Genomic DNA, 57671 nt, shown 5'->3' on the forward strand with positions numbered 1-57671 from the left:
CTCATCCATCAGATATTAGTTATCAGGCCAGATCTAAAACTCAGGTTAGACGCAAACCGGGGCTTCGATTTGGAGCAAGCCATAGATTTTGCAGCTTGCTTACCCCTTGCCTCTATCGAATATATCGAGGAGCCATGCCAAAGAGCGAGTGACAACGCCGCTTTCTATCGGGCAATAGGTATGCCCTGGGCGTTAGATGAGAGCCTTAACGATCCGATGTTTCAATTTACCATGCAGCCGGGACTCACCGCGCTGGTCGTAAAACCTATGCTGATTGGCACGTTAGAAAAACTACAAAAACTTCAAGCCGAAGCAGAGCACTCTGGTGTCAGGTTTATCTTAAGCTCCAGCCTGGAAGCCAGCTTAGGGATAGAGGCTCTCGCAAGATTAAGCCAGATAATGACTCCCGATGAGCTCCCGGGGCTCGATACCCTCACAGCTTTTAGCTATGATCTATTAGTCGACTCAGGAAAGCCTCGCTGTCAATCCTGGGGCGATCTCACCTTAATCAAAAGCTGTTAGGAGCAAGCCTTGAAAGCGTTACTATCTCCGCTTCATCAATGCGCCAGGCAACACCCCAGCCAAATTGCACTGACCTATATTCATGATGGGGTTAATCAACAAATCGACTACTCGACATTGAGTCACAGAGTCATTGCACTCGGCGAGCAGTTAACCGCAAAGGGGCTCGGCAAAGGTGACCGTCTTGCCTGTATCGATAACAACTCTGTCGAGTTAGTCATGCTTTATTGGGCCTGTATCGATCATCAGATCCTCTTTTGCCCTCTCTCTCCCCGGTTTCCGGCAAGTCAGGTTTTGGCTCTCATAGAGTTGCATCGACTCAATTTTTTGTGGACCGGAGAAGGCTTCACCGAATTGTCATCTGAGGTTTCGGTATCGAGGAGCGAGCCCAACGCAGAGACGACCAAGCTAACGTCGGTCACACTAGATTTCTCTTTAAAATCGAATAACACGCCTGCCCAAATCGATCGCCACGCACCTGCCAATATCATCCTGACTTCGGGAAGCAGTGGCCAGCCTAAAGCCGCCGTTCACAGCCTGAACAACCATAGGGCTAGCGCCGAGGGTTCGAGGAGTCTGATATCACTCGAGCCCGGTGATAGCTGGCTATTATCACTGCCTCTTTTTCATATCGGTGGACTCGCCATCATCAATCGCTGTGCCTTCGTTGGGGCTACAGTGGTGCTGCAAGACCGGGATGTAGGCCTCTCTATACAGATACAGCTGGATAAGATCACTCACCTCTCTCTGGTCTCCACTCAGCTGGTACGCTTGCTAAAGGAAGATGCTGACAGCCTCAAAGGGGTAAAATATCTTCTTCTAGGCGGCGGAGCCATATCATCGTCTCTTCTCAGCCAATTGAACGACCTCTCGATTAACTGCTTCACCAGTTATGGTATGACCGAGATGGCCTCTCAAATCACCACGGGGACAGCCTACAGCGATGGCAGCAGTGGTCGGCTCCTACCGTCAAGAGAGCTGAAAATCATCGATGAAAAGATCTACGTTAAGGGGGAGACACTTTTCCTCGGTTACCTCGATGCACAAGCCCAAACTAATGAGCTGGCCCAGACTCATGAGCAAGCGCAGGTTCATGAGCAAGCGCAGGTTCATGAGCAAGCGCAGGTTCATGAGCAAGGTAGTGGCGCACATGGCGCTTGCAAGCTAACTCTTCCAACGGATGAGGATGGCTGGTTTTTTACCAAGGATAGAGGATATTGGGATACAGAGGGCAAGCTTCATATTCTTGGGCGCATCGATAATATGTTTATCTGTGGCGGGGAGAACCTGCAACCCGAAGAGGTAGAGGCCGCACTCAAACAGCATCCGGCTATCGAAGATGCCATCGTATTTGCTCAGACTGATGAAGAGTTTGGCAACCTTCCCGCAGCAATAGTTAAAGTGAGCCACTCCAAAAATGCACAGCCATCCAATGACGAGTTAACTCAATTCCTCGCCGATAAGATAGCCAGATTTAAGCGCCCCAGAGTCTATTACCCTTGGCCAAATGTTGAATCGGCCAGCTTGAAGGTATCGAGAAAAGATGTCATTGAGGCGGTGGTACAAAGGGAGCTAGGCTCTAAAAGCTAAAGTGACGGCCTAGGGCCTATCGCTTCGCGGACGGCTTCGCCTATTCGACGGGTTTCACCCTTTTGGGAAAAGGCTAGGTACAAGTCCAACTTAGCCCTACCTGCGAAGCGTCATCTTAGCCCCACCAGCGGAGCGTCATCTTAGCCCTACCAGCGAAGCATCATCTTAGCCCTACCAGCGAAGCATCATCTTAGCTCTACCAGCGCTGCGTCATCTCAGCCCCACCAGCGAAGCGTCATCTCAGCCCCACCAGCGAAGCGTCATCTCAGCCCCACCAGCGAAGCGTCATCTCAGCCCCACCAGCGAAGCGTCATCTCAGCCCCACCAGCGCAGCGTCATCTCAGCCCCACCAGCGAAGCGTCTTCTTAGCCCCACCAGCGAAGCGTCATCTTAGCCCTACCAGCGAAGCGTCATCTTAGCCCTACCAGCGAAGCGTCATCTTAGCCCCACCAGCGAAGCGTCTTCTTAGCCCCACCAGCGAAGCGTCATCTTAGCCCCACCAGCGAAGCGTCTTCTTAGACCCACCAGCGAAGCGTCATCTTAGCCCTACCAGCGAAGCGTCATCTTAGCCCCACCAGCGCTGCGTCATCTCAGCCCCACCAGCGAAGCGTCATCTCAGCCCCACCAGCGCAGCGTCATCTCAGCCCCACCAGCGCAGCGTCATCTCAGCCCCACCAGCGCAGCGTCATCTCAGCCCCACCAGCGCAGCGTCATCTCAGCCCCACCAGCGCAGCGTCATCTTAGCCTTAGGCATAAATGTTCCGGACATAAACCCCCTCCATCGCTATCCCTGCGATCGGGGATAAGTACATCCATATACAAAAAAACCTGCCGGGGCAGGTTTCAGTTATTCGGTGCTGGAATGTAATTAGGCTTCCATTCGGCCTTTCAGCTTATTCATGGCATTCTTTTCCAGCTGCCTGATGCGCTCGGCTGATACCTGGTAAGTTGCAGCAAGCTCTTGCAGTGTCGTCTTATCTTCATTTAACCAACGCGCCTGCAAAATATGCTGACTACGCTCATCCAACGTCTTGATAGCGGACAAAAGGCGGGCCTGATTGCTCGCTTCCAGATTATCATTTTCAACTTGAGATGCTAAATCTGACGAATGATCTTCCAGATAGTGCATAGGCGCAAAATCGTGATCATCATCGTTATCGCTAGCGAGATCGAAAGCGGGATCCTGAGCGGCCATGCGTGACTCCATCTCGGTCACATCGGCTTTAGAAACTCCCAGATTATCGGCAACCATACCGACCTCTTCATCGCTGAACCAACCCAGGCGTTTTTTAGATTTACGCAGGTTAAAAAAGAGTTTACGTTGCGCTTTAGTGGTTGCGACTTTGACTATGCGCCAGTTTTTAAGCACATATTCATGGATTTCGGCTTTAATCCAGTGAACAGCAAAAGAGACAAGGCGGACACCGACATTGGGGTCGAAGCGTTTTACGGCCTTCATCAAACCAATGTTACCTTCTTGGATAAGGTCCGCTTGTGGTAAGCCGTAACCGGAATACCCTTTAGCAACGTGCACGACAAAACGCAGGTGAGACATAATCAGCTGCTTCGCAGCCTGCAGGTCTCCCGTTTCTTGCAAACGCTTGGCTAACTCATACTCTTGCTCTGGCTTCAACATCGAGATGTTGTGGGCCGAGTGAACATAAGCTTCTAGGCTACCGCTTCCGTGGGGAACAGTCAGTGCCATTGATTGCGTTTGATTAGTCATTCACGCTCCTACTCTTTACAAATACTTTAGAAATTCTAACTGCTAACAATTAGCTCTTTAGCTAAATTTTTTACCCGTCTTACAACAAGACACTGTTTATAGTAAAAAACTTCCAACAAGATTATTAAAATCTCGTTTGCCGCCTTAGAATCGACTAAGGACAAGCTGACGAACTATCGGCGATCTGACAAGTTATGTCAACCTTGGACCTGCACTGACGGGTTATTTTTGCCCTATCACGGTTAACTAAGCAAATGAAAGTTAGTTCATGAAGGCTCTATTGCCCTGAGGTGCTGGCGCACCGAGAGGTAAGATCCCATCCAACCGAGTAATAAAGCCAGGCCGACTAACTAACCAACTAACCAAGCTCTACCAGAGTCAAAGGCTGCATCTCTAACCGACTCCCATTATAAGCAATGAAACTTAGTTCATGAAGGTTCTATTGCCCTGAGGTGTTGGCGTACCGAGAGGTAAGATCCCAGCCAACCGAGAAATGAGGCCAGGCCGACTAACTGGCCAAGCTCTACGAGAGTCAAAGACTGCATCTCTAACTGACTGCCATACAAGCCCAGCAGCTCGGCCAGAGCACTATCCAGATACCAGACTAACAGGTTAATGATTATCCATGCCAGAACGCCACCTATGATTCCATACCAGATCCCGGTATAGAGAAACGGTCTCTGAATAAAGGCTTCGGTCGCGCCGACGAGTTTCATCACCTCGATCTCGGTGCGACGATTCATGATAGCTAAGCGAATCGTATTGCCTATCACCAGTACCACGGCTAACACTAAGAGTGCCGCAATGGCGAGTACCGTTCGCTCCAATAGTTTCACGACCGCCTGAAGTCGCTCCAACCACTCGATATCGAGTCGGCCAAAACTGACTTCGGGTTCCATTTCCAGCTTCTTAAGCAATTCACGCGCCCCAACCGGGCTGGAATATTTCAGGCTTGGAGTTACCGTGACGACCGCAGGGAGCGGATTGGTATCTAAATAGGAAAGAGCTTCGCCAAAACCGGATAAGCGTTGAAACTCTTCGAGGGCCTGAGCGCGGTTAATATAGTTAACGTCGCTCACTTCAGGAAAAACTTTAATGCGAGAGATCAAGCTCTGAATCGTTCTTTCACTTCGCCCTTCATCAATAAAAAGTGAAATTTCAGCCGCGCTATTCCATGATTGGGTGATGGTCTCTGCATTCTTAACCAGTACTTGCAGCGCCGCAGGCAGGCTCAAGCTAACCCCAAGCACGGCCATCGTCATAAGTGAGGAGACAGGGTTACGCCACAACTCGCCCATACTGCCCATAGCGTGTTGGATATGACGAATAAAGAACATCACAATACGACCCGAAATAGGCAATTTGCTTCTGGTTAACTGAGGTTTATTGCTCATCATGATCCCTTTAACCCATCAGCCGAAGGCGTCAGCTCTTCGCCACCCAACACATGTCCCTGTTTCAAAGTCAGTGTACGATATTTCATGCGGGCGATAAGCCCCAAATCATGGGTCGCGATCAGTACTGTGGTGCCAGAGTCATTAAAGGTTTCAAATAACCGTAGAATGTCCATAGACAACTTAGGATCTAAGTTACCCGTAGGTTCATCGGCCAACAATAACGGCGGCTTATTAACGATTGCACGGGCAATGCCCACACGCTGCTGTTCACCACCAGACAACATGATGGGGCTATGGCGCTCTTTGCCATAGAGCCCCACCATATCCAATGCAGCTAAAACCCTTTTTTTTATCTCACCATGGGAAAAACCTTCGATCACCAAAGGCAGGGCGACGTTGTCGAAAACACTCTTTTCCATCAACAGATGATGACTCTGGAAAATCATCCCAATGTCACGTCTTAAAAATGGAACATCCGAGCGTGAAAGCTTTGCAATATCATGTCCGTTAATTAACACACGCCCGGCATTAGCGCGTTCGATTACTGTGATTAATTTAAGCAATGTACTCTTACCGGCGCCGGAGTGACCCGTTAAAAAGGCCATCTCGCCGCGCTTTAGGTGAAAGTTAACATCTGACAAGGCTTTCTGCCCACCAGGATAAACCTTGCTTACCTGCTCAAATTGAATCATCTATTTCTCATTCTTTTAAAAAAGAGCCCTACTACTTCTTCTCATCACTCTCTTGAGTAAAAAGCGCATCGACAAAATCTTTGGCATCGAAGGTGCGTAGATCATCGATCTGCTCACCGACACCGATATGACGGATAGGAATACCAAACTTATCGGCAATCGCAAAAATCACACCGCCTTTCGCAGTACCATCAAGCTTACTGATTGTGATACCGGTAACACCAACCGCTTTTTTAAATAACTCTGCCTGACTAATTGCATTTTGGCCAGTACTCGCATCTAAGGTCAACATAACCTCATGAGGCGCGGACTCATCTTGCTTTTTCATCACACGGATAACCTTCTTCAGCTCATCCATCAGATGCGCCTTATTCTGAAGTCGACCCGCGGTATCGGCGATCAGAATATCGATTTTACGAGCACGAGCCGCCTGAAGCGCATCAAACAACACTGACGCACTATCGGCACCAGTATGTTGCGCCACGACAGGAATGTCATTTCGCTGTCCCCACACCTGTAACTGCTCAACCGCAGCCGCACGGAAGGTATCACCGGCAGCCAGCATCACGGACTTACCTTGCGCCTGATATTGCTTAGCCAGTTTGCCAATTGTCGTCGTTTTTCCGACCCCATTAACGCCGACCATCAAGATAACAAAAGGTCCGTCGGCACTTTCAGGAACGAGTGGGATTGAGACAGGCTCTAATATTTTTTGCATCTCATCACGCAAAATCTCATATAAAGCTTCACCATCTTTTAACTGTTTACGGCTAGCTTGCTCGGTCAGACTATCGATTAACCGTGTTGTTGTTTCAACGCCGATATCCGCAATAAGCAACTGCTCTTCAAGCTCTTCGAAAAGATCATCGTCGATCTTCTTACCGCTAAACAGGCTAACGAACCCGCTACCTATATTCTCACTAGTGCGCTTAAGGCCGCGTTTAAGACGGGCAAAAAATCCCTCTTTGGTGGGTTTTTCCTGAGGCTCTGGTTGTTTTTCAGTTTCTTGCTCTGCCGCCACTTGTTCAGCGTCCAGTGCAGCGGCTTCAGCCTCAATACGCGCCAGCTCGGCTTGCTTAGCCTGCTCCTCGGCCAGTGCTACAGCTTCTGCCTCGATACGTGCCAGCTCCGCTTGCTTAGCCTGCTCCTCGGCCAGTGCTAGAGCTTCAGCCTCAATACGTACCAATTCGGCTTGTTTAGCCTGCTCTTCGGCCAATGCTAGAGCTTCTGCCTCAATACGAGCCAGCTCGGCTTGCTTGGCCTGCTCTTCGGCAAGTGCTAGAGCTTCTGCCTCAATACGTGCCAGTTCGGCTTGCTTAGCCTGCTCTTCGGCCAGCGCTAGAGCTTCAGCCTCGATACGCGCCAGTTCGGCTTGCTTAGTCTGCTCTTCGGCCAGCGCTAGAGCTTCAGCCTCGATACGCGCCAGTTCAGCTTGCTTAGCCTGCTCTTCGGCCAGCGCTAGAGCTTCAGCCTCGATACCTGCCTGCTCGGCTTGCTTAGTCTGCTCTTCGGCCACCGCCGCAGTTTCGACCGCTTCTTGTGATTCAGTTACAACTTCTGCTTCTGGCGCACTAACTTCATCTTTCGACTTATCTTTGCGAAACCAGGAAAAAAAACCTTTCTTTGCCATGTGTAATACCAGTACTCAACTAACTGACTTAACTTTATAAACCGGAAGGCCAACGAACTCTTACGCAAGAGTTGAAAACCATCCTGTCATGCATTTTGTATTTTTATCTGACGACTCTATTCTGCCACGATATTTTTCTCGAGCTTAACCACTATATGTACCCAGAATATGTCTCCAAAAAAGAGCTCACATAAGCTGAACTCATTTTTGGTGCACATTATAACCAGCAGGCTATTTATGACCAGAAAATAGGGCTAAATATGTAGAGGAACTAACCATTTCCGGCATTAGCTATTAGGTTTTCACCATTTAGCCCTGCTTTGAGTTAAAATAACCTCCTCAATCAAGCGAGACAGTCTACCACTTTCTCACTTCAGGAAAAATCGCAGTACTATTTACAATCAATAATTCGCCTAACAGGATTTTAGATGGCTAAAAATCGACCTTCCAGTGGTCAAGTTCGTATCATTGCCGGCCAATGGCGTTCCCGTCGTTTACCCATTCAAGATCTAGAAGGGTTAAGGCCTACAACGGATCGCGTCAGGGAGACCCTGTTCAACTGGCTGGCCGGAGATCTTACCGGGGCTCGCATACTCGACTGCTTCGGTGGCAGCGGGGCTTTATGTCTGGAGTCGCTATCTCGTTATGCAAGCTACGCCAAGGTATTCGAGCTACAGACGAGTGCGGCACTGCAACTCAAAGAAAACCTGAAAACATTGAAGTGTGACTCATCTACTGCTGAAGTCATTCAAGGTGACACCCTTAAGCTATTAGCGGTCAAGCCAAGCGAAGGGTTCGATATTATTTATATCGATCCGCCATTTAGAAAAGGGTTAGCGGAAAAGACGATTCAGCTTATCGCAGACAACGGTTGGCTCAATGAAAACGCGCAAATTTATGTCGAGACCGAAAGTGAAACGACACATTTAGCCGTGCCAGACGATTGGGTTCAACTAAAAGAGAAAAAAGCCGGACAAGTGATTTACCGCTTATATCAATATCAGCCTTAATGCTAGGTGCTAGGTGCTAGGTGCTAGGTGCTAGGTGCTAGGCAGATTTGCCGCTCGACTTTAAAACAGAACCATTTATGAGAAGAATATGAAATTTGTAATTACTACAGGTAAGGCTGTCACCCTCTTCGCCTGGCTTTTAATGACATACAACCTGATCATGCCATTTGAAGGCTATATCGCGATCATTCTATATATACTGCTGGCCATCACCGCATTTATGCACTGTTTTCAAGTGATTATATTCCACACCATATTCAAATCACTACTGCCTCTAAAGAAGGGGGACTACTTCAGCGTATTTATATTTGGGGCATTTAGCCTGTTGCAATACAGAAGTAAGGTAATGCAAAACTTAGAGAATGCGGAGACAAGGTAAGAGTGCCTAGGGAAGAGGTAAGATCAAGTAATCTTGGTCTTATCAATCAAGACTAGACAACAACCTCCTTAATTTCATTCAATAGCATCGCCTTCCAACCAAACCCCACTGCCGCATTAAGCTATGAGCGTTCAAGCAGCTTCCTCTGACTTGGGTGATTCACTTATTTCAACCACAACTCTTGAAACCAAGCTAATTCACGTAAGTTATCTAAGTCAGTCCCTAAGAGCGAAAATCTCACCTTCTTATAAAACTCAAAGATTAGAGACTATTAAATCGAAGAGATAGATCAACCCGTCGGTGACAAGGCCGTTCTATGACATCCATGTCACCACGGCATTTGTGAATCCATTCACATCAGATGTCGCGGCCGAGGCTATAGTGGACCTTTCTATTAATAGAGAGAGTGCCGAGTCAAAGAAGTGCCTGCATAAAAGTACGCTACAGGCGATAGATAACAGCTCGCTTCTGAATTACTTAAAAAGATGATGCAATAAGTAAGTTCGAAAATCGTAACAGGACAATCATATTTTGCCTCAAATACAAACCCACTCCTACACCATCCATGGCGTTCGCGGATAAGTACTTCAAACGAGAAGTCCATGTACAAAAAAGCCCCGTTGATAACAACGAGGCTTCTTAGTCACTCAATAACAATACCGATGAATCGATACTGCTAGCTATTCAATGCTAAATAGCATTATCCCTTAGGATATGGGTGAGCAACGCCTTTGTGACAATCGATACAAGTCTTTCTCTTGTCTTCAGCTTTCTTGAAGTTATTGCTATGCATTCTCTTAGCCATCTTCTTCATAGTCTCAGGCTGATCTTCGTAGATACGCTTGTGACAGTTCTGACAAGTAGAAGAATCGATAGAACGTAGGAAATCACGAGCGTGATCGGCCTGTTCTTTACGGTTTGCTTCTAACCACTCTTGGGTGTTGAAACCATCAATCGTTAAGAAGCCGATAACATCTTTAGATACGATGATCTTTTTAATAAGATACTGGAAAGGCTCTTGCGGAAGGTGACACTGCTGACATTCAACAACGATACCTGACTTACCGCCACCGTGTGCTGACGCCAGTACTTCATCCTTAAGAGAATGGTTGCTGTGACAAGTCATACAAAACTCATCAGAGCTTGTCGCGTGTAAAGTTTGTTGTGTAGCAAAGTAGCCAACAACACCGACTACAATACCAACCACTAGTAGGGCAAATATTGAGTATTTCGCGCTTGGTCTAAATAGTGCACGCAAGTTCATTACTCTTCTCCAAATTTTTTGATTATTATATATAAACTGATGTTACTTCATCTCTTTGAGCCCGAATTATAAACTAGATCATACTGATTGATCTGGCTGAAATAGTACAAAATGAGACCTAGCTCTAACTCTATATTGCGAAATATAGAAAATTGACCTTTGCTCAAATTATATTCGGCATCCCTAAAGTTAACTCAAAGCGATCACCTTAGCAATAGAACACGCCTAATCATATGATTAGTAGTGATTTTTATGTTTATTAACATGGTTTTTATGTTTATTAACTTCTTAAGTGAAAAAAATTCACGAAGAATTTTGAAAAAATTTTTTTGAAGAATGAAACTTTTTCTAGCACCTCTTGGTCTACTCATTCATAACCTTTATTCAATTTGCGAATAACAATAAGTATGTCGAAGCAATTAGCACATTTGGTATTAATCATCTCACTGGTAGGGCAATTTTTGCTTTCACCAGCGATGGCTATGCCGAGTTTGTTACATGCTTTCTCTCACTCTCAGATGTCATTACTTTCTAACTCAGAGCTTTCTGAATCCGAACTCTCTGAGTCTGAACTCATGCCCGCAGAGGCTATGCCTGTTGTTACAAATCAAACGCAGCCGAATAATAATCTTCCCGCTAACGCAGACCAAGCCATGACACATGGCCAACAAGACTGTGATATGGCGATGTCAGGTTTAAGCAATCATGATGGCCCGACTATCGATTGTGATGCGTTATGTGAAATGATGGGAGGCGGCAACTGTGCCTCTCACTGCACTTCAGCAACAGGCATCTTAACTCAACCTCAGATTAGCCTAATATCGCCAGAAACAAGCGGTAGAGTGCAATCAGGCTCATGGTCAACCCAGACTGTCGAGCTATCATCATCTAATCCTCCTCCCAAATTTGAGCAAGCTTAACGTTATCCGTTATTAGTTTGGCGCATTCGCTGCGCACTCAATATTATATTTCTGCCTCAACATAGACAGATGCACGACGCTGAAAATAATTGCATAGAAAATTGATCTGATGATTCGATGATCTAATGTGATGATAACAGCCGCAATTTGACTGCATTTCTGTCGGGGCACATGCTCAAAATTGGAGTTTATTATGAAAACATTAATTACAGCTGTTGCACTTACCCTTGCAAGTTTTACCTCTATCGCTGCGAGCGTCTCTTTTCCTGACTCGCTGGTCGTTACCGGTATAAATGGAGAAAAGAGATTTGATGCTCATCAACCTCTGCTAGCAGACGGAGAGAATTTAATTCAACTTAGATATCACGATATTTTTGAGGTCAATGCGGATGACTCAGGCGCATGGGTAAAATCTGAGCCTCTGTACCTTTTAGTCGACTTCCAGGGTCAACAAGAGTACCAAGCTGCCACGCCGACTATTAACACTGAAGATGAAGCCTATGATTTCATCGAAAATCCGATTATTACACTTGAAGATGCTCAGGGTAAAAACAAAACAGTGGCCCTGCTCACTCATCAACAGCTGATGGCCAAAGTGTTATTGACACGAAAAAACTAGCCTTAAGCTTGAACTCAATAGTGCGTTGATTAGAAAAATATCATTTACAACTCTGATAAATGTGAATTACGTCAATGCGCTATTGCTTTCTCATGATAGACTTATCACAACTCATTATTCGGATGCATCATGTTTAAATCAGTACGCCGTCATGCTTTAGTCTTTTTGGCCTTGCTCGCAATGTTGAGCCAGGGCCTTATGACTAATGGTTTTTCGATGGTAAGAAATGCTGAAGCACATGAAGCTATGATGTCTGAATCACACGATTCAGACATGATGAGTATGGGAGATGGAGCTAACTGCCACTCAGAACAGACAAGCAACACTGACCATTGCTGCGATAATGAGCAGAACGAGGTGCTTCCCGGCACTGCTCAGAACTGCTGTGACGGCGACGGATTTTGCCAGGGTAATTGTAGCCACTGTCTTGTTATCTCTGTGACTGGTACTCTATTTTACGCTAAATCTTGGCCTGGATTTAGTCCTTCCCAACTTTCAATGGCCACTCAAATGCCTTATTTCCACTCTATCTCGTTAACGACAGATCTCAGACCTCCTATAGCTTGATTAACATTGGCTTAGGCCAACTAGATCATCAATCTAATCGATTGATACGCTATATCTAAGAACAATTATTATCGATCCAATTTATATCAAGAGTTCAGTAAGCGATTTCGAACCTATGTATTTTTTGTAGGCTCAATCTCTGCATATGCTGAGCACTGCTACTAATTGCGATTGTATATTAGCCGTTATTTGTGATGCGCCAGTCAGTATTTCAGACACTTGCTCGCGATATCACTGCGGCCATCTATACGATGGAGTGAATTAATGAAAACCTTGTTAAGCCTAGTTTTATCAGTCTTTATTCTAGTTTCAATGGTGCCGGCAGCTTCTGCACATCAGCACGAACATGCACAACATGAAAGTGCCGATTATGCATGCCCTATGCACCTGGAAGTTACCGGACAGAAGGGTGATAGCTGCCCTAAATGCGGTATGAATTTAGAAGCAAATAAGGCTACTACCTCTAAACATCAGGGGAAAAAATGTGACTCTTGCCCTAACCATAAAGCGAAAGCACATAAGGATATGCATGCAGATACCCATGCCTGTCCAATGCACCCAAGTGTTACCGGAAAAAAGGGCGATACTTGCCCTGATTGCGGTATGAACTTAACCGCCTCTAAAGCTGCTTCCCAACATCATGGAAAAAAATGCGATTCTTGCCCTAATCGCGGAGCAAAAGCGCATAAGGATATGCATGCAGACACTCATGCCTGCCCTATGAATCCAAAGATCACAGGAAAAAAGGGTGATACCTGCCCTAAATGTGGAATGAACTTAGAGCCAATCAAAACGGCGGCTAACGGAGCAGGGAAACACCCAGCTCACCACAAGCAGCAATAAGTAAGAGCGGAGACAAGGCATTATGAGTCATTTTGAATCGAACAATAAGCGCACCAAATTAGCCTATCTGCTTAGCCTGTTTATGGTTATCACCCCGCAGTTAGCCCATTCACAACAGCTATTAGCTCAGGCGAATACGGCCGAGCATACAGAGCACAGTCATACGGATGCAAAAACGGCAACTTACTCCTGTCCCATGCACCCGGAGGAGACCAGTCACGAAGCGGGAAGCCGATGCTCTATCTGTAACATGTTCCTCGTCAATGAAGGAGTTGAGGAAGAGGAAGGCGGAGCCAAGACGAACCTAAGTGCAAGCGAGCAGAAAACCTATGTTTGCCCTATGCACCCGGATGAGACAAGTCACGAGGCGGGAAGCCGCTGTTCTATCTGTAACATGTTCCTCGTCAATGAAGGAGTTGAGGAAGAGGAAGGCGGAGCCAAGACGAACCTAAGTGCAAGCGAGCAGAAAACCTATGTTTGCCCTATGCACCCGGATGAGACAAGTCACGAGGCGGGAAGCCGCTGTTCTATCTGTAACATGTTCCTCGTCAATGAAGGAGTTGAGGAAGAGGAAGGCGGAGCCAAGACTAGCCTGACTGCCAATGAGCAGAAAACCTATGTCTGCCCTATGCATCCTGATGAGACCAGTCACGAAGCAGGAAGCCGCTGTCCGAAATGTAACATGTTCCTCGTCAATGAAGGAGTTGAGGAAGAGGAAGGCGGAGCCAAGACTAGCCTGACTGCCAATGAGCAGAAAACCTATGTCTGCCCTATGCATCCTGATGAGACCAGTCACGAAGCAGGAAGCCGCTGTCCGAAATGTAACATGTTCCTCGTCGAAGAGGAGGAAGAGGAGAAGGGGAACGTCGATCACTCATCTCATGATATGAGTAGTGCCCCCCCAGAAGATCACTCGAGTCACGCACATCAAACCCAAGAGGCTGAAACACCGGCAGATACCGTCTTCAATAGTGCAAAGCCTGCTCCTCTCAATGATGGAGCCAATATTAAATACATCTGTCCGATGCATGCCCATATCATCAGCGATGTGCCAAGCACATGCCCTATCTGTGGCATGAACCTGGAAAAAGTTGAGCTAGGAGGAAACAGCAAAGAGATCCAAATTGATGTTTCAGGTGGCATGCAACAGGCGTTAGCCCTTAAGGTTGCCAAAGTCGAAAAAGATACCCTTTGGAAGTTTGTCCAAACCGTTGGCCAGATAGATTATGACGAGAGCAAGATAAATCATATCCATGCACGTGTGAATGGCTGGATAGAGAAGCTCACCATTGAGTCTGTCGGTGACAAAATTACCAAGGGACAACTGCTATATGAGATCTACTCTCCCGATCTCATCAATGCCCAAGATGATTTCCTGCTCGCACAAGATACCTTAAAGCGTTCAGGAAGCAGCGAGAACTATAAAGACTTAGTGAGAAAAGCCGGTTTAAGATTAGAGCTGCTCGGCTTTAACAAGAGTCAGATAAAGACGCTGGCCAAATCTAAGAAAACTCAATATAGAGTCTCATTTTACGCTAAGAGTGACGGCATAGTGAAGGCTCTATCTATCAGAGACGGCATGTATATCCAACCATCGACCGAAGTGATGTCTGTCGTCGACCTGTCCAAGGTTTGGGTTATCGCCGATGTGTTTGAAAATGAGCAGAGTTGGCTTGAGATAGGTCAGAAAGCCGAAATTTCCGTACCAGCAATGGGGATCAAGGGGATAGAGGGGGAAATTGACTATATCTATCCGGAACTCGATGCTGTTACCCGCAGTTTAAGAGTCAGAATAGTAGTGAAAAACAAGGATCTGGAACTTAGACCTAATACGCTGGCTAAGATCGACATTTTTGGTGGACCCAATAGAGACACCTTAGTCATCCCACAAGAAGCCTTGATCCAGACAGGTAAAGAGAACCGCGTCATAGTAAAGCTTGAAAATAATAGCTTTACCGCCCGCAAGGTGACGGTAGGCATGCTTAGCCAAGGCAAAGCCGAGATCAAAGACGGTCTTGAAGAGGGCGAACGCGTGGTGACTTCGGGTCAATTTCTTCTCGACTCAGAAGCCAGTCTCAAGGGTAGTTTGATGCGCCTCAGCAGCGGCCACCAGCATTAAGGGAGAGGATTCATGCTTAAAAACATTAATACTGAAGCCTCAATTAAACCAAGGCTCGTTATGACAGCCAGTCAGATTAATAGGAGGAGTAGATAATGCTTAAGAAAATTATCGAAGCCTCTATCAGACAACGTCTCATGGTATTGATCATCACTATCATGATCACGGTATGGGGCGTTCAAGAGCTGAGAAATACGCCGTTAGATGCCCTTCCGGATCTCTCGGATGTACAGGTGATCATTAAAACCCCGTTCCCCGGACAGGCGCCAAAACTTGTCGAGGAGCAGGTCACGTATCCCTTGTCGACGGCCATGCTCGCCGTACCTGGTGCCAAGACGGTTCGTGGTTACTCCTTCTTCGGAGACTCATATGTCTATGTCATTTTCGAAGATGGCACAGATATCTACTGGGCTCGCTCTCGAGTGTTGGAGTATCTTAATCAGGTCAGCAGTCGTTTGCCTCTAGGGGTTCAGCCATCGCTGGGTCCGGATGCTTCCGGAGTCGGTTGGATCTTCGAATATGCCTTAGTGGACAGGTCGGGGAATTTAGATCTTTCACAGCTAAAGAGTTTGCAGGATTGGTACCTAAAACTCGAGTTACAGAGCGTGGCCGGCGTTTCCGAAGTCGCCACCGTCGGCGGAATGGAGCAGACCTATCAGATAGTTATCGAACCCGATAAGTTGGCCATCTATAAGCTGGATATCGCTGCGATAAAAGATGCCATATCGAAGTCGAATACTGAAGCCGGTGGTTCGGTTATCGAAATGGCCGAAGCCGAATACATGGTGCGAGCCAAAGGCTATAGACAGACATTAGATGATTTCAGAGAGATCCCTCTGGGAATAACGAGCCCCTCCGGCACCCCTCTGCTGCTTAAAGATGTGGCGACCATTCGAAAAGGTCCTGCGTCTCGCCGCGGTATTGCCGAGCTCGATGGTGAAGGTGAAGTCGTCGGTGGCATCATAGTCATGCGTTACGGTGAAAATGCCTTAGCCACCATAGAAGCGGTTAAAGATAAACTGGAGCAACTGAAAGCAGGCCTGCCTGAAGGGGTTGAGATCATCCCTACCTATGACAGATCTCAATTGATCGAAAGCTCAGTGGAAAATCTGTTCCACAAGGTGATCGAAGAGATGTTTGTGGTTGGCTTGGTCTGTCTGCTGTTCCTAATGCACGCACGTTCGACCTTAGTTGCCGTGATCACATTGCCTTTGGCGATACTCATCGCCTTTATCGTGATGAACAAGATGGGCGTCAATGCCAATATTATGAGCCTGGGTGGCATTGCAATTGCTATCGGTGCGGTGGTCGATGGCGCGATCGTCATGATCGAAAATATGCATAAACATCTCGAGCAATTTGAAGAGGAATATCAACGGCCACCAAACAATAAAGAGCACTGGAAAATAGTCACTGATGCATCCATCGAGGTCGGTCCTGCGCTGTTCTTTTCACTGCTGATTATCACGTTAAGCTTCGTGCCCGTCTTTGCTCTTGAGGCCCAGGAGGGACGATTATTCAGCCCCTTAGCCTATACCAAGACCTTTGCGATGGCCGCCGCCGCCCTGCTTTCGATAACCTTAGTGCCTGTTCTTATGGGCTTCTTTATCCGAGGAAAGATCCCTAAGGAGACCAGCAACCCGATCAGCCGATTCCTAATTGCTTTGTATAAGCCCTCTTTGACCTTAGTACTTAAGTTTCCAAAGATGACACTGGTAGTCGCATTAATTGCGCTGTTGAGTGCCTGGTACCCTGTGAACAATTTGGGTAGCGAGTTTATGCCCGAACTTGATGAGGGCGATCTACTCTACATGCCTACCGCTCTGCCGGGGATCAGTGCCAGTAAGGCCGCAGAGATACTGCAACAGACCGACAGATTAATTAAGACGGTTCCGGAAGTGAAGCGGGTATTTGGTAAAGTCGGCAGGGCCGAAACTGCGACGGATCCGGCACCACTAACTATGCTCGAAACTACCATCATGCTTAAACCCAGAGATGAGTGGCGTGAAGGTTTCACCCTCAAAGATGTTATCGCTCAACTGCAACAAACCGTTAAGGTTCCAGGGCTGACCAACGCTTGGGTTCAGCCCATTAAGACACGGATCGACATGCTCTCCACCGGGATCAAGACGCCGGTAGGCATCAAGATAACGGGCGCCGATGTCGATGAACTGCAGAAAATTGGTACCAATATCGAAGCCATCCTCAGTACACTGCCTAACACTAAGTCGGCCTATGCCGAGCGCGTGGGGGGAGGACGCTATATCGATATCACGCCTAAGCTGGATGTGGCCTCTCGCTATGGCATGACCCTCTCCGATATCCAGGATGTGGTCCGATACGCCATCGGCGGCATGGAGATAGGTGAATCGGTACAGGGCGCGGAGCGATATCCGATAAATCTGCGTTACCCCAGAGAGCTAAGAGACAATATAGAGAAACTCAGGGAGCTTCCCGTGATAACCAAGACGGGACACTATCTGCCGCTGCGTAACTTAGCCGATATCGAGATCACCGACGGTGCGCCTATGCTCAAGAGTGAGAATGGTCGATTAATCTCTTGGGTGTTTGTCGATATAGAAGGAACGTCTATTGGTGAATATATCGATGAGGCTAAGTCGGCACTGGATAATGAGCTAGTAGTACCGCCTAGGTATAGCTACGATTTTGCAGGCCAGTATGAATATATGCAGCGTGTCGATGAAAAGCTTAAGAAAGTGATCCCTATGGCATTGGGGGTCATCTTCATCTTGTTGATGATGACATTCGGCTCGACAGTGCAAGCCAGCATGATCATGTTCAGCCTGCCGTTTGCCTTGGTTGGCAGTACTTGGCTCTTGTATGCTCTGGACTTCAATATGTCAGTTGCCGTTGCCGTGGGTATGATAGCGCTGGCGGGTGTGGCAGCAGAGTTTGGTGTGGTGATGTTGGTCTACCTCAATAATGCCATCAAGCATAGAAAAGAGACGGGTCAATATGAGGCCGTGAGCGATCTTAAAGAGGCCTTGATAGAAGGTGCCGTGATGCGAATTCGTCCCAAGGCGATGACGGTCGCGACCATCTTCTTCGGACTACTGCCTATTATGTGGGGCGCGGGAGCGGGCAATGATGTGATGCAAAAGATCGCCGCACCTATGGTCGGCGGCATGATCACGGCGCCCTTGCTCTCTCTGTTCGTGTTACCGGCACTGTACCTGATCATTTATGGCAGAAAGCTAAACTCGACGAACTAATACGGTATAAGTCATCATTTAATAAAAAGCACAGTCCACTGATGGGCTGTGCTTTTATTTAATGGACCGACTTATAAACGAAATCGCTTCACCGAACGGGTAAGCGAACGTGCGAGTTCATTAACCTCAGCACTACGATCGGCCACCCCACTCGCCTCTTGGGCATTTTGATTGGCAGCATTCAGGGTTTCACCCATGCTGACTTCAATATTCTGACTATCGGCTAGCTGCTCATCTGCGACCTGAGCAATATGTTTACTCATCTGCTCAATCGTACTCAAGGAGGCATCCATATGCTCAATCGCCAGCCCCAGCTCCCGACTCTGAATGACGCACTCTGCCGCTTTAGATTGCCCAAGAGAGATAGACTCGGCTACCGACTCTGTTTCCTGTTGCAGCGCCGTGATTGTAGTCTGGATCTCGGCGGTAGACTCTTGCGTTCGCATGGCTAAAGTTCGCACCTCATCGGCAACCACCGCAAAGCCTCTGCCATGCTCGCCCGCTCTGGCCGACTCAATGGCAGCATTAAGTGCAAGCAGATTGGTCTGTTCGGCAATCCCCACTATCGTATCTAAGATCCCACCGATATTTTGACTATGATGACTCAAGCGAGACATCACCTCTACCGACTCACTGAGTCCGTGAGATAAGTTTTGAATCGTTTCGCTGTTGGTCGATGCTATGCCTTTAATTTCACGACTGCTTACCGATGCCTGAGTCACGTTTTCGGCTGTCGTATCGGCTTCATTTTTCACCACAGTCGAACTCGTGAACAGCTGCTCAGCCCTTACCCTGACATTTTCCACTCGCTCTATCTGCTCGGCGGCGACAGCTGCAATACGCTGACTCTGTTGACTGGACGCTAAAGCTGAACCATCAAGAGAGTGCGCATTCTCACTAATCTCATTGAGCAGCTGAGTCAGATCCTGAGATAGCTTATTGATGTTGTCAGTCAAGGTACCGAACTCATCATCCGTTTGCTTAGTGATACGCTGAGACAGGTCCCCATCGGCAATACGCCCCAAAGCCTGGTTCACCAATTGAAGGGGTCCCAACATGGCTCTGGTGGTAATGATTGAGATAAAGCTCGCCATCAAAACAAACACCAATGCAAGTATGATGGCTAGAGTTTCACCGGCGGAGATCTTATCTTTTGCCGTTGCCTGTAATTGAACCAGTCGTTGGTCGGCTAAATTGGCCAGCAGATCGAGTTGTTCATAACTGGCGGTGAAACTCTGCTCCGCCTTACTGTAGGCCTGCAGCGCTAGCTCCCCTTGGGCTATAATTCGATGCTGCAACAAATACAACTCTCCCGGTTGAAGTAAGTAGTGCTTCAGCAAGTCTATTTTTTGGGAAGATTCTCCCATAACGTCTTGAATATTTAAGGGTTCAGCCTGCCTTCTTAAAAAATCGAAATTGGTTGTCAGGTTACTCATTAAAAAGCCAATATCTTCCTGATGAGCCGTCACTCCTGAAGCGATATCGACTAGAGTCAGTCCGGACATGGTATTTCCCATGGTAAATAACATGTCGTCGATTCGGGTGCCGGTACCAATAACCTCCTCTAACAAACGCGCCTCTTGTGGAGCCGAAATAAGCTCCAGATCCAGCATCAGATTACTCGCATCGAAGCGGCTTTCTTCAAACGCTTTGTATTGCTTTTGAAACCTGATTCTCGCTTCAATAATGGCCATCTTTGCCTCAAACATGCTCTTACTCTCAGCAAGAAATTGTTGAAACTCCACTTCAGCCTGATTAAGTGAATTGAGCATTTTACTCTGGTCTAAGACTTTGCCCTTAAGCCTGGATAACTCCTCGTCATAGCTGGTTTGTAACTGAATAAACTGGTTCTGACTGCTGCCCAGTTCAGAGCGCTCTTTATGAGTGTTGGCGACGGCTAATAACTTTACCATCTTCAGGAGTGTCAACTGCAGCGCATGACTCTGCTTTAACACCGGCACGGCCAGCGTTTCGACATTTTGGTTGGCAAGATTTATCTGACTGAGGGAGTAATAGAAAAAGCTGCTGCCGGCAATGAGTAGCACACCAATAGCACTAAAACCAAAGGTGATTTTTTGTCGAATGCTAAACTGTAAACTCATCATAGACAAACCTATTTTTAACGCACTCAAGTCCAAACCTAAGCGGTGCTATTTATAAGTATTCGAATTTAAGTTTAGCAGTAATTTTTCGCCACTCATAAATGGAGAGAGCAAAGACTCCCTTTAGGTATTGAGCGCAATCACAGAGAAAAAGCCTCCCTGAGGATCATTGATAACGGCAAAGCGACCCACTTTAGGAATAGTAGTCGGAGGCACACAAATCTTGCCCCCGAGTTTGGCTGCCTTAACCGCTGTCTCATCGCAATCGGCCACGGTAAAATAGAGCATCCAATGAGGCGCAATATCTCCCCACGCATCAGTCATCTCCATCATGCCACCAAAAGGTTGCCCATCGACAAGCCACTCGGTGTACTCAAAATCTGGCATATCACCTGGCTGCACCTTCCAGCCTAAGATGTTAGGGTAAAACTGTTTTGCAACTTCGCTATCCCTACACGCTAACTCAACCCAGCAAAGCGTCCCTACCTCTCCTTTTTGCCCAGCCCCGATATGCTCACCCGCTTGCCATATCGCAAACCGCGCCCCTCCAGGGTCACTGAGTAATGCCATTCTACCAGCGGTGCCAACATCGTGGGGGCCAAGCAACAACTCCCCGCCATTGGAACTCGCCAGCTCTATGGTGGCATCGACGCTATCGACAGCAAAATAGACCGTCCAGTTAGTTGGCATTCCTTGTTCACTCATCTCGGCATGCATCTGATAGGCAGCACCTATCTCACCGGTTTCCTCACCGATGGCCAGGTTAAACATGGTATATACCCCATCAGGAATAGGCATATCCTGCAAACTCCAGCCTAACAATTGACTATAAAATTGCTTGCCCGCTTTCGCATCGTGACTGGCGAGTTCAATCCAACAAGGCTGTCCCTGAATATATCGTTCGACTTTCATAAACAGCACCTTTGGCTGATAAATAGAAACAACAAATATTCGCATCTAACTGAATTTAGTTAAGCTTGTTTTCTGATTCCTGTCTATGCTAAATGCTATAGAAATTATTTTAGCTGATAACACGATTGCATATATCAGCAATAAAACTCATGTACACATAGTTAAAAATAGCAAATTTGAAATGTTATGCCTATCAGGATGAAAGTATCGATATTAAGGAAAGCCAATGTCATTGACTCAAAAACAGATCCGTTTAGTCCAACACTCATTCTCTCAGGTAGAGCCCATAGCAGAGCAAGCCGCCGATATCTTTTATAGCGCTCTTTTTGAGATAGACCCCTCACTCAAACCTCTTTTTCGAAACAACATAAAAATGCAGGGCCGCAAGCTGATGTCAATGTTAAAAGCTGCCGTAGATGGGTTAAACGATCTTGATTCCTTAGTGCCTGTTCTGCAGCAATTAGCCGAGAGACATAATGGCTACGGCACGAAGAAAAGCCACTTCACTGCTGTAGGAAACGCCTTACTCTATACCCTGAAGACCGGGTTGGGAGAAGCCTATACAGAGGAGGTAAGACAAGCGTGGATCACGGTTATTCATCTGGTCGCCGATACGATGAAACCAGAGATCACAGCCTGATAAGTAAACCGCTATTAAAAACAAAATAAACTCAATATACTGCTTTATGTATAGGGGAAATATGTCGTCTTATATTTCTGTCTTATATTTATGTCCTATATAAAGTTCAACGACTTAGCTCGCACTTGAAATTCAATTCAAGCTGAGCTTAATTGTGAATGATTGTTATAAGCTAAAGTCATCATTGAGGTTTGTTTTGTCTGCTTTTTATCACAGATGTCGCTATTTCTTTCTTCCGCTGTTAGCCACCGCTTTTTCATTAGGCTTGCTTCAGTTTACTCAAGCTAACTGGCAAATTTGGCAGGGGAGCATCAACCAGCTTCCTTTCTGGCTACTCGTCACGGCAACCGCCCTTGCGCTGCAATTTAATCGTAGTCGTTTAGCCTATCTCGCTATGCTGCTATTGCTGTTTTATGCTGACAAACAACACCACCTCCTCCCTTCATCGCTTAGCTCGTACACTGAAGCACTCTTTTTAGGAGGTGCGATGATTATCACCTGCTTCTCCTTCTTCAAAGATAGGGGGCTACTCTCTCCCCACAGTCTGGTTAGAGTTTTTTCAATTTTTCTCTGCTTTGGCATGGCCTACGGCTGGCTATGGGGGATTGAACATTTTCAGGCAGAGATCACGGCGAAGCTCCCTTTGACTCTTTCTTTTCAATTGCAAGCGGCTCTACCGCTATACTTATGTGGACTTCTCGTTTTAACCCGCACCCTATGGCAAGCAAACTTGGTCAATACATCGATACTCATCACCTTCGTCATATGGGTATTTTATGATTTATACCCCGGGCAGCTTCCACTTTCCGTGCTTTGTTCGGCACTCGCTGTCATCTACCTATTTACTATCTTAATCGACTCTTACTTCCTCGCTTACCGCGATGAACTCACGGGGCTCGCGTCGAGACGAGCACTCTATAATCTAGTGCTATCTTTGGGCAGAAAATACAGTGTAGCCATGCTCGATATCGACCACTTTAAGAAGTTTAACGACACCTACGGTCACGATGTTGGCGATCAGGTGTTAAAACTCGTTGCCGCTAAATTGGCTCAGGTATCCGGTGGCGGCAAAGTATTCAGATATGGGGGTGAAGAGTTCACCATCGTTTTTCCCCGCAAAGACACGGACTCGGTTATCGATCACCTCGAAGATGTCAGAGAGTCCATCGAAGAATATCGAATCGTCTTACGTGACGATAAACGCAAGCAGAATACGAAAGCAAAACGTAATGCTGCCAACAGATCAAACAAGAAAACCGTGAGTGTCACTATCTCCATCGGAGTTGCCGAAAGGCAAGGTGGCGAGACGTTCGATCAAACAATGAAGCAGGCTGATGAGGCCCTCTACAGAGCCAAGAAGAAAGGACGTAACCAGCTCTGTACCTAGATTTTATACATTGGGACGCTATTGCCCCAGCAAGATATTAAATTTGCTGGGACAAGGTAGCGATCTTAAATTGAGTAGAAGTAATAGATTTGCGACTTCATTCTGATGATGATCCCTCTAATTATGTCCAAAAATGCGAGAAATGAGACGGGCTTCTCACCCGAGATCCACGCCAATCCGACCGAGCCAACCGGAATATCATAATCCTCAGTCTCATTTAATTTCAGTCGCACAAAGTGGTGCTTATTGTTCAGGTTCTGCCCGGTTGTCTGACGTACATTATCATCACGGGCAAACAAACTTCCCTGGGACTCCCCCGTCGCTTCGATAATCCCCTCAACCTCGGCATTAAATACCTTTCCCGGGTAGACCGCCGATGCGAACTCCGCATTCTGACCGACTTTAACATTACGAATAGCCTGATGATTGACCCGCATCAGCACATACTTTTCATTGGTATACATCTGTATGCGTGGCACAAGGCCAACAAACTGCCCCTCTCGCATAATATAGTTAGTCAGATAGCCATCTGCCGGAGCGTAGACCTTAGTGTTATCTAAGTTCCATTGGGCCTGAGCAACGTTTTCTACCTCGCTGCTATAGTCTGACTCACCGCTCTTTACCGCTAACTCCGCTTTTTCAATATTCAGTTTAGCCTTATGCTCGGCCAAATTGGCCTTATCAATTTGGGAGCGATAGGTATGAACATTGGCCTCGGCCAGATCGATGCCATTGGTCTGTTCATCCATTTGGCTCGCCGTAATGGTATTTGGAACGACGCGATTCTGTTCGGTATACCTTGCCAGCGTCTTCTGTTTCCAGAGGAGATCTTTTGTTGATGCTGCTAACTGGTTTTTAACTATCTCGATGTCGGTTATCGCTGTCTGATACTCTTTATGAGCCAGCTTCACATCCTCTTTAGCCACAGAAAGAGAAACATTGGCAGACTCTTTAGCAACCAGTGCCTTATTGAGTGCTATCTGATAGGTCTCATCATCGAGTTCATAAATTAGCTGCCCAGCCTCAATCTTCTGGTTAGGCTGAACATAGATCTGTTTCACCTGGCCTTTGATTTGACTCGAAGCCGGTCTGAGTTGAATATGCGGTGACTGCACCAAGGAGCCCCCGGATAGATCCATAGGTGTAAAGTTCAACAGCCCAACCCACACAAACAGCAACCAACCGCCGCCACCAATGTAGGCAAAACCTTTACTGAATTTATTCCACGGCATACCGACCAGGCGGAGCAGATAGATAAATAACGCCCATACGGCTAGACCTTCAAGCATTATTACTCTCCTCTAGGGTGCTTTTCTGATGATCACCGGGCTCATGCCAGATGTCTCGCAGACGCCGCAACGCTTTCTCACCATCGATAAAGGCCACAAACACCGCCAATACCCACACCCAATGCCAGACAAAGCCGATCCAGGTGAGCGCCGTTATAAGCCCTAGCTGATGATGATCCTCTTTATGGGCTTTATTGATGGGCAGCTCGTGGATTTTCCAAAACCCAACGACCAACGCAGTGACCGTGCCAACCATGACAACCAAGGCCACAACATGTAGCACTGTGTCCGCGCTATTATCGACAAACGGCATACCGAGTAAACTCATGCAAAATGGTCTCTTAAATTTAAACAAGAGGGTTAGTTTGACGTTTATCCGATAACGAACAAGACTTAAAGTCTACTTGTATCAATTTCAAATCATTAATGATTAAATTAGCCTTCAATTACTAAGCTGTTACTGCCGATGAAATTTAATACCTCCTTTATTCGAGTCTGTTATGTGAAACCCGTTTTTGATGGCGTCGAGCAGGTTTACGGTTTCAATCACCAGGCCCTGTCAATTCCCGATGCCCTGATGAATGAGCCTATGGCCTTGATCCCTTTTACTCAGTTTGGTGAATGGTTATCTGAGTTAGCTCTTGTTACCCAAGACCCCGATTACATAGTTAAACTAGAGCAGCAGTTAAACTTCGATCGACTCGATATCAGCGGCATCGACCTGTTATCGACCCCGGATCTGGCCATGAGTATACGTCGCATCAACTATGGCATCGTCAGCCTGCAATCCGGCGCCAGTTACTATGTCAGTATGTCCGGAAAGATAATGAAATGGTGCTATAAAAATCCCTACGCCTTTAAGCAGGAGAAAAGCTACGACTCTCTCAGGGTCGCCATCATGCTGCTTAATGCACTGCGTCACTTTCTAGGTGACACATATCGCCCGATTCAGGTACGTATCAGTGGTTCGGCAGTCGCGCAGCGGGAGACGGAAAAGCTGTTTAACTGCCCGGTTATCTGGAATGCTGCCCAAACTGAGATTTGGCTGGAACTTGATGACATGCTGCAGCCTTTGATAGAGCCGCAGTTAGAAAACAGCCCGGTGACCATGACACGTTCGCTATTTGAAAAGTACCTCAATATGCCGCAACCCCATGACACCCCGAAGGTGCTTTTCGAAATGGTCAATTATGCAAGATTTTATGGTTTACCTAAGATCGAAGATATTGCCAAACTCTTCAATATCTCTAAGCAGCAGCTGCAGAGGCGATTACAGCAGCAAGGTTTCACTTTTTCCGCCTTGTGTAGCTACATCTACAGTAATCAAGCCATCAAATATATGCTCGATGGTAAGAGTGTCGCGGAAATTAGTCCCCTTTTGGGATATGCGAATCAGCAAAGCTTCAGCCGAGCCTTTAAACGACTCAGAAAATGTACCCCTCAGCAATATCTCGACAGGCTCAACCAAGGCAAGCCTGATTAACCGGGGGTTAATCTCAGGCACAAAAAAGCCCTCAGCGAGGGCTCTTTAATCTATCTTTCTATTTCGCTGGCTAACTGTAAACAGGCAGTAGCTCTGCCATCGCAAGCAAATGACACGCTCCGGTGATGACACCAAATAAAATGACGATGGCGATAACAGATGTCCCACCCGGTACTTTAAAACTCTCACTGTTTGGATAGAGCTTCCTGACTTTATAAGCCATCATAGCCGGCACAATCGCCGCCCAGATAGTCGCAGCCAGAGCAGCAAAACCAATCGCAATCAGGAAGCCATTAGGGAACAACAATCCCAGCACCGTCGGTGGCAGGAAGGTTACCGCTGCCGTCTTGAGACGACCGCTGCGAGACTCATCGAAACCAAATAGATCGGCCAGATAATCGAATAGTCCTAAGGTAACCCCTAAGAAAGAGGAAGCTACCGCCAGGTTAGCAAAAACCGTTAACATGGTCGTTAACCAGCCACTGCTCATCACATCAGACAGGGCACTAACCAGTACCCCCATATTGCCGCCCTGGGCAATAATATCGACAAAATCACTGCGAGGGATATTTCCCATGGTCGCCATCAACCAGCACACATAGATAACGAAGGCTATCAGGGTCCCGGTGACAATCGCCTTTATAATCGTGTTCGCATCTTTCCCGTAATACTTCACCAGGCTGGGCACATTACCGTGATAACCGAAGCTCACTAATCCAAAGGGAATTGCCGCCAACATATAGGGCAGATAACGGCTCTCTCCATCCGGGCTAAACAGATTCACCGTATCGATATCTATCAGTAAATTACCTACGGCGAGAAAGAAAGTGATGATCATGCCGCCAAGCATAATGGTCGTGATCCTATCGACGGCCTTAGTACTGATAAAGACGATAAAGGCTAAACCCAGTGCAAATACCAAACCGGCCAAGCTTTGTGGCAGTTCGATCCCCGCGGCCTCTAAACTGTGATTAACGATAGATCCGCCACCACTGATATAGGCATAGGCCAAAATATAGAGTACGAATGCGATAGATAAACCATTCACGATTCGCCAGAAGTTACCTAAGGTTTCCCGTGTTAAGGTATCGAAGCTATCACCGGGCTCGAAGTGTAGATTGGTCTCAAGCAATAATAGACCCGACACCAGCATACAGAACCAAACACCTATCATCATGACAAGTGAATAGGAAAACCACATACCTGCGCCCACAACCGGCAATGAGAACATTCCAGCCCCCACCGCAGTTCCGGCGATGATCATGGCCCCACCAAGCAAAGACTTACTCGCTGCTCCATCTTTAGCAGCGTTCATATGGTTAGCCATTAATCTTTATGCTCCGCAGCCACACTATCGACAATCGTCTGCCTGACAGACGATCGTAGCAATCCATTCGCTCGCTCTCGAATCCTTTGAACATCGCCTTGGTTGCCGCTTTCTGACAAGTAGCCCAACGCCTTCAACTTGACGCTCAGTGCACCATAGAGCTTTTTATCATAAAATTCAGGGGCTGTAATGCCATGCAGCGCGCCTAATCGCTGTGCCAGTTTATGACTCTCACGCTCAAGATCGGAACGTTCCATCTTGGGAAAAACCGCCAATAAATTGAAGATAATGGCGTAACGTTGTAACGTTTCACCGACGGTACCGGCGAGTAGCAAGAGTTGATTAACGTGGGCTTCGACAATACTGAAACCGTCAGCTTCTGTAATAAGTCCTTGAGCGATGAACAGATCCAAAATCTGACCAATAACTTTATCCTTATCTTCGACGCCCATAAATAACTCAGCCTGAAGCAGGGGATAGAAATCGCTGATGATATCGATAATCTCAGCTCGTGAGATATGCTCATGCTGAGTCAAACAGCTAGCCACCATAGAAGGAATGACCATCAAATGAATAATGTTGTTGCGATAGTAAGTCATAGCAACGGCAATACTCTCGTCGATAGAGATAATATCTCCCAGCGGATCACTATCAAGCTTGATCTTTTTAAGCTCTAACCCCTGCTGAACCAGAGACTTACCATCCCCCTCAACCACTGACGTGTAGGCGGTGTATGGTAACTCTTTCAGAAGTGTAAGATAGAGATCCAACTGCTTCTCAAGCTGAGTACGTTCGAGTGCATTTTGCTCTGACGCTAGTAATACTAAGCTGGTCAATGTCACCGAACTGACTGCCGCGGCATCATTAATATTGACCATAACCTGATTCGCTAAAGTATTGACCATAGGTGTCAACCATTTAGGTCTCTGCTCAGGATCTTTGGCAACCTCTTCTTTCCAATCGGGTTTCTGTTCATTTAAGAAGTTCTGAAGCGTGATCGGCTTACCAAAATTCACATAGCCTTGGCCAAAATTGCCTAGCTTGCGTAGGGCACCAAATACCTGCCAGACAGACTCTTTCTTTTTCTTCTTACCACTCAGTTCCTTATGATATGTCGCCACCTCCATCACATGATCATAACCTAGATAGACGGGAACCAGAGTCACAGGACGTTTCATGCCACGCAGGACACTGTTCAGCGTCATAGCCAACATGCCGGTCTTAGGTGCGAGTAACCTTCCGGTGCGTGAACGCCCGCCTTCGGTGAAGTACTCAACCGAATAGCCTTTAGTGAAAAGCTGATCTAAATATTCACGGAAGACGGTGGTGTAAAGCTTGTTTCCTCTGAAGCTGCGACGAATAAAGAAGGCGCCACCTCTGCGGAACATGGGGCCTGCTGGCCAGAAATTCAGGTTAATTCCTGCGGCGATATGCGGTGGAACCATCCCCTGATAATAGAGGATATAGGAGAGCAACAGGTAATCCATATGGCTACGGTGACACGGAACATAGATGATCTCATGACCATCATGGTGCAGCCGTCGAACCTCTTCCGCCCCTTTGATGTTGATGCCTTTATAGAGTTTATTCCACAACCAGGTCAGAAAACGTTCGGCAATTCGAACCAGGCTATCTGAATAGTCCGCAGCTATCTCATCGAGGTATTCCATCGCTTTCGCTCTGGCTTCAACCTCGGTGATCTTCTTGCTCGCCGCTTCCTCTTGAATCGCCTTCTTCAGGGTCTCGGAATTAATGAGCGCATGGAATAATGCCTGCCGCTTAGGCAGAACCGGACCCGTCATCACCTTACGCTGTCGACTAAAATGTACTCGAGCTACTCGGGCCAGCTTCTGCGCTATACGCTTATCTGTTCCATGTTCGTCAGCCATATAGCGCAATGACACGGCACTCGAAAACTGCACAAAGTTATGTCGTCCCAAAAACAGGATCATCAGACACTTTCTAAGCCAAGTAGGGTTTTCACGCTCAAGTACGGCAGCCTTCATGGTGTCATCTTCTTTTCCAGGAGTTCTTCCCCAGTAAAGACTGACTGGCACAAGTTGAATATCGAGATCCGGGCGCTCTTTATGGATCTTCAGCAGATTCATAAAGCTATTTAGAAAGAAATGATTGCTCTCTCTTTTCCCCATGAGGGGCTTAGCGCCCTCAAGACAAACCACTCTTGGCGTCGACACACCACCGACCTCGAGTGGTTCATAGGGGCTAGGAAGACCTAGATCTGCGGTGATCTCGCTTAAGGCTGCAATATCACTGACAGACTCAGTTTTCATCACATAAGCGAGAGGTTTATCCGGATCTAAATTAAGATCTTTGAAGGGTTCGTGGGGTACAACAATAGTTTGTACCAACTTGTTCTGTAACCAGCGTAATGATTTAAACCAAAGAGAGTCTTGTTTGGACATTTTCTTATGCAATGTGAGCCATGTTAATAACTACATAGAATACCAGAAAATAATCAGGGATACCCAAAAGCTTAAATTTGGTTAATACTTGCGCTGAAAGAAATACTGTATATACTAACAGTTACTGTATAGAAAGACAGGATTTACCATGAGACCATTAACACCAAGACAAGCCGAGATCCTTGAACTGATTAAACGTAACATTGCAGATACGGGCATGCCGCCGACCCGTGCAGAGATTGCGAAACGTTTGGGATTCAAGAGTGCCAATGCTGCCGAGGAACACCTTAAGGCATTAGCAAAAAAAGGCTGTATTGAGATTATACCAGGTACATCTCGTGGTATTAGACTGACTCAAATCAATGAAAGCGAAGAGGAACTTGGCTTACCATTGATAGGTCAAGTTGCCGCAGGTGAACCGATACTCGCTCAAGAACATGTCGAACAACATTATCAGGTCGACCCTGCAATGTTTCGCCCAAGTGCTGACTTTCTACTTAGAGTACGTGGGGACAGCATGAAGAATATTGGTATCCTGGAGGGAGATCTTCTTGCCGTTCATAAAGCCGAACAGGCTCGAAATGGTCAGATTGTTGTCGCTCGAGTAGAAGATGACGTCACGGTAAAACGTTTCGAAAAAAAAGGTAGCATCGTCTACCTACATGCCGAAAATGAAGACTACTCTCCAATCGTCGTAGATCTTACCAGCCAGAGTTTAAGCATAGAGGGCTTAGCTGTCGGCGTTATCAGAAATGGAGACTGGCAATGAACTCATTAATTGGCAATAGTCCACGTCACCCGGGTTTATGGGTAAATCTTGAAGATCCACTATCGAATGAACTGCAAGGCTGCACAGTCTCTTCAGTAACAACTCATACCCAAGGGCGTGATGAATTACAGATGCTGAGTGCCCAACTGGTTTCATTGAGTCATCAAGGTCAGTGGATTGTGCTGATTAGTCCTCCAAACATAGGTTACAAACAGATGTTAACCGATGCCGGAGTCAGAATGGATAGAGTCCTGCTCGTTCATGCCAAAGATGAAGTTGAAACCCTGTGGGCTATGGAAAAAGCACTCACAAGTGGTACATCCAGTGCGGTTATCAGTTGGACTCAGTCCTTAGATGCAAGAGATAATCGTCGCCTTCAGATCGTCGCTAAAAGTGCTCGTGCTGTAGGTATTGTGATTGAAGATGCGAATGGCCACTTACATGGAAAAGCCCACATGAGAGGCATCGAGACATTCAATCAACCCAGTTTATTTGGTTCATTACATTAGTCTAAATTAATCATTACTTTATATCACAGCCCCACTTTTGGGGCTTTTTTGTGCCTGAACATAAAAAATCTTTAATTATTGATCTTGATCAATATTTGTCCAGCAAGTAAGTTTAAGTCAGTAACAACGATAATTTGTTATATCCGAACAATTTAACCAGCTACGAAGTACATCAATCCTCTGGGACAAGAGTGCATTGATCTACCGGGTCTAAATCGGGAGGGATATACTCAGCCGTAAGTGCAGATGTGGTTCAGACTAGCAGCCAGAAATAAGACTGCTTACTTTGCAGATAAGAAGTAAAACCGCCAACGCACTTTGAAGTCATCGTTGCTTTTTTGGGAACTGAAGAGTTTGCATAGAGCAGAGACTTACTGTGTGACTCTTCTTTGTCTTTCTATGACAGAGGAGAAGTCTAGTGAAACAAAAGTTGTATGGTTTGCCGGCGTTATTATTTTCGCCTTCTATCTTAGCTGCGGATATGCCCCTGAACATGACTCAAGGGGTAACAGAGATTAGTGGGCGGGTGTACAACCTGCACATGATCATTCTGTACATCTGTTGCGCTATCGGTCTTGTGGTATTTGGTGTGATGATCTATTCGATGATCAACCACCGCAAATCAAGAGGCGCCGTAGCAGCCAACTTCCACGAAAGTACTAAAGTCGAGATCGCCTGGACTGTCGTTCCTTTCATCATCTTAATTCTTATGGCTATTCCTGCGACCAAGACCTTAATCGCAATGGAAGACCCTTCAGATGCCGATCTGACAATCAAAATTACCGGCTCACAGTGGAAGTGGCATTATAGCTACTTCGATCACGATCTCGAATTTTACAGCTTACTCTCAACCCCAAGAGAACAGATAGAGGGAACCGAAGAGAAAGGTGAAAACTACCTCCTCGAAGTCGACAAACCTTTAGTCCTCCCAATTAACAAGAAAGTCAGATTCTTAATGACCTCCGACGATGTTATCCACTCCTGGTGGGTGCCTGCGTTTGCAGTGAAAAAAGATGCCAATCCGGGTTTCATTAATGAAGCTTGGACACGGATTGATAAGCCCGGTTGGTACAGAGGTCAATGTGCCGAACTTTGCGGCAAGGATCATGGGTTTATGCCCATTGTTGTCGAAGCTCTTTCAGAAGTAGACTTTGATAAGTGGCTGATTGCTCAGAAGCAGCAAGCGAACAATGCAGAAGCTGAAGCGAAGGCTGCACTTTCGCAAACTTTGAGCATGGAAGAACTCATGGCTCAAGGTGAGCAAATCTACCTCGCTCGATGTGCCGCTTGTCATCAACCTAATGGCGCAGGTCTACCCGGTGTATTCCCTTCTCTTATTGGTAGCCCCATTACCAAAGGGCCTGTCGCGGATCATATCGATATCGTCGTCAATGGCAAATCTGGAACGGCTATGCAAGCTTTTGCTAAGCAACTAAATGCTACAGAAATTGCTGCCGTAGTGACTTTTGAGCGTAATGCTTGGGGCAATGACTCTGGCGACACTGTTCAAGCAGCTGATGTCAGCTCTGCTGGTTCGAGTTCTGCTGCCTCCAACGATTCAGACACCGCAATCCCTGTCACTTTACCGGTAAACCAGCCTGAGAATGAGCAAGTTAAAACGACTGTGGCTGAAACGGTAAACGAAGTTGTAGAGGAAGTTGAAGCGGTTGTTTTAGATGACTTAACGATGGATGAACTTATGGCCGTGGGTGAGAAGGTCTACATGACTCATTGTGTTGCTTGTCACCAGGCTGCTGGTACGGGATTGCCCGGCGCTTTCCCTTCATTAGTCGGCAGCCCAGTGATCACAGGCCCAATAAGCGGTCACCTCGATGTTGTCATCAATGGTAAACCGGGTACTGCAATGCAGTCATTTAGCTCACTACTTACGCCACAACAGTTAGCTGCTGTGATTACTTATGAGCGCAATGCATGGGGTAATAACTCCGGTGATACCGTTCAAGCTTCTGACGCTGTTGGTCACGGAAAGTAAGGGATTAAAATGAGCACAATTATACAAGATTCACCAGCAGCTCAGGACGATCACCATGATGACCATCATCATGGGGCTCCAAAAGGTATCATGCGCTGGCTCTTTACCACCAATCATAAAGATATAGGCACACTCTACCTCTGGTTCAGCTTTATTATGTTCCTAACAGGTGGTGCCATGGCGATGGTGATCCGCGCCGAACTATTTCAGCCTGGATTGCAATTAGTTGAACCCAATTTTTTTAATCAGATGACGACAGTTCATGGGCTCGTAATGGTATTCGGCGCCGTGATGCCTGCCTTCACTGGGCTGGCAAACTGGTTAATCCCTATGATGATTGGTGCTCCGGATATGGCGCTACCAAGAATGAATAACTGGAGTTTCTGGATTTTACCCTTTGCCTTCGCCATCCTACTCAGCTCCCTGTTTATGGAAGGGGGCGGTCCTAACTTCGGCTGGACATTCTACGCTCCACTATCGACAACCTACAGCCCGGATAGTACGGCCCTGTTCGTTTTCTCGGTCCATATAATGGGAATGAGCTCCATCATGGGCGCGATTAATGTGGTGGTGACTATCGTTAATATGCGTGCCCCCGGCATGACATGGATGAAGCTGCCTCTATTTGTCTGGACCTGGCTAATCACCGCATTCTTATTGATTGCGGTAATGCCGGTATTAGCCGGCACCGTGACCATGGTGCTCACCGATAAATACTTTGGCACCAGCTTTTTTGATGCGGCCGGAGGTGGGGACCCGGTGATGTTCCAGCATATCTTCTGGTTCTTCGGTCACCCCGAAGTCTACATCATGATCTTACCCTCATTCGGTATCATCTCAGCCATCGTTCCCGCTTTTAGCCGTAAACGGCTCTTCGGTTACTCCTCTATGGTCTATGCCACGGCGAGTATCGCCATCCTCTCCTTCCTTGTATGGGCGCACCATATGTTCACCACGGGCATGCCGGTATTTGCCGAGCTATTTTTCATGTACTGCACCATGCTCATCGCGGTGCCAACAGGCGTTAAGGTATTCAATTGGGTCGCTACCATGTGGCGTGGTTCTATCAGCTTCGAAACCCCGATGTTATTCGCAGTAGCCTTTATCATACTGTTCACCATAGGAGGATTTTCCGGCTTAATGCTGGCCATAACACCAGTGGATTTCCAATACCATGACACTTACTTTGTGGTCGCTCACTTCCACTACGTACTCGTCACCGGGGCAATATTTTCTATTATGGCGGGCGCCTATTATTGGTTACCTAAGTGGACCGGGAATATGTACGACGAGAAGCTGGGGAGGATCCATTTCTGGTGCTCTGTAATCTCCGTCAATGTGTTGTTCTTCCCCATGCATTTCTTAGGATTAGCGGGCATGCCCAGACGAATTCCGGATTATGCCATTCAATTTGCGGACGTAAATCAGATAGTCTCTATCGGTGGATTCGCATTCGGCCTTTCACAGCTGATCTTCCTCGCCGTTGTGATTAAGTGTATTCGCGGAGGTGAAAAGGCGTCGGCAAAACCTTGGGATGGAGCCGAAGGTTTGGAGTGGACACTCCCCAGCCCGGCCCCCTATCACTCCTTCTCTACACCCCCGGAGATTAAGTAAACATGGCTAAGAACCAAGCGAACGCTAATCGAAAGCTTATCAGCTGGCTCATTGCAGCAGCTGTAGGCATGTTCGGCTTTGGTTTCGCTCTGGTTCCCCTGTATGACGTACTCTGCGAACAGCTGGGGATAAACGGCAAAACCCAGAGCACGGCCAGCAGTTATGAGCCTGTCGCTATCGATAAAAACCGCACCATCACCGTTGAATTTATGGCGCAGGTACAAAGTGATCTGCCTTGGGAATTCAAACCAGAGGTGAAGCGCCTGCGAGTTCACCCCGGAGAGTTAGTTCGCACTAACTTTAATGCCAAAAACCTCTCCATGAATGAGCTTGTTGGACAAGCAATCCCCTCTGTATCCCCCGGACAGGGAGCCGCCTACTTCAATAAAACAGAGTGCTTCTGCTTTAATCAACAGAGATTAACGGCAAAAGCCACTGCAGAGTTACCACTGATATTTTACGTGGATCCGGATCTTCCTGATTCCATAACGACACTGACTCTCTCTTATACCCTCTACAACATCACTGACCGTGGATATGTCAGCGTAGTAGAGCAAGGAGCAGCAAAATGACAAGTAAGCACGAACACTATTATGTTCCCGCACAGAGTGCATGGCCAATTATCGGCGCCTTAGGTTTATTCCTTATCGCCTTTGGTGCAGGAAGTTACGTACAACAACTTAATACCGATGAAGGCTATGGTGGATTGATCTTACTCGCGGGCATCGCCGTCATCATTTTTATGATTTTTGGCTGGTTCAGAACCGTTATCGCCGAGTCCATGAGTGGCCTCTACTCCAAGCAGATGGATCGTTCATTCAGACAAGGGATGAGCTGGTTTATCTTCTCTGAAGTCATGTTTTTCGCCGCCTTCTTTGGCGCACTACTCTATGCGCGAATGATTGCAGTCCCCTGGTTGGGCGGTGATTCGAATAACGCCATGACCAATGAGGTTCTCTGGCCTGGCTTTGAAGCGGTTTGGCCCCTGGTAATGACACCCGATGGAACCCAAACTGAAGCGATGGGCTGGAGCGGGCTGCCGCTATACAACACCATTATCCTGCTCACCTCGTCGATTACCCTCCACTTTGCCCACGTCAGTCTGGAGAAAGAAAAACGTTCTGCCATCGCTATCTGGTTGGGAATAACAATATTGCTCGGTATGGGTTTCCTGGTATTACAAGCCGAAGAATATATCCACGCTTATCAGGAGATGGGGCTGACACTGTCTTCCGGCGTCTATGGGAATACGTTTTTCTTGCTTACCGGCTTTCATGGTATGCATGTCACCCTAGGTACAGTGTTTCTTATGGTGCTATTTCTTAGAGTGCTTAAGGGACACTTTACCCCAGAGAAGCACTTCGCATTTCAGGCCGGAAGTTGGTACTGGCACTTTGTGGATGTCGTCTGGTTGTGCCTGTTTATTTTCGTCTATGTCCTGTAATGAGTAACACAAGGCATGGCACTCAGTCGGCGGATATGAATGCGGTAATTAATAGGGTCTGGGGTTAGGGTTTATCACCCCGGATCCCAGCGCTATGAGTATTAATACGACCACCAGCAGGGAGAAGATAATCCTACGCCCCAGAAAGTGACTCATCGGCGTTTCAGAGTCTCCCTTAACTAACAAAAATAGGGCCCTTGCTAAGTTAAAAACAATGAATAGCAGTAGCAGAACTAAGACTAATTTGAAAACAAATAATGTATTCATACGTTATCCTCAACTGTATCTGGTGGGTTCCAGAGGTTTGCTTATTATTGTCACTGTGAGTCTGTTTCTCTTTTTGGTCAAGTTAGGATTCTGGCAGCTGTCCCGGGCAGAGGAGAAAGAGTTATGGCAGACTCAATTAACGTCACGGCAAGCCGCCGCCCCACTCTCCTATGTTGAGCTACTATCACTACCTAAAACAGAGTCACTAACGGGATACCGACTCACAGTAACGGCACACCCGCTCGCTGAGCAGGTTTTTCTGCTAGATAATCAAATCTTTAATGGTAGGGTTGGCTACTTAGCACTGCAACTTATGGAGATCAGTCCCGATAAACCCTGGTTGCTCATTGAGCTCGGTTTTATACCCGTTACCGCCGACAGATCAAGCTTACCTTCAATAAAGCCAATAACAATGACTCAGAGCCTTACCGGGCGGTTATATCAGAAACAGAGCAACCCGATGAGCAGCGCGCTGATGGCCGAACCCGGTTGGCCAAAACGCATTCAGAATCTTAATGTTGGCGAGATGAGTCAGCTGGTCAATCACCCCATCGCAGCTGCAGTGCTTCAACCCGAACAAATTAAAGGCATAGAGTTACCTCATCCCTGGAAACCGATCCCTCTGTCGGCCCAGAAACATAGGGGCTACGCGCTGCAGTGGTTTTCGATGGCTTTCGCATTCGCGATATTAGTCCTATTCTTTATTTACAGCAGAAAACGAAGAAAGAACAGATAGATGGCAACAAAAGCAACACGGTTAATTCGAATGATTATCAATCAATTGATGGTTGCCAACGGAAACGAGAACAAGTAGGTTAGGATTTAAGCGATTAAAAAAACAATATCGTTTCCTAGCCGTCTCGGGAAACAATTAGCATTCCTTATTATGGGCCCTATTACGGGGGCTTGATATGGGGTCTAACCAGAGGAGAGAGTATGAACTCCCCCAAGAAGAGCGGTGCCAAACCACTGATAATTTTATTATTGGTATTTTTACTTCCTGTTGTCGCCGCCAAAATTGTACTTAGCATGAACCTTTATCATGGTGGTGCGACCAATAAAGGTGAGCTGCTCTCCCCCGAAACCAGTTATGCCAGCTTGGCAATGGAAAATCCCAGACCCCGTGAATGGCAGGTACTTTATCTGCTCCCCGGCGATTGTGACGCCTTATGCCTGGATCGTCTCTATATCCTCAAGCAGAGCCATGTTGCACTGGGCAGAGAACAAAACAGGGTTCACACCATGATTTTACTCACCGAAAACAGCGATATCTCGGCACTAACACTTCACTCTTTCGAAACAGTTAAAGCCAGCAGAGCAATGATAGAGATGCTCGATGATCAGCAGATGGTCATTGTTGACCCTCTGGGAAGTTTAGTCATGCGTTATTCTAAGGTCTCAGGTCGAGCCCAACAGATCCTGCAAGGTAAATCCTTAGTCTCAGACCTGAGAAAAATGCTTAAGCTATCGAGGGTTGGCTAATGAAAAACCTGCCTCTATTTTTAAAGGTCACCTTAGTTTTTACCCTCTGCGTTATTCTTATGGGTGCTTACACAAGACTCTCCGATGCGGGGCTGGGATGTCCGGACTGGCCCGGGTGTTACGGCATGATAAAAGTCCCTAGCCAGAATCACGAATTGGCTCAGGCATTAAACTCATTTCCGGAGCATAAAGTTGAACAAGAGAAAGCTTGGCTTGAGATGATCCACAGATATATCGCCGGCATACTCGGGCTGTTAGTGCTCACTATCTTGGTGATCTGTCTTAAAAATAGAGAAACGCCCAAGAAACTGCCAACGTTCATCGCCCTGCTTATCTTATTCCAGGCAGCTTTGGGTATGTGGACGGTCACGATGAAGTTAATGCCTGTGGTTGTCATGTCTCACCTTATTGGTGGCTTCACGCTAATGTCGCTATTACTCCTGCTCTATTTAAGAACTAAACCCTTAAGGATCCCGGGGGGAGACTCTAGTGCAAGAAAATTGGTGCCACTTGCGACTGCAGCATTAAGTGTACTGACGCTGCAGATTATTCTCGGCGGCTGGACCTCATCTAACTATGCCGCGCTGGCATGTACCTCTTTGCCTATCTGCGAAGGAGACTGGTATAACAACTTGCGCCTTATTCAGGCCTTCAATCCTTTCCAGGGGACCCATGATAGCTATGAGTTTGGGGTACTGGATTACGCTTCCAGAATGACAATCCATGTGACTCATAGATTCGGCGCTATCCTGACCGCAGCCATATTGCTGTGGCTAGCCTATAAATTGCATACACAGTCTCAATCATCACAGTTAAAACGATCCGCTCAATGGTTAATGCTACTGGTCTGTCTGCAAGTCGGACTGGGGATCAGTAATGTTGTATTGCATCTGCCATTGGGGATCGCCGTATCTCACAATGCCGGTGCCGTGTTTTTGCTTATGAATCTCGTTTTTATTAACTATTCCTTATGGCGCAAAGCCTGATTAACCCAATTTAAATAGGCACTCGAGCATGACAAAAGTAATAAATTTCAAGGCTGAAAGCCTAAGCGAGGAGTAAAGATGGCCAAACAACTTTCAATTTCATCAGCAACAGACAGCAAGAGCCACTCCTTTGCATGGCGACCCTACTACGAAATGACAAAACCAAAGGTAGTCGCCCTCATGCTGCTTACGGTTTTAGTGGGCATGTGTCTCGCCGTCCCGGGGAGTGTACCTCTACAACCATTAGTAATTGGCATGATGGGGATTGGTATGATGGCTGGAGCTGCCGCAGCGTTTAATCATCTTATCGATCGCAGAATTGATGGCTTAATGGCACGGACTTATAATCGACCACTTCCCAAGGGACGAGTCTCTATTCCTAAGGCGATCACCTTTTCAATCTCTCTGGCTATTCTGGGCTTTGTTTTACTCTATACCCTGGTCAATGAACTCACCGCCTGGCTGACATTTGCAAGTTTGATAGGCTACGCCCTCGTTTATACCGCTTACCTTAAGCGGGCTACCCCACAAAACATTGTCGTTGGTGGTTTAGCGGGGGCAATGCCCCCCCTACTAGGCTGGACCTCTGTGACCGGAGAGTTTCACGGTCATGCGCTGTTACTGGTCATTATTATTTTTGCCTGGACACCACCCCACTTCTGGGCCCTGGCAATCCACAGAAAGGCTGAGTACGCGAAAGTCGATATCCCAATGCTTCCGGTCACACACGGAACTGAATTTACCAAAACCTGCATCTTGCTCTATACCGTGCTGTTAGCTATCGCTTGCCTCTTGCCTGTACTGGTCGGCATGTGCGGCCCCGTCTATTTAGTCGGTTCAACCCTGCTAAGTTGTGGCTTTATCTATAAGGCATGGGAGCTAAAATATGATGATAAACCGGGCCTGGCGATGCAGGTCTTTCGCTTCTCGATTTATCATCTGATGATACTCTTCATCGTTCTTTTAGTAGACCATTACCTATGGGTATGACTCAGAGGTTCGACTACCTTTTAATCAAGCTTAAGTATTGGAAGATTCCAGACGATGAATAAACGTTTAACGCAGGTTATTGCGGCTATTCTGGCTGTTGTCATAGTGGGGCTGGGAAGCTTGACAGCCATTCAATTTCAGTCGACTTCTGAGCAGAAGAGTCAGATAGAGTTATCCAATAGCTTTATCTATCCAACCCCCAAAAGACTACCGCCATTTGAGCTGATGGAACAAAATGGCACCCCCTTCACCAATGCTGACTTAAAGGATAAGTGGAGTCTGTTTTTCATAGGCTACACCTCTTGTCCGGATGTTTGCCCAACTACGATGGCTAAACTCACGGCGGCTTACCCCGAACTGTTAGCGTTCACCGACATACAGATCATTTTTCTCTCCGTCGACCCCCAAAGAGACACGCAGGAGAAGCTATTAAACTATATGGATTTCTTTAACCCAAAATTCATCGCGTTAACGGGAGACCATACACAACTCTTCCCGCTGACGCGAAGTCTGGGCTTCGTATATGTCATGGTCGGTGATGGAGAAGACTATCAAGTCGATCATAGTGCATCGATGGCACTTATCTCCCCCGAAGGAGAAAATGTGGCCATCATTAAACCAAAGTCATCTTCTCCCGGTAGCCTTCCTCAAATAACCTCACAAGCCCTCATCTCTGACATTCGTCAGATAACACAGAGAAACAACAGGTAAAATCAAACAAATACATAAAGATAACGAAATTTGACTTTAGTTTCATCTGCGACTAATGAGAAATATTTCCTAACACCAATGTAATTAAAAAACATTAGCCAAAAGAGGAAATCCCCCCGTTTGCCGACTATCTTTTGATATTGCAGGGATGAGCAATGTTATTCAAAGGAAAATCAGATGACGGATCAAACCATTAAATTAGATTCAGAATTAACAATTAGAAATATTCAGCCCATATTTGCGCGACTTTCTGAGTTATTAATTCACGATAAATTACTCCATGTAGATGTCAGTCAACTATCCCGTGTCGATACCGCAGGTGCTCAGCTCCTTTATCTTTTTTCCCAAACATGCAATGCACGCTCCTTAAAGGTTGAATGGCAAGGGGGTCAGCCGGAGCTAAGAACTAATTTAGAAAGTCTGGGCATCGTCATCCCGGAACTTCAGACTGAGACACAGGAGAAGATGCTATGAAGAAAATATTAGCCGTCGACGACTCAGCATCAATGCGCCAAATGGTGGGCTTTACACTTAAAACTGCAGGGTTTGATGTGACAGAGGCCTGTAATGGCGATGAGGCGCTGAAAGTTGCACAGAAGGGCGAGTACGATCTTGTCATCTCTGATGTAAACATGCCCGTCATGGATGGACTCACCCTCATTCGAAACTTACGTACGCTACCAGCCTATAAGTTTACTCCGTTATTAATGCTGACCACCGAGTCAGGAACAGACAAGAAACAGGAAGGCCGCTCTGCCGGTGCCACTGGCTGGATTGTAAAGCCCTTCAATCCGGATCAACTATTAGCAACCGTTCGAAAAGTACTGGGTTAATCAGAACAAAATTCGTCAAATGGATATAACGGGTGGCAATTAAATATGGAAATCGATCTCAGTCAATTTAGTCAGGTTTTTTTCGAGGAAAGCCTGGAAGGCCTAGAAAGCATGGAGTCTGAGTTACTCAAGCTTGATGTCAACGAGCCGGAAGATGAATCTATCAACACGATTTTCAGGGCTGCACATTCTATAAAGGGAGGCAGCGCCACATTCGGTTTCTCTCAAGTCGCGAACTACACACACCTGCTCGAAACTCTGCTCGATGAGATAAGAGATGGTCGTCGCCAGATGACGAGTGAACACCAAGACATGCTTCTTCTCTCGGTGGATCTGCTGCGTAACATGATCGATGCCCTGATGCGCAAAACAGATTTCGATGATCCTTTATTATCTCAGCTTGAAAAACGATTTACCGCGGAACTAGAGGGGGCAGCGGAAGGCGCTCAGGTGGATGATGCTACACAAGCCGATGCTGAACAGACGCCAGATGAACAACTCTGGCATATAGATTTCCAGGCCGGAATAGATATTCTGCGATGCGGGAACGATCCCCTGCTCATGTTCACAGAGCTAAGACAGCTAGGTGAACTCACCGTTAAGCTAGCCGAGGCAAATTACCCGGATTTTGCCGATATAGACCCGGAAGCCTGTTATCTCAGTTGGAACCTTGAACTCATTACGGATCAAAAAATTGAACGTCTGAAAGAGGTATTTGAATGGGTCGAAGATGAGTGCACGATTCACTACAGTTCATCGGTCATCGATACCCCAGAGATGAAAGAGCCTCAAGGCACTTCCGAATCACCTCAGTCTACTCCAGTGCCTGAATCAACTCCCGCATCAACTTCGGCATCAAACAGCCTACCCGCAGAGACGATGAAGCCCAAAGTCGTTTCACAGGCGAAATCTCCCGAGGGTGGCTCCATTCGAGTCAGCATAGAGAAAATTGATCTACTCATAAATATGGTCGGAGAGTTGGTCATTACCCAGGCGATGTTAGGTCAGATAGGTCAACAAGATGTGATCGATGAGGAATCATTACTATCCATGAAGCAGGGATTAGAGCAACTCGCCTCACATACCCGGGACCTTCAAGAAAGTGTCATGCAGATCAGAATGTTACCCATCAGTTTTGCCTTCAATCGCTTCCCCAGGCTTGTTAGAGATATTGGCCAGCAATTAGGCAAAAAGGTCGATTTAATCCTTAATGGGGAAGACACCGAGCTGGATAAAACGGTGATGGAGAAAATTGTCGACCCTATGGTGCATCTGGTTAGAAACTCACTGGATCATGGTCTGGAAACACCTGAAATACGGGTTAGCAAAGGCAAACCAGAAACAGGCAGCATTACGCTCAACGCTTTCCATCAAGGTGGCAATATCATTATCGAGATCATCGATGATGGAGCCGGGCTCGATACCGACAGAATACTTCAAAAAGCCAAAGAAAAAGGTCTGGTTGCCGAAGAGGAAGAGCTGACCACCGAAGCGATTCATCAACTTATTTTCAAGGCGGGGTTCTCTACCGCAGATGCCGTCTCCGATCTATCCGGCAGAGGTGTTGGCATGGATGTCGTTCGCCGAAACATTAATGAACTAAACGGCACCATTGAACTTAAGTCGACTCAAGATAAAGGTAGCCGTTTCACCATACGCCTTCCGCTTACTCTGGCAATTCTCGACGGCCAGCTGGTAAGAATAGGTCATCACACCTATGTCGTACCACTCGTCTCAATTCATGAATCTTTGCAGGTAGAACCACAACGCATCAATCGTATCAGTGAGAACAATGAGCTGGTGAGGCTAAGAGATGAATACCTTCCGGTGATTAAAGTGTTTCAAGAGTTCGATCATGAAGCCGATGCCATCGAGATTAAAGATGGTCTGGTCATGGTGGTTGACTCCAATAATGAAAAAGTCGGCTTACTCGTCGATGAGCTGTTATCACAGCAACAGGTGGTTATCAAAAGCCTGGAAGATAACTATAGCAAGGTGCCCGGCGTTTCAGGAGCCACTATTCTTGGTGATGGAACCGTTGCTTTAATTATTGATATTTCTGGATTAGTTAGCTTAGCAGGCATCACGAATACCAATGAGCATGCAGCTTAAAAGCAAAAAGTTAATCCTCACGGTAAAACAAGGAAGACGGAGCTTGAAAATATGACAGAGCTAACCCAACAAGAGCAGGCCAATATGGATGATGCCAGTCAACAATATTTAACTTTCATCATGGCTAGCGAAGAATATGGTGTCGATATTCTTTCTGTACAAGAGATTAGAGGCTGGGAAGCGACGACCGTCATTCCAAACTCCCCCAGTCATGTAAAAGGGGTTATTAACCTCAGGGGAACCATAGTACCCATCATAGATCTGAGACAGAGATTTGGTATTGAGACTCTCGAGTATGGGGCTACAACCGTCGTCATAGTCGTTAAGGTTGCTATATCTGATGAGCACAAAGTCATAGGTATTGTCGTCGATGCCGTTTCCGATGTGTTTAGTGTGAATGATGCCGATGTGCGCGATGCACCCGATTTTGGCGACGACACTAACCTGAGCTTTATAAAAGGGCTCACCAATGCCGCAGATAAGATGGTTATCTTACTGGACATTAATATGCTGCTCGGCAGTGAAATCTTGCCTGAAGCATCTCAACTTTCTAACTTAATTAACAATATTGATGCCCCGCAGCCACAAGCTGTTAATGCATAAACAGGTATAACGAGGATAAACGAATGGAAGCACAAAACTCCAACCTATCGAATGCAAACAGCTTACCCATTGCTGGTTTGGTTCTCATCCTGATTTCATTAGGATTATTATTTTCAGGACAAGCGACGAGCTGGGTTGCTGCAACTCAAATCATTGCAGTCATGCTCATTGCCTCAGGGCTTGTGAAACATAACCAATCTAAAAAATTGAGCGAACAGGCACTCAATGAGGTGAGCCGGGCTCTGGGCAGCAGTGAGAAAATAACGTTTTCAGATATCGATATTCCTAACTGGGAACTGCTCACCAATAAAATCGGGAATTTACATGAAAAACAACGGCAAAACGAAACGATTACCAAAGCGTTAGACATCTGTAAGACCAACGTCATGATGGCCGATGTCGATTACAACATCACCTATATGAATGACTCGGTCAATGAAATGCTCCTGGAAAATGAGAAGACCCTTAAAACGGGTTTACCCAACTTCGATGCCAAAAATCTTATCGGTAAAAATATAGATATTTTTCATAAAAACCCTTCACATCAGAGAAGAATGCTCGACGGCTTAACTTCAACCTACGAGGTTAGTATTGAAGTAGCTGGCCTTAATTTCACTTTGATTGCCAGCCCAATATTTTTAAATGGTGTACGAACCGGCACCGTCGTCGAATGGCAAGATGTCACTGCAAAATTAGCAAAAGAGGCTGAAGATCGAAGAATCGCCTCCGAAACGGGCCGTATTAAACAAGCATTAGATGTATGTAAAGCCAACGTCATGATGGCCGATGTCGACTACAACATCATCTATCTCAATGACTCGGTCAACGAGATGTTGGGAGATAATGAAAAGACACTTCAACAGAGTCTACCGAACTTCAATGTCAAAGAGCTTATCGGCAATAACATAGATATCTTCCATAAGAGCCCATCGCACCAGAGAAAAGTGCTGGATAATTTAACCGGCAGTTATGAAGCCAGCATAAAAGTTGCGGGCCTAGATTTCACCTTGATAGCGACCCCGGTTTTCAATAACGGAGAGCGCACAGGTACCGTAGTTGAATGGCAAGATGTTACCGCTAAATTAGCTAAAGAAGCGGAAGATCTAAGACTCGCTTCGGAAAATACCCGTATCAAGCAAGCACTCGATAATGTATCGGCAAATACTATGGTCGCAGATACCGATCTCAATATTATCTATATGAATACTGCCGTCGGGAAGATGTTCAGGGCGGCACAATCAGATATAGTGAAGGATCTGCCCAACTTCGATGCCAATAATCTTATCGGCGTAAATATCGATGGTTTCCATAAAAACCCCAGTCATCAACGCAATTTATTAGGCAGTTTATCGACAACCTATTCCAGCCAACTCAAGGTCGGCGGACGCACATTCAAAGTTGTGGCTAACCCAATCAAAGATGATAACGGAGAGAGCATAGGTACGGTTGTGGAGTGGACAGACCGCACCGCCGAGGTTGCCATCGAACAGGAGATAGACACCATCATCTCATCGGCTGCGGCAGGAGACTTGAGCCATAGAGTATCGACGGAAGGAAAAGAGGGGTTCTTCCTTAATCTGTCGAATGGCCTCAATCGATTAGTCGGCATTGCAGATAATGTAATTTCAGATGTAGTCAATGTATTCGATGGACTCGCCAAAGGCGATCTAACCCGCCAGATAGATGGTGAATATGAAGGTCAATTTGAAAAGCTACAGCAGGATGCAAACGCGACAGCTTCACGACTGACCGAAGTGATCGGTGGCATCAACGAGTCAGCCAACACTGTGACCTCCGGCGCCGAAGAGATTGCACAGGGCAACGCCGATCTTAGCCAGCGAACCGAAGAGCAAGCCGCCTCACTCGAGGAGACGGCCTCAAGCATGGAACAGATGACCGCAACCGTGACTCAAAGCGCTCAAAATGCAACGATCGCTAATGAGTTAGCTCAGGAAGCCAACTCTAAAGCCGATCATGGCGGTAAGGTAGTTGAGCAAGCCGTCACCGCAATGGAAGCAATTAACGACTCCAGCAAGCGTATAGCAGACATCATAGGTGTCATCGATGAGATAGCCTTCCAGACCAACCTGCTGGCGCTCAATGCGGCAGTCGAAGCGGCGAGAGCCGGTGAACAGGGTCGTGGTTTTGCCGTCGTCGCCGGTGAAGTCAGGAACCTGGCTCAACGCAGCGCCGGCGCCGCCAAAGAAATTAAGGAGCTGATACGTGATAGCGTGGGTAAGGTCACCGATGGCACTCAACTGGTTAACCAATCGGGTGACACACTTCAGGATATTGTGCAGGCCGTGACTAAAGTGGCCGACATGATTAGCCAGATAAGCATAGCGTCAGAGCAACAATCTTCAGGCATTCAGGAGGTAAATAAGGCTATCTCCCAAATGGATGAGATGACTCAACAAAATGCGGCCTTGGTGGAGCAGGTATCTGCGGCAGGAGATGCCATGGCCGAACAGGCCCGCAACATGAAGAGTCAGCTCAGTTTCTTCCAGGCTAAGGAGCAAACCAGTTCAGGAATAACATCGGCACCATTAGCACTCGTTTCGGGAGACACTCACGGAAACCTGAATATCAGCAGTGAAGAGTGGAACGAATTTTAGGAGACAAGGAATTGAAGATCATAGATGAAAAGGAGTTTTCTATGACACAGGCAGACTTTGATTTTATTCAAAGTCTTGCCTATGAAAAAACGGGAATCGTACTGCCGGAAAGGAAGAAACACATGGTGTACTCGAGACTCAGTCGACGATTACGCCATCTGAATTTAGGCAATTTTTCACAATACTGCTCCCATATTCAACGTACTCCGGACGAGATGATCAACTTTGTAAATGCACTCACTACCAATTTGACCGCATTTTTCAGAGAGGAGCACCATTTCAAATACCTAGAGAGCAAGGTAATACCTGAATGGAAGGAAAATAAGAACAGGCGCCTCAGAGTTTGGTCATCGGCCTGCTCTACCGGAGAAGAGCCTTACAGTATTGCCATGATATTGGAGCAACATTTTTCAGGGATGGAATGGGATCTTAAAGTTTTGGCAACGGATCTCGACACCAATGTGCTCAACAAGGCCTCTATAGGCAGTTATGCCAGTGACTCGGTGACCAATTTACCCGGACGATATGCCGATAAATATGCGCGTCAGACTGACAACGGTCAAAAAATTCAGATGCGTTCCAGCGTTCAGAAGATGATCCATTTTAAGCAACTAAACCTATTGGGAGATTGGCCAATGAAGGGGCCATTTGACGTGATTTTTTGCAGAAATGTACTCATCTATTTTGATAATGAGACTAAGAAAAAAATCATCGCCAGGTTCAGAAAGCTGCTTAGCCCGCAAGGTTACCTATTCATCGGACACTCGGAAACATTGACCCATATTTCTGAAGACTTTGATCTCATCGGGCAAACGATTTATAGACCGATAGGACACGGCGACAATAAGTTGCAACAGACGAAGCGAGCCGTTGCTAACCTCTAGGAATAAATTAGCTGCTATTGTTGCAGCGCGACACCTTTACTCCTTAGAATAGATTTTACCTCAGGTCAAAGATTGACCAAGTGCTGCAACAAGGATAGAGGTTATGATAAAAGTTTTGATCGTTGATGACTCTCCACTGGTTAGGCAACTACTGACTCACTTGCTTAGTGACACCCCCGACATCAGTGTCGTTGGCGCCGCCGAAGATCCCTATGAAGCCAGAGAGCTGATAAAAAAGGTTAACCCGGATGTGCTGACCCTGGATATTGAGATGCCCAAAATGGATGGAATAGCCTTCCTGCGCAATCTCATGAAGCTCAGACCCATGCCCGTTGTCATGATCTCGACTCTCACCGAAAAAGGGGCTGCTGTAACGCTGGAAGCACTATCCATAGGTGCCGTTGACTTCATCTCTAAGCCTAAGTCAGATTTGACCAATAAACTGATGGACTATCGAGATGAGCTGATTGAAAAAGTACGCTTCGCTGCCAAGAGCAGAGTCCGCCCAACCTCGCCCATTCCAGCCCCCAACTTAAGCACTGTACCGACAAGGTGCTCACAGAATCAGCTAATTGCGATTGGTGCCTCGACCGGTGGCACCGAAGCCATACAGCGCTTAATCTGTCAGCTTCCCTCAGATGTCCCCCCCATCGTCATAGCACAGCATATCCCGGCCGCATTTAGTGCTTCATTTGCCAAACGACTGGACAGTCATGCCAGCATGAGAGTAATAGAAGCTCAGGGTGGAGAACTATTAAAGCCTGGAACTGCCTATATCGCTCCGGGAAGTGCTCACCTCATCATTGAGAAAAGAGGAGGCCTGCTTTATACCAGGCTCTTAGATAGTGAGCCGGTCAACAGGCATAAGCCCTCTGTCGATGTGCTATTCGATAGCGTGGCCCAAGCAGCCGGGAAATCAGCATTAGGCGTTATTCTTACCGGAATGGGAAAAGATGGAGCCAAAGGCTTGCTGAATATGAAAAGGAGTGGTTGTTTTACTCTGGCACAAGATGAAGCCAGCTCAGTGGTTTGGGGGATGCCAGGGGCGGCCGTAGAGCTGGATGCCAATTGTGAGGAGTTACATATAGACAGGATCCCGGCCAAGCTCCTGTCAGTAATGAAAAACGCCTCGCCGGTTTAAATGCCGAGAGCTATACGATGGCCAGGCTTTCATCAACTATTCTTTAACCCATGTTCCATCATCCTTGGCTCTCACCCAAGGTTGTGAGAACCAGTAGTAACCCGATGTGCTCTTGCTTGGCGCGGTACAGTTATATCTGGATCTTCCTGCGGGTAGATCAAATTCGGCTCGGATACTGAACTCATTCGCACTCAACCATAGTGGCTTTTTAGCCCCCTGACCCTGTATGAAGCACATCAACTGGTGTGGATAGATATCCGACATATCCAAAGTGACCCTCAACTCGGGACGCCACTGACCCTTCTTCAACTCTGGATCACTATGGGTTTGCGATAACACAGGCATATTCAAGCTATGCAACTTAACCTTTAAACTCGACAGCTCGGCATAGACACCCGCAACCGGAAATCTCGGTAGAGCCGTTAAAGGGGAGTGGGAGCCAGCGGCTCCTGACTGCTGTCCTAATCCGATAAACCCATGTTCACTCAACATAGACTCTATCGCTTGATTATACTCTCCATAGGGATATGCCAACATCTTATGGCTTTGACCCGTAGCCCTGCTTATCTCATCTTCTGTTTTAAGAATATTCTCTTCAATACGCGCCAACCACTGAACATCTGACTCATCTTCCAACTTACGTATCAGATGCTCGTGTCCCCAACTATGGTTAGCAATCTCAGCCCCCTCACGAGAGAGCTGGATAAGATCATCCCAGCTCATCATTTGACGATACTTTGCTTTAATCGGTTCAACCGAGACAAATACCGTGTAGGGGAATCCATATTCCTTTAAAATAGGATGGGCCGTTTTAGCAATACTTTGATAACCATCGTCGAAAGTTATCACCACCGTTTTGGCGGGTAATGCCTGATCAGTTTTAATGGCATCGACCACTTGAGATAGCGGTGTCACAACAAAGTCATTATCGGCCAGGTATTGCATCTGCTCGCTAAATTGAGCGGGGGTCACACTGGTGATCGCAGGTGTATCTTCTGAGACATGGTGATACTGCAAAATCACAGCAGAGTGAGCCGAAAAGCCAAACACTGAGCAGCCAAGTAGCATTAGCAGCCTTATTATAGCGCCTTTAAACATAAAATTTTAACCTCTGAGATGATATGACTCCAGTCGAATTACTCCGCAACAGACAGAAAAACAGACAGTTATTAGCACTTGCTCTACCTATGATATTGTCAAATATCACAGTCCCCTTACTGGGGTTGGTAGATACTGCTGTGGTGGGTCATTTAAGTAACGCCTATTATTTAGGAGGAGTGGCTGTAGGTTCTACAATCATCACCCTCATCCTTTGGATGCTCGGTTTTCTTCGAATGGCGACAACAGGCTTAGTCGCTCAATCTTATGGTGCCGGCGATACACAAGCACAATACAAACTCTTACTTCAAGCGGGTAGTCTAGCGCTCATTTTAGGGTTAAGTGCCATAGTACTGCAACTCCCCATCTTAAATGGGGCCTTAATGCTCACCGACGCAACGGCAGAAGTCGAACGATATTGTCGTGAGTATTTTCAGATACGGATCTGGTCAACGCCCTTCGCCTTACTCAATCTGGTGCTATTAGGCTGGCTGCTTGGACGGCAACAACCTAAAGCCGCGATGTGGCAACTGATCGTAGCAAACACCGTCAATATCCTGTTGGATCTGCTCTTTGTTCTCGGTTTAGATTGGGGAGTAAAAGGCGCCGCCCTCGCCTCGGTATTTGCTGATATTTCAGGCTTTTCAGTCGCCTTAATGATGGTCTATAAGCAAGTTCAAAAAACTGGGGGATTCGACCTTTTCAAGCTAAGCAAAACGCTTAGCCTCTCTAGCTACCATAAGCTGCTCAGCCTTAATGCCGATATTTTTATCCGAAGTTTATGCCTGCAGATCGCCTTTGCCTTCATGACATTTCAAGGCGCGGGTCTGGGAGATAATACCGTCGCGGCCAATGCCGTACTCCTTAACCTCCTGCTTTTGATCTCCTATGCTCTGGATGGCATCGCTTACTATGCAGAAGCCGAAGTGGGAAGGGCCTATGGCCAGAGGAATAAAGCGTTAATGCGAGATAGCGTCACTTTAGCCTGGCTCTGGTCTGGCATATCGGCAATCCTGTTCACCCTACTCTTCGCCTTCGGCGGAGAGGCCATCATTAACCTGCTCACAAGTATTGAAGCTGTACGACTCGTAGCCGATCAATATCTATTGTGGATCATCATCTTGCCCCTTCTCTCATTCGGCTCTTACCTTTTCGATGGTGTCTACATAGGTGCCGCTATGGGGAAAGTAATGCGCAACAGCATGATCATCTCGACCTTCGGGGTCTTCTTTCCTACTTGGTATCTCCTGCAAGATATGGGTAATCATGCACTGTGGGCCGCAATGAGTGCCTTCATGTTAGCGAGAAGCATGACATTGACGCTGCATTATCGATATCGGTTGAGGAATAAAGGGTTCTAGATTTTATGGGTAAAAGCTAAGGCTAAGATGACGGCCTTCGGCCTATCGCTTCGCGGACGGCTCCGCCTATTCGACGGGCTTCGCCCTATTGGGAAAAGGCTAGGTACAAGTCATCTCAGCTCTACCAGCGCAGCGTCCTCTCAGCTCCACCAGCGCAGCGTCATCTCAGCTCTACCAGCGTAGCGTCATCTCAGCTCTACCAGCGTAGCGTCATCTCAGCTCTACCAGCGTAGCGTCATCTCTGCCCCACCAGCGTAGCGTCATCTCTGCCCCACCAGCGCAGCGTCATCTCTGCCCCACCAGCGTAGCGTCATCTTAGCCCCACCAGCATAGCGTCATCTTAGCCCCACCAGCGTAGCGTCATCTCTGCCCCACCAGCGTAGCATCATCTTAGCCCTACCAGCGTAGCATCATCTTAGCCCCACCAGCGTAGCGTCATCTTAGCCCCACCAGCGTAGCGTCATCTTAGCCCCACCAGCGTAGCGTCATCTCCGCCCCACCAGCGTAGCGTCATCTCAGCCCCACCAGCGTAGCGTCATCTCAGCCCCACCAGCGTAGCGTCATCTCTGCCCCACCAGCGCAGCGTCATCCCAGCATTACCCGCAGACATAAAAAAAGCGAGTTGGCTAATAACCAACTCGCTTTTTTTATTAATCCTGGAGCCTAAGCCCCCGAATCTACAAGCTTCCGTTACTGATAAGAGTGATCGCCGTGTTGATGTTCGGTCACATCCTTAACACCGGTCAGCTCGCCAGGAAACTTTTCAAGTAACTGTGTTTCAATGCCATCTTTTAGCGTGACATCGACCATAGAACAACCATTACAACCGCCACCAAACTGCAGGATAGCCATTCCCTCTTCGGTCACTTCGACCAACATGATGTTACCACCATGACTTGCTAGTTGCGGGTTGATCTCTGACTGGATCACATAATCGATACGCTCACTCAGTGGTGCATCGCTTGCCACTTTACGCATCTTAGCGTTTGGCGCCTTGAGCGTTAACTGTGAACCTAATTGGTCGGTGACGAAGTCAATGCTTGCCTCTTCGAGGAAAGGAGAACTCTTCTCGTCGACCATGGCATTAAAGCCATTGAACTCGAACTCCATATCATCTGCTTCGACAGCGTCTGGCGGACAATATGAAACGCCACACTCAGCCGTTGCTGTGCCTGGGCTAATTACAAATACACGAATATGAGTTCCTTCAGGCTGATCTGCTAACAAAGTAACAAAATGGGCCTGAGCTGCATCGGAAATGTTGATCATTTAAGACATGCTCCGTCAGGTAATGCTTGAGTGTTTTAGTATGGATTAGCCATATGATACTCCTCCTGAGTTCAGCTTTGTAGCCCCTATTTGCATTGGTTTAGTTTTTTTAGCCATTTTGTTGAGATTGCTTTTAATAAAAGTATCCACTTTTCTAAGACCAGCTATGGCATGAAACTGCGCTAACTGTTAATTTAACCTTTATATTACAAGTATAAAGAACATTATCTATGTTGAGATCCTGTCTGTATTTTCTAGCGGCTTACTGCTCATTGTCTTTGCTGTCTCCTGCAATGGCTGCAGAGCCGCACGACGAGAATGCGATCTTAACGGCAAAATCCGATACAAGCCTGACCTCTCCAACCCAGTTTTTAGACTATCCTCTGGGACAGTGGCACCTACGGCATGACCAAATAAATTTCTATCTGAAACAGTTAGCCCGTGAAAGTGCCAAAGTCTCCATCGAAAAGAGTGGCCAAAGCCATGAGGCCAGACAGCAATTAACGGCCGTTATAAGCTCAGCCAAAAACCAAGCACGACTGGATGAGATTCTACGACAGAGACAAACAGTTAAGTCGGGTGATACACAGCAGGGGCCCTTAGTGATCTGGCTGGCTTACTCGATTCATGGTGACGAGGCCAGCGGCGCACACGCGGCATTGAAACTCAGCCATCTACTCGCAAGCAGTAACGAGCAATGGATTAACCGCTTACTGGACGAAGCGGTCATTCTTATTACCCCGAGTCAAAACCCGGATGGTTTAGATCGATTTTCAAACTGGACCAATAATTACCGTGGTCAGGTGAATGTGAGCGACAGTAACCACAAGGAGCACAGACAGAACTGGCCGAGTGGCAGAAGCAATCACTACTTTGCCGACCTTAACCGTGACTGGCTTTTCCTACGTCACCCGGAATCCCAAGGTAGGGTAGCGCTGTTCCACAAGTGGCAGCCTCACTATGTGGGTGATTTTCATGAGATGGGGCGAGATCAGAGCTACTTTTTCCAACCCGGCGTCCCCTCCCGCACACATCCCTTTACTCCAAAAGACAACCAGGCACTGACTGCAAAACTAGCCAAGTTTCATCAGCAAGCATTGGATGAGCTCAAACAAAGCTACTTCAGTCGACAGATGTTCGATGATTTTTACTATGGAAAAGGCTCAACTTACCCGGATATCAACGGTTCTATCGGTGTCCTCTTCGAACAAGCCAGCCCCAGAGGTCAGGTTCAAGCGACACGAAATGGAGAGTTAAGACTGCAAGAGGCCATACATAACCACGTTGCGACCTCGATATCCAGCCTGAAGGGAGCTTTGGCGCTAAAAGATGAGCTGCTTGAATATCAGAGCGAATTTTACCAAGGCAGGGACAAGACCCTGAAAAAAGGACGTCAACAAGGCTTCCTTATTGGCGCCCCCGCTAATGCAAATCGAATTACCGACTTGAGCGCTCTGCTAGAGCAACACCATATCGAGTTTTATTACCTGACTAAATCAGTCACCCAAGGCAAGGTAGATTTTGCCGTGCAAACCAGTCTATTTATTCCTGTTAATCAACCGCAAAAAAGTCTATTGCTGGCCATGTTCGATAATAGAACTGAATTTACCGATCCTACTTTTTATGATGTTTCCAGTTGGAACCTTGAGCAAGCTTATCACCTTCAGTTAATAAGAAACGCTAAGCTGGATATCGACGTATTATCTAAAAAACGGCCTAAACCGACCGCCTTTAACGTCGATGAACAGGCGGTATCCCTGCTCATAAATTGGCAACAGGATAATGCAGCCCCCGTTCTTCAACAGTTGTTGCAAACCGGTATTCGTGCCAAGTTTGCCGGCAAGCCATTTACCATAAGAGTCGATGACATTGACGTTATTTTTCCGGCTGGAAGCTTGCAAATCCCACTGAAACAAAGTGGTAACTCGGCAGAAAAAATTACCGCGAAGCTGACTGAACTGGTGAAGCGATACCCGCTAAACATTGCCTCTGTGACCACCAGCAGCTCGGTTTCAGGCATCGACCTGGGCAGCCCGGATTTTCACACCGTGAAACCGATAAAGCCTCTGTTAGTAACAGGGCAAGGAACTAATGCATCAGAGGTGGGAGAGCTTTGGTATTACTTAGATACAAAGTTGGCCGTCCCCGTGACACTTGTCGATATTGGACGCCTGACACGCCTTACCTTAAGTGACTATAGCCACATTATCCTACCGGGGGGCAGCTACTCCTCACTCGATGAGAAGTTCGCGCGTAAGCTGGGGCAGTTTGCCAAGCTAGGCGGCACAATTATTGCCCAAAAAGGCGCGCTAACCTGGCTAAATAAGGGTCACCTCCTTAAGACAGATCTTAAGGAGGCACGTTTTTATAACCAGCTGTTTGATAGCACCAATCTTAGCTTCGCAGACAGAGAGAAGCTTGAGGCCAGGCAGTCAATCGGCGGAGCAATTCTTGAGTTAACACTCGACCCAACTCACCCATTAAGCTTCGGAATACGCGGTAACAGCTTACCTATATTGAAAAATAAAGCCTTAGGACTGACCGAAACGTCGACCCCCTTCATTGTGGCGGCAAAGTATGCCGAAGAGCCACTCCTGAGTGGCTACCTGGCCGAAGAGTACCAGCGAAGTTTCTCTATGAGCCCGGCAATACTCCTCGAACCCAGAGGAAAAGGGGCGATAGTGATATTGGCGGATAATCTCATGTTCAGAAACATCTGGCTGGGATCGGAAAAAGTCTATGCCAACGCCCTCTATTTTGTACCGGCACTGGATTAGGTTCAAAGCAAGCTAATCCATTAACCCTGGTGCCTCAGCTCTTGCAAGGCACCATATCTGCACATGAATATGTCGCTTCTCAAAAAGCTCCGCAATCTCTTTTGCCGTCGTCCCGGTGGTCACGACATCATCGATCAGTGCGATACGCTGATAGGGGAAATGAGCCTCTAAACTAAAGGCTCCTGACAAGTTTTTACGTCGCTGCTTACCCGTTAACCCAGCCTGAGAGCGCGTATCACTAGTCCGGGTTAGCCCTTCGGTTACCACCGGAATATTGAGCCTGCTGGCAAGGGCACCCGCGATTAAACATGCCTGATTAAAACCCCTCTTCCTTAATCTATTACGGTGTAAGGGCACTGGAATTAATACTTGAGGAAGCTGCAATAATCCAATCTCCTCCAAATAGAGAATTCGGTTCGCTAATACATGTGATAACACAGGTAATGCTGAAAATTGTGCTTGGTACTTAATTTGCCCTACCCACTCTCCCAGCCCTTGATGGTAGCTGCAGGGGGCAATAATGGTGAGCGGTTTAGACGAGATGCAGGCTCCACAATATATGGCCTCAACTTGCATGGCACGACCACAGCCCAGGCATACCGGAGCTTGATAGAGGCCAGTGACGAGACATACGGAGCAGATCCCCGAATCAGGCAACTCAATGCTTTGATGGCACATCAGACATCGATTCGGTAAACTAGCAGCCAGCAGGTTAACGGCTCCACGATAGAGCGCCTGTAATCGTCTTCTGCCGAACTGTGCAGCCTTAACCAAACAGGTCAATGCACGCTGCGCTATAGAATCTTTTATCATAGAAAAAGTCCATTTTTCCTAATCTTGAGGTAAACCTGTGAATCCATCTCCCCTTCATATCGAGTCCATTGGTCAAGGGCAGGAGATCGTTATGCTTCACGGTTGGGGGGTGAACAGTGCCGTTTTTACACCGCTACATTCTTCTCTGTCTCAGTATAGGGTGCACTATGTAGATCTGCCCGGTTTTGGCCATAGCTCAATGATAGAGGGAGATATTGATGCCTGGGTCGATGCGATAGCAAGCAGGTTAGCTCACAAGGCGATCTGGGTAGGCTGGTCATTAGGTGGACTTGTCGCAACCCGAGCCGCATTGCGTTATCCCGAACGGGTACAAGGACTGGTCACTATCGCCTCCTCTCCCTGCTTCATGGCAAGAGAGGAGGAGTCCTGGCCTGGGATCCCGCCTCAGATATTGTCTGACTTTAGCAAGCAACTCGATAACAATCTTAGTAAAACCATAGACCGCTTCTTAGCGATACAGGCCATGGGCAGTGTAACGGCAAAAGATGATATCAAACAGCTTAGAGAGCTGGTCCTATCCAGGCCACTTCCTCAGACGACCGCCCTCCTGCAGGGACTCGATATGCTTAAACATGTCGATCTCCGTCCTCAAATAAGCCAGATAGACCAACCTTGGCTAAGGATCTGGGGGCGATTAGACAGCTTAGTCCCGAGACGGGTTCCGCTTTTGATGCCACAAGATGAACAGCGCTACCAGGATATATCACTCCACAGAGCCTCCCATGCCCCCTTCATCTCCCACAGGGATGAATTCATCACAGGCTTGGTAAACTGGATAGATAAATTAGCAGTCTAAAACTTCTTCGATAATACTTTATCTTTAATCGATAAATGGCTATTATTTAACCATTAAATATTAAGGGGGACATGTATGTTAGTGGTCACTAATTATCCACAAGTGCCGATAGCGACAACCAATGCCGCTACTGACTCTGCACGCACGGATAATCAGCAGAGACCCCCCGTGATCCCACCTAAAGAGTTAACTAAGGGCCATGAAGAGCGGTCCTTTACACCTCAGCACGAACGCACCGCAGAGCAAGCCGACGCTCAAGCCAGATTAAATGAGAGGGCTCAGGGTAAACAGCAAGGTACTGGCCACCAGCAACAGGAAGGTAAACAACAAGATCAGGCGAAACACGCCGCGCCTCTACTTATCAAAGATCTGCTCAGAGGAAAGCCTGCACTTGAACGACGCGATATTCGAGCCAGTCAGCAAGCAGTCAACCCGACTCCCCAGAAAACAGATAATGAAAGAGCCATTATCTTAGATCAACCTTCTGAGTTTTATCGAGAGTTTGGCCA

Annotated in this window: 50 protein-coding genes and 1 pseudogene (2 of these 51 cut by a window edge); 35 read left to right on the plus strand and 16 right to left on the minus strand. The window is 47.1% G+C overall.

Translation table 11 applies throughout. The features are described from left to right. On the plus strand, nt 1–522 hold the 3' portion of the coding sequence (menC, locus tag EKG38_RS14305; RefSeq protein WP_126520918.1) for an o-succinylbenzoate synthase. 534 nt of this gene lie to the left of the window's left edge; the window shows 522 of its 1056 coding nt (coding positions 535–1056); its start codon lies off the left edge, out of view; the stop codon is at nt 520–522. A 9-nt stretch (nt 523–531) separates the two neighbouring features. Next, a complete protein-coding gene (locus EKG38_RS14310) occupies nt 532–2112 on the plus strand; it encodes an AMP-binding protein (protein WP_126520919.1) in 1581 nt (526 codons plus the stop codon). 868 nt (nt 2113–2980) lie between these two features. On the opposite strand, the gene rpoH is transcribed toward EKG38_RS14310, so the two are convergent. The 5 genes and pseudogenes from rpoH to ftsY all read right to left on the minus strand — a co-directional run bounded on the left by rpoH (nt 2981) and on the right by ftsY (nt 7557). After that, the gene (gene rpoH, locus EKG38_RS14315; protein WP_126520920.1) at nt 2981–3838 is read right to left on the minus strand and encodes an RNA polymerase sigma factor RpoH; all 858 of its coding nucleotides are present in this window, start codon (nt 3836–3838) and stop codon (nt 2981–2983) included. A 266-nt stretch (nt 3839–4104) separates the two neighbouring features. After that, a pseudogene (locus EKG38_RS25475) lies at nt 4105–4244 on the minus strand (permease-like cell division protein FtsX); the annotation flags it as partial. A gap of 22 nt (nt 4245–4266) precedes the next feature. Next, on the minus strand, nt 4267–5232 hold the full coding sequence (ftsX, locus tag EKG38_RS14320) for a permease-like cell division protein FtsX (RefSeq protein ID WP_126521095.1): 966 nt from the start codon (nt 5230–5232) through the stop codon (nt 4267–4269). Beyond that, nucleotides 5232–5927, minus strand: coding sequence for a cell division ATP-binding protein FtsE (ftsE, locus tag EKG38_RS14325; protein WP_126520921.1), 696 nt, complete (start codon nt 5925–5927; stop codon nt 5232–5234). The genes ftsX and ftsE overlap by 1 nt, the downstream gene beginning before the upstream one ends. A 31-nt stretch (nt 5928–5958) precedes the next feature. Next, nucleotides 5959–7557 carry a signal recognition particle-docking protein FtsY gene (gene ftsY, locus EKG38_RS14330; RefSeq protein ID WP_126520922.1) on the minus strand — a complete coding sequence of 533 codons (1599 nt, stop codon included), beginning with the start codon at nt 7555–7557 and terminating at the stop codon, nt 5959–5961. A 428-nt stretch (nt 7558–7985) separates the two neighbouring features. Here ftsY and rsmD point away from each other — a divergent pair, with 428 nt between their 5' ends. Next, nucleotides 7986–8567: a 16S rRNA (guanine(966)-N(2))-methyltransferase RsmD gene (gene rsmD / locus EKG38_RS14335; protein WP_126520923.1), complete on the plus strand. Its 582-nt coding sequence runs from the start codon at nt 7986–7988 to the stop codon at nt 8565–8567. 88 nt (nt 8568–8655) lie between these two features. Continuing rightward, the gene (locus EKG38_RS14340; protein WP_126520924.1) at nt 8656–8946 is read left to right on the plus strand and encodes a DUF1145 domain-containing protein; all 291 of its coding nucleotides are present in this window, start codon (nt 8656–8658) and stop codon (nt 8944–8946) included. A 700-nt stretch (nt 8947–9646) separates the two neighbouring features. On the opposite strand, the gene EKG38_RS14345 is transcribed toward EKG38_RS14340, so the two are convergent. After that, the gene (locus EKG38_RS14345) at nt 9647–10210 is read right to left on the minus strand and encodes a NapC/NirT family cytochrome c (protein WP_012004355.1); all 564 of its coding nucleotides are present in this window, start codon (nt 10208–10210) and stop codon (nt 9647–9649) included. A 407-nt stretch (nt 10211–10617) separates the two neighbouring features. Here EKG38_RS14345 and EKG38_RS14350 point away from each other — a divergent pair, with 407 nt between their 5' ends. The 6 genes from EKG38_RS14350 (at nt 10618) to EKG38_RS14375 (ending at nt 18511) form a co-directional block, all read left to right on the plus strand. Beyond that, nucleotides 10618–11130, plus strand: coding sequence for a hypothetical protein (locus EKG38_RS14350; protein WP_126520925.1), 513 nt, complete (start codon nt 10618–10620; stop codon nt 11128–11130). Between the two features lie 193 nt (nt 11131–11323). Further along, on the plus strand, nt 11324–11749 hold the full coding sequence (locus EKG38_RS14355; RefSeq protein WP_126520926.1) for a DUF2057 family protein: 426 nt from the start codon (nt 11324–11326) through the stop codon (nt 11747–11749). A 129-nt stretch (nt 11750–11878) separates the two neighbouring features. Further along, entirely contained in the window at nt 11879–12316 is a 438-nt protein-coding gene (locus EKG38_RS14360; protein ID WP_041421480.1) for a hypothetical protein, read from the plus strand. A gap of 264 nt (nt 12317–12580) precedes the next feature. Next, entirely contained in the window at nt 12581–13159 is a 579-nt protein-coding gene (locus EKG38_RS14365; protein ID WP_126520927.1) for a heavy metal-binding domain-containing protein, read from the plus strand. Nucleotides 13160–13181: 22 nt separating this feature from the next. Then, on the plus strand, nt 13182–15278 hold the full coding sequence (locus tag EKG38_RS25090; protein ID WP_221767763.1) for an efflux RND transporter periplasmic adaptor subunit: 2097 nt from the start codon (nt 13182–13184) through the stop codon (nt 15276–15278). Nucleotides 15279–15373: 95 nt separating this feature from the next. Continuing rightward, nucleotides 15374–18511, plus strand: a complete 3138-nt coding sequence (locus EKG38_RS14375) for an efflux RND transporter permease subunit (protein ID WP_126520928.1) — start codon at nt 15374–15376, stop codon at nt 18509–18511. A gap of 71 nt (nt 18512–18582) precedes the next feature. On the opposite strand, the gene EKG38_RS14380 is transcribed toward EKG38_RS14375, so the two are convergent. Together EKG38_RS14380 and EKG38_RS14385 are read right to left on the minus strand one after the other, a co-directional pair. After that, nucleotides 18583–20616 (minus strand): methyl-accepting chemotaxis protein, encoded by a 2034-nt coding sequence (locus tag EKG38_RS14380; RefSeq protein WP_126520929.1) that lies wholly within the window; start codon nt 20614–20616, stop codon nt 18583–18585. A gap of 120 nt (nt 20617–20736) precedes the next feature. Next, entirely contained in the window at nt 20737–21525 is a 789-nt protein-coding gene (locus tag EKG38_RS14385; protein WP_126520930.1) for a VOC family protein, read from the minus strand. A gap of 226 nt (nt 21526–21751) precedes the next feature. Here EKG38_RS14385 and EKG38_RS14390 point away from each other — a divergent pair, with 226 nt between their 5' ends. Together EKG38_RS14390 and EKG38_RS14395 are read left to right on the plus strand one after the other, a co-directional pair. Continuing rightward, complete coding sequence (locus tag EKG38_RS14390; protein WP_126520931.1) at nt 21752–22165, plus strand: globin family protein; 414 nt, start codon at nt 21752–21754, stop codon at nt 22163–22165. Nucleotides 22166–22361: 196 nt separating this feature from the next. Further along, nucleotides 22362–23552, plus strand: coding sequence for a GGDEF domain-containing protein (locus tag EKG38_RS14395; RefSeq protein ID WP_126520932.1), 1191 nt, complete (start codon nt 22362–22364; stop codon nt 23550–23552). 65 nt (nt 23553–23617) lie between these two features. On the opposite strand, the gene EKG38_RS14400 is transcribed toward EKG38_RS14395, so the two are convergent. Both EKG38_RS14400 and EKG38_RS14405 read right to left on the minus strand, forming a co-directional pair. Then, nucleotides 23618–24841, minus strand: coding sequence for an HlyD family secretion protein (locus tag EKG38_RS14400; protein ID WP_126520933.1), 1224 nt, complete (start codon nt 24839–24841; stop codon nt 23618–23620). Further along, nucleotides 24834–25169 (minus strand): MFS transporter, encoded by a 336-nt coding sequence (locus tag EKG38_RS14405; protein WP_126520934.1) that lies wholly within the window; start codon nt 25167–25169, stop codon nt 24834–24836. The genes EKG38_RS14400 and EKG38_RS14405 overlap by 8 nt, the downstream gene beginning before the upstream one ends. A 138-nt stretch (nt 25170–25307) precedes the next feature. Between EKG38_RS14405 and EKG38_RS14410 the strand changes: the two genes are divergently transcribed. Next, nucleotides 25308–26324, plus strand: a complete 1017-nt coding sequence (locus tag EKG38_RS14410) for an AraC family transcriptional regulator (protein WP_126520935.1) — start codon at nt 25308–25310, stop codon at nt 26322–26324. A gap of 70 nt (nt 26325–26394) precedes the next feature. On the opposite strand, the gene mtr is transcribed toward EKG38_RS14410, so the two are convergent. Together mtr and plsB are read right to left on the minus strand one after the other, a co-directional pair. Beyond that, the gene (mtr, locus tag EKG38_RS14415) at nt 26395–27651 is read right to left on the minus strand and encodes a tryptophan permease (protein ID WP_126520936.1); all 1257 of its coding nucleotides are present in this window, start codon (nt 27649–27651) and stop codon (nt 26395–26397) included. After that, nucleotides 27651–30074, minus strand: a complete 2424-nt coding sequence (gene plsB / locus EKG38_RS14420) for a glycerol-3-phosphate 1-O-acyltransferase PlsB (RefSeq protein WP_126520937.1) — start codon at nt 30072–30074, stop codon at nt 27651–27653. The genes mtr and plsB overlap by 1 nt, the downstream gene beginning before the upstream one ends. Nucleotides 30075–30222: 148 nt before the next feature. Here plsB and lexA point away from each other — a divergent pair, with 148 nt between their 5' ends. The 6 genes from lexA to EKG38_RS14450 all read left to right on the plus strand — a co-directional run bounded on the left by lexA (nt 30223) and on the right by EKG38_RS14450 (nt 36403). After that, nucleotides 30223–30843, plus strand: a complete 621-nt coding sequence (lexA, locus tag EKG38_RS14425; protein ID WP_126520938.1) for a transcriptional repressor LexA — start codon at nt 30223–30225, stop codon at nt 30841–30843. Beyond that, the gene (locus tag EKG38_RS14430; RefSeq protein ID WP_126520939.1) at nt 30840–31352 is read left to right on the plus strand and encodes a cell division inhibitor SulA; all 513 of its coding nucleotides are present in this window, start codon (nt 30840–30842) and stop codon (nt 31350–31352) included. The genes lexA and EKG38_RS14430 overlap by 4 nt, the downstream gene beginning before the upstream one ends. A 418-nt stretch (nt 31353–31770) precedes the next feature. After that, nucleotides 31771–33345 carry a cytochrome c oxidase subunit II gene (coxB, locus tag EKG38_RS14435; protein WP_126520940.1) on the plus strand — a complete coding sequence of 525 codons (1575 nt, stop codon included), beginning with the start codon at nt 31771–31773 and terminating at the stop codon, nt 33343–33345. Nucleotides 33346–33354: 9 nt separating this feature from the next. After that, entirely contained in the window at nt 33355–34959 is a 1605-nt protein-coding gene (gene ctaD, locus EKG38_RS14440; protein ID WP_126520941.1) for a cytochrome c oxidase subunit I, read from the plus strand. 2 nt (nt 34960–34961) lie between these two features. Then, a complete protein-coding gene (locus tag EKG38_RS14445) occupies nt 34962–35531 on the plus strand; it encodes a cytochrome c oxidase assembly protein (RefSeq protein WP_126520942.1) in 570 nt (189 codons plus the stop codon). Further along, nucleotides 35528–36403: a cytochrome c oxidase subunit 3 gene (locus tag EKG38_RS14450; protein ID WP_126520943.1), complete on the plus strand. Its 876-nt coding sequence runs from the start codon at nt 35528–35530 to the stop codon at nt 36401–36403. The genes EKG38_RS14445 and EKG38_RS14450 overlap by 4 nt, the downstream gene beginning before the upstream one ends. Before the next feature lie 48 nt (nt 36404–36451). Here EKG38_RS14450 and EKG38_RS14455 read toward each other — a convergent pair whose 3' ends face one another. After that, entirely contained in the window at nt 36452–36670 is a 219-nt protein-coding gene (locus EKG38_RS14455; RefSeq protein WP_126520944.1) for a DUF2909 domain-containing protein, read from the minus strand. Nucleotides 36671–36707: 37 nt separating this feature from the next. Between EKG38_RS14455 and EKG38_RS14460 the strand changes: the two genes are divergently transcribed. From EKG38_RS14460 to EKG38_RS14515, 12 genes are all read left to right on the plus strand, one after another. Beyond that, a complete protein-coding gene (locus EKG38_RS14460) occupies nt 36708–37406 on the plus strand; it encodes an SURF1 family protein (protein WP_342775849.1) in 699 nt (232 codons plus the stop codon). Between the two features lie 200 nt (nt 37407–37606). Then, nucleotides 37607–38152 carry a redox-active disulfide-containing membrane protein gene (locus tag EKG38_RS14465; protein ID WP_126520946.1) on the plus strand — a complete coding sequence of 182 codons (546 nt, stop codon included), beginning with the start codon at nt 37607–37609 and terminating at the stop codon, nt 38150–38152. Continuing rightward, the gene (locus EKG38_RS14470) at nt 38152–39138 is read left to right on the plus strand and encodes a COX15/CtaA family protein (protein WP_126520947.1); all 987 of its coding nucleotides are present in this window, start codon (nt 38152–38154) and stop codon (nt 39136–39138) included. The genes EKG38_RS14465 and EKG38_RS14470 overlap by 1 nt, the downstream gene beginning before the upstream one ends. A gap of 78 nt (nt 39139–39216) precedes the next feature. Beyond that, a complete protein-coding gene (gene cyoE / locus EKG38_RS14475; RefSeq protein ID WP_126520948.1) occupies nt 39217–40128 on the plus strand; it encodes a heme o synthase in 912 nt (303 codons plus the stop codon). 54 nt (nt 40129–40182) lie between these two features. Then, complete coding sequence (locus EKG38_RS14480; protein ID WP_126520949.1) at nt 40183–40839, plus strand: SCO family protein; 657 nt, start codon at nt 40183–40185, stop codon at nt 40837–40839. A gap of 177 nt (nt 40840–41016) precedes the next feature. Further along, on the plus strand, nt 41017–41313 hold the full coding sequence (locus EKG38_RS14485) for an STAS domain-containing protein (RefSeq protein ID WP_126520950.1): 297 nt from the start codon (nt 41017–41019) through the stop codon (nt 41311–41313). Then, nucleotides 41310–41672, plus strand: coding sequence for a response regulator (locus EKG38_RS14490; protein ID WP_126520951.1), 363 nt, complete (start codon nt 41310–41312; stop codon nt 41670–41672). The genes EKG38_RS14485 and EKG38_RS14490 overlap by 4 nt, the downstream gene beginning before the upstream one ends. A 45-nt stretch (nt 41673–41717) precedes the next feature. Then, entirely contained in the window at nt 41718–43784 is a 2067-nt protein-coding gene (locus EKG38_RS14495) for a chemotaxis protein CheA (RefSeq protein WP_126520952.1), read from the plus strand. Nucleotides 43785–43835: 51 nt separating this feature from the next. Then, on the plus strand, nt 43836–44387 hold the full coding sequence (locus EKG38_RS14500) for a chemotaxis protein CheW (RefSeq protein WP_126520953.1): 552 nt from the start codon (nt 43836–43838) through the stop codon (nt 44385–44387). A 23-nt stretch (nt 44388–44410) separates the two neighbouring features. After that, nucleotides 44411–47002, plus strand: coding sequence for a methyl-accepting chemotaxis protein (locus EKG38_RS14505; RefSeq protein WP_126520954.1), 2592 nt, complete (start codon nt 44411–44413; stop codon nt 47000–47002). A 41-nt stretch (nt 47003–47043) separates the two neighbouring features. Continuing rightward, nucleotides 47044–47886: a CheR family methyltransferase gene (locus EKG38_RS14510; RefSeq protein WP_126520955.1), complete on the plus strand. Its 843-nt coding sequence runs from the start codon at nt 47044–47046 to the stop codon at nt 47884–47886. A 103-nt stretch (nt 47887–47989) separates the two neighbouring features. Beyond that, nucleotides 47990–49027 (plus strand): protein-glutamate methylesterase/protein-glutamine glutaminase, encoded by a 1038-nt coding sequence (locus EKG38_RS14515; protein ID WP_126520956.1) that lies wholly within the window; start codon nt 47990–47992, stop codon nt 49025–49027. A gap of 36 nt (nt 49028–49063) precedes the next feature. Here the strand turns inward: EKG38_RS14515 and EKG38_RS14520 are convergent, their stop codons facing one another. Next, on the minus strand, nt 49064–50125 hold the full coding sequence (locus EKG38_RS14520; protein WP_126520957.1) for a polysaccharide deacetylase family protein: 1062 nt from the start codon (nt 50123–50125) through the stop codon (nt 49064–49066). A gap of 23 nt (nt 50126–50148) precedes the next feature. On the opposite strand from EKG38_RS14520, the gene EKG38_RS14525 reads away from it, so the two are divergent. Next, nucleotides 50149–51486 (plus strand): MATE family efflux transporter, encoded by a 1338-nt coding sequence (locus EKG38_RS14525; RefSeq protein ID WP_126520958.1) that lies wholly within the window; start codon nt 50149–50151, stop codon nt 51484–51486. A gap of 690 nt (nt 51487–52176) precedes the next feature. On the opposite strand, the gene nfuA is transcribed toward EKG38_RS14525, so the two are convergent. Next, nucleotides 52177–52755 carry a Fe-S biogenesis protein NfuA gene (gene nfuA, locus EKG38_RS14530; protein ID WP_126520959.1) on the minus strand — a complete coding sequence of 193 codons (579 nt, stop codon included), beginning with the start codon at nt 52753–52755 and terminating at the stop codon, nt 52177–52179. A 230-nt stretch (nt 52756–52985) separates the two neighbouring features. On the opposite strand from nfuA, the gene EKG38_RS14535 reads away from it, so the two are divergent. After that, on the plus strand, nt 52986–55532 hold the full coding sequence (locus EKG38_RS14535; RefSeq protein WP_126520960.1) for a M14 family zinc carboxypeptidase: 2547 nt from the start codon (nt 52986–52988) through the stop codon (nt 55530–55532). Between the two features lie 12 nt (nt 55533–55544). On the opposite strand, the gene EKG38_RS14540 is transcribed toward EKG38_RS14535, so the two are convergent. Next, complete coding sequence (locus EKG38_RS14540; RefSeq protein ID WP_126520961.1) at nt 55545–56345, minus strand: ComF family protein; 801 nt, start codon at nt 56343–56345, stop codon at nt 55545–55547. 37 nt (nt 56346–56382) lie between these two features. On the opposite strand from EKG38_RS14540, the gene bioH reads away from it, so the two are divergent. Continuing rightward, nucleotides 56383–57162, plus strand: coding sequence for a pimeloyl-ACP methyl ester esterase BioH (gene bioH, locus EKG38_RS14545; protein WP_126520962.1), 780 nt, complete (start codon nt 56383–56385; stop codon nt 57160–57162). Between the two features lie 75 nt (nt 57163–57237). Continuing rightward, nucleotides 57238–57671, plus strand: the 5' portion of a protein-coding gene (locus EKG38_RS14550; RefSeq protein WP_126520963.1) for a hypothetical protein. It continues 70 nt past the right edge of the window; the window shows 434 of its 504 coding nt (coding positions 1–434); its start codon is at nt 57238–57240; its stop codon lies beyond the right edge, outside the window.

The organism is Shewanella canadensis, assembly GCF_003966225.1.
Taxonomy (GTDB): Bacteria; Pseudomonadota; Gammaproteobacteria; order Enterobacterales; family Shewanellaceae; genus Shewanella; species Shewanella canadensis.

Excerpts from the sequence above, each read along its gene's own strand:
- EKG38_RS14490 (WP_126520951.1), top strand. The coding sequence starts at position 41,310 with ATGAAGAAAATATTAGCCGTCGACGACTCAGCATCAATGCGCCAAATG.
- EKG38_RS14455 (WP_126520944.1), bottom strand. The coding sequence starts at position 36,670 with ATGAATACATTATTTGTTTTCAAATTAGTCTTAGTTCTGCTACTGCTA.
- EKG38_RS14450 (WP_126520943.1), top strand. The coding sequence starts at position 35,528 with ATGACAAGTAAGCACGAACACTATTATGTTCCCGCACAGAGTGCATGG.
- EKG38_RS14485 (WP_126520950.1), top strand. The coding sequence starts at position 41,017 with ATGACGGATCAAACCATTAAATTAGATTCAGAATTAACAATTAGAAAT.
- EKG38_RS14375 (WP_126520928.1), top strand. The coding sequence starts at position 15,374 with ATGCTTAAGAAAATTATCGAAGCCTCTATCAGACAACGTCTCATGGTA.
- rsmD (WP_126520923.1), top strand. The coding sequence starts at position 7,986 with ATGGCTAAAAATCGACCTTCCAGTGGTCAAGTTCGTATCATTGCCGGC.
- ctaD (WP_126520941.1), top strand. The coding sequence starts at position 33,355 with ATGAGCACAATTATACAAGATTCACCAGCAGCTCAGGACGATCACCAT.
- EKG38_RS14500 (WP_126520953.1), top strand. The coding sequence starts at position 43,836 with ATGACAGAGCTAACCCAACAAGAGCAGGCCAATATGGATGATGCCAGT.
- cyoE (WP_126520948.1), top strand. The coding sequence starts at position 39,217 with ATGGCCAAACAACTTTCAATTTCATCAGCAACAGACAGCAAGAGCCAC.
- EKG38_RS14470 (WP_126520947.1), top strand. The coding sequence starts at position 38,152 with ATGAAAAACCTGCCTCTATTTTTAAAGGTCACCTTAGTTTTTACCCTC.
- EKG38_RS14525 (WP_126520958.1), top strand. The coding sequence starts at position 50,149 with ATGACTCCAGTCGAATTACTCCGCAACAGACAGAAAAACAGACAGTTA.
- EKG38_RS14510 (WP_126520955.1), top strand. The coding sequence starts at position 47,044 with ATGACACAGGCAGACTTTGATTTTATTCAAAGTCTTGCCTATGAAAAA.
- EKG38_RS14365 (WP_126520927.1), top strand. The coding sequence starts at position 12,581 with ATGAAAACCTTGTTAAGCCTAGTTTTATCAGTCTTTATTCTAGTTTCA.
- mtr (WP_126520936.1), bottom strand. The coding sequence starts at position 27,651 with ATGGCTAACCATATGAACGCTGCTAAAGATGGAGCAGCGAGTAAGTCT.
- ftsE (WP_126520921.1), bottom strand. The coding sequence starts at position 5,927 with ATGATTCAATTTGAGCAGGTAAGCAAGGTTTATCCTGGTGGGCAGAAA.
- EKG38_RS14480 (WP_126520949.1), top strand. The coding sequence starts at position 40,183 with ATGAATAAACGTTTAACGCAGGTTATTGCGGCTATTCTGGCTGTTGTC.
- EKG38_RS25090 (WP_221767763.1), top strand. The coding sequence starts at position 13,182 with ATGAGTCATTTTGAATCGAACAATAAGCGCACCAAATTAGCCTATCTG.
- EKG38_RS14495 (WP_126520952.1), top strand. The coding sequence starts at position 41,718 with ATGGAAATCGATCTCAGTCAATTTAGTCAGGTTTTTTTCGAGGAAAGC.
- EKG38_RS14340 (WP_126520924.1), top strand. The coding sequence starts at position 8,656 with ATGAAATTTGTAATTACTACAGGTAAGGCTGTCACCCTCTTCGCCTGG.
- EKG38_RS14360 (WP_041421480.1), top strand. The coding sequence starts at position 11,879 with ATGTTTAAATCAGTACGCCGTCATGCTTTAGTCTTTTTGGCCTTGCTC.
- nfuA (WP_126520959.1), bottom strand. The coding sequence starts at position 52,755 with ATGATCAACATTTCCGATGCAGCTCAGGCCCATTTTGTTACTTTGTTA.
- EKG38_RS14505 (WP_126520954.1), top strand. The coding sequence starts at position 44,411 with ATGGAAGCACAAAACTCCAACCTATCGAATGCAAACAGCTTACCCATT.
- EKG38_RS14385 (WP_126520930.1), bottom strand. The coding sequence starts at position 21,525 with ATGAAAGTCGAACGATATATTCAGGGACAGCCTTGTTGGATTGAACTC.
- EKG38_RS14520 (WP_126520957.1), bottom strand. The coding sequence starts at position 50,125 with ATGTTTAAAGGCGCTATAATAAGGCTGCTAATGCTACTTGGCTGCTCA.
- EKG38_RS14400 (WP_126520933.1), bottom strand. The coding sequence starts at position 24,841 with ATGCTTGAAGGTCTAGCCGTATGGGCGTTATTTATCTATCTGCTCCGC.
- EKG38_RS14515 (WP_126520956.1), top strand. The coding sequence starts at position 47,990 with ATGATAAAAGTTTTGATCGTTGATGACTCTCCACTGGTTAGGCAACTA.
- EKG38_RS14350 (WP_126520925.1), top strand. The coding sequence starts at position 10,618 with ATGTCGAAGCAATTAGCACATTTGGTATTAATCATCTCACTGGTAGGG.
- rpoH (WP_126520920.1), bottom strand. The coding sequence starts at position 3,838 with ATGACTAATCAAACGCAATCAATGGCACTGACTGTTCCCCACGGAAGC.
- plsB (WP_126520937.1), bottom strand. The coding sequence starts at position 30,074 with ATGTCCAAACAAGACTCTCTTTGGTTTAAATCATTACGCTGGTTACAG.
- EKG38_RS14345 (WP_012004355.1), bottom strand. The coding sequence starts at position 10,210 with ATGAACTTGCGTGCACTATTTAGACCAAGCGCGAAATACTCAATATTT.
- EKG38_RS14465 (WP_126520946.1), top strand. The coding sequence starts at position 37,607 with ATGAACTCCCCCAAGAAGAGCGGTGCCAAACCACTGATAATTTTATTA.
- EKG38_RS14355 (WP_126520926.1), top strand. The coding sequence starts at position 11,324 with ATGAAAACATTAATTACAGCTGTTGCACTTACCCTTGCAAGTTTTACC.
- ftsX (WP_126521095.1), bottom strand. The coding sequence starts at position 5,232 with ATGAGCAATAAACCTCAGTTAACCAGAAGCAAATTGCCTATTTCGGGT.
- EKG38_RS14380 (WP_126520929.1), bottom strand. The coding sequence starts at position 20,616 with ATGATGAGTTTACAGTTTAGCATTCGACAAAAAATCACCTTTGGTTTT.
- EKG38_RS14410 (WP_126520935.1), top strand. The coding sequence starts at position 25,308 with ATGAAATTTAATACCTCCTTTATTCGAGTCTGTTATGTGAAACCCGTT.
- EKG38_RS14445 (WP_126520942.1), top strand. The coding sequence starts at position 34,962 with ATGGCTAAGAACCAAGCGAACGCTAATCGAAAGCTTATCAGCTGGCTC.
- ftsY (WP_126520922.1), bottom strand. The coding sequence starts at position 7,557 with ATGGCAAAGAAAGGTTTTTTTTCCTGGTTTCGCAAAGATAAGTCGAAA.
- EKG38_RS14540 (WP_126520961.1), bottom strand. The coding sequence starts at position 56,345 with ATGATAAAAGATTCTATAGCGCAGCGTGCATTGACCTGTTTGGTTAAG.
- EKG38_RS14430 (WP_126520939.1), top strand. The coding sequence starts at position 30,840 with ATGAACTCATTAATTGGCAATAGTCCACGTCACCCGGGTTTATGGGTA.
- lexA (WP_126520938.1), top strand. The coding sequence starts at position 30,223 with ATGAGACCATTAACACCAAGACAAGCCGAGATCCTTGAACTGATTAAA.
- EKG38_RS14405 (WP_126520934.1), bottom strand. The coding sequence starts at position 25,169 with ATGAGTTTACTCGGTATGCCGTTTGTCGATAATAGCGCGGACACAGTG.
- EKG38_RS14535 (WP_126520960.1), top strand. The coding sequence starts at position 52,986 with ATGTTGAGATCCTGTCTGTATTTTCTAGCGGCTTACTGCTCATTGTCT.
- EKG38_RS14390 (WP_126520931.1), top strand. The coding sequence starts at position 21,752 with ATGTCATTGACTCAAAAACAGATCCGTTTAGTCCAACACTCATTCTCT.